The 57,671-nt window shown below is 33.2% G+C and carries 63 protein-coding genes (2 of these 63 cut by a window edge); 39 read left to right on the forward strand and 24 right to left on the reverse strand.

All coding sequences use genetic code 11. From position 1 onward, the window contains the following. The 4 genes from FS935_RS09990 to spsC all read left to right on the forward strand — a co-directional run. A protein-coding gene (locus FS935_RS09990; RefSeq protein WP_146948082.1) for an NAD(P)/FAD-dependent oxidoreductase crosses the window boundary here: on the forward strand, positions 1–410 show its 3' portion. It extends 805 nt beyond the left edge of the window; the window shows 410 of its 1,215 coding nt (coding positions 806–1,215); the start codon falls outside the window, past its left edge; the stop codon is at positions 408–410. A 264-nt stretch (positions 411–674) separates the two neighbouring features. Then, positions 675–797 (forward strand): YuiA family protein, encoded by a 123-nt coding sequence (locus tag FS935_RS23420; protein ID WP_158638586.1) that lies wholly within the window; start codon positions 675–677, stop codon positions 795–797. Between the two features lie 75 nt (positions 798–872). After that, positions 873–1,193: a YuiB family protein gene (locus tag FS935_RS09995; RefSeq protein ID WP_146948084.1), complete on the forward strand. Its 321-nt coding sequence runs from the start codon at positions 873–875 to the stop codon at positions 1,191–1,193. A 230-nt stretch (positions 1,194–1,423) separates the two neighbouring features. After that, positions 1,424–2,149: a stationary phase survival protein SpsC gene (spsC, locus tag FS935_RS10000; protein ID WP_146948086.1), complete on the forward strand. Its 726-nt coding sequence runs from the start codon at positions 1,424–1,426 to the stop codon at positions 2,147–2,149. Positions 2,150–2,185: 36 nt separating this feature from the next. Here the strand turns inward: spsC and FS935_RS10005 are convergent, their stop codons facing one another. Next, positions 2,186–2,992 (reverse strand): cobalamin-binding protein, encoded by an 807-nt coding sequence (locus tag FS935_RS10005; protein WP_146948088.1) that lies wholly within the window; start codon positions 2,990–2,992, stop codon positions 2,186–2,188. A 13-nt stretch (positions 2,993–3,005) separates the two neighbouring features. After that, positions 3,006–3,485: a divergent PAP2 family protein gene (locus tag FS935_RS10010; protein WP_146948090.1), complete on the reverse strand. Its 480-nt coding sequence runs from the start codon at positions 3,483–3,485 to the stop codon at positions 3,006–3,008. A gap of 317 nt (positions 3,486–3,802) precedes the next feature. On the opposite strand from FS935_RS10010, the gene FS935_RS10015 reads away from it, so the two are divergent. The 3 genes from FS935_RS10015 to FS935_RS10025 all read left to right on the forward strand — a co-directional run bounded on the left by FS935_RS10015 (position 3,803) and on the right by FS935_RS10025 (position 8,867). Beyond that, positions 3,803–5,305, forward strand: a complete 1,503-nt coding sequence (locus FS935_RS10015; protein WP_146948092.1) for a leucyl aminopeptidase — start codon at positions 3,803–3,805, stop codon at positions 5,303–5,305. A 1,000-nt stretch (positions 5,306–6,305) separates the two neighbouring features. Continuing rightward, positions 6,306–7,640 carry a Na+/H+ antiporter family protein gene (locus FS935_RS10020; protein ID WP_146948094.1) on the forward strand — a complete coding sequence of 445 codons (1,335 nt, stop codon included), beginning with the start codon at positions 6,306–6,308 and terminating at the stop codon, positions 7,638–7,640. A 777-nt stretch (positions 7,641–8,417) separates the two neighbouring features. Next, positions 8,418–8,867 (forward strand): DUF6241 domain-containing protein, encoded by a 450-nt coding sequence (locus FS935_RS10025; protein ID WP_146948096.1) that lies wholly within the window; start codon positions 8,418–8,420, stop codon positions 8,865–8,867. A 45-nt stretch (positions 8,868–8,912) separates the two neighbouring features. Here the strand turns inward: FS935_RS10025 and FS935_RS10030 are convergent, their stop codons facing one another. Continuing rightward, positions 8,913–9,497: a biotin transporter BioY gene (locus FS935_RS10030; RefSeq protein ID WP_240050876.1), complete on the reverse strand. Its 585-nt coding sequence runs from the start codon at positions 9,495–9,497 to the stop codon at positions 8,913–8,915. Between the two features lie 112 nt (positions 9,498–9,609). Between FS935_RS10030 and FS935_RS10035 the strand changes: the two genes are divergently transcribed. Then, positions 9,610–10,209, forward strand: coding sequence for a sulfite oxidase-like oxidoreductase (locus FS935_RS10035; RefSeq protein WP_146948098.1), 600 nt, complete (start codon positions 9,610–9,612; stop codon positions 10,207–10,209). Positions 10,210–10,505: 296 nt separating this feature from the next. On the opposite strand, the gene FS935_RS10040 is transcribed toward FS935_RS10035, so the two are convergent. From FS935_RS10040 to FS935_RS10050, 3 genes are all read right to left on the reverse strand, one after another. Further along, positions 10,506–10,679, reverse strand: a complete 174-nt coding sequence (locus FS935_RS10040; RefSeq protein ID WP_146948100.1) for a YjfB family protein — start codon at positions 10,677–10,679, stop codon at positions 10,506–10,508. 170 nt (positions 10,680–10,849) lie between these two features. Beyond that, the gene (locus tag FS935_RS10045) at positions 10,850–11,041 is read right to left on the reverse strand and encodes a hypothetical protein (RefSeq protein ID WP_146948102.1); all 192 of its coding nucleotides are present in this window, start codon (positions 11,039–11,041) and stop codon (positions 10,850–10,852) included. 112 nt (positions 11,042–11,153) lie between these two features. Then, positions 11,154–11,576, reverse strand: coding sequence for an organic hydroperoxide resistance protein (locus tag FS935_RS10050; protein WP_146948104.1), 423 nt, complete (start codon positions 11,574–11,576; stop codon positions 11,154–11,156). Positions 11,577–11,742: 166 nt separating this feature from the next. Between FS935_RS10050 and FS935_RS10055 the strand changes: the two genes are divergently transcribed. After that, the gene (locus tag FS935_RS10055) at positions 11,743–12,171 is read left to right on the forward strand and encodes a MarR family winged helix-turn-helix transcriptional regulator (protein ID WP_146948106.1); all 429 of its coding nucleotides are present in this window, start codon (positions 11,743–11,745) and stop codon (positions 12,169–12,171) included. 115 nt (positions 12,172–12,286) lie between these two features. On the opposite strand, the gene ald is transcribed toward FS935_RS10055, so the two are convergent. Continuing rightward, positions 12,287–13,420, reverse strand: coding sequence for an alanine dehydrogenase (ald, locus tag FS935_RS10060; protein WP_146948108.1), 1,134 nt, complete (start codon positions 13,418–13,420; stop codon positions 12,287–12,289). Positions 13,421–13,545: 125 nt separating this feature from the next. Further along, the gene (adeR, locus tag FS935_RS10065; protein WP_146948110.1) at positions 13,546–14,778 is read right to left on the reverse strand and encodes a sporulation transcriptional activator AdeR; all 1,233 of its coding nucleotides are present in this window, start codon (positions 14,776–14,778) and stop codon (positions 13,546–13,548) included. Between the two features lie 465 nt (positions 14,779–15,243). Between adeR and FS935_RS10070 the strand changes: the two genes are divergently transcribed. The 10 genes from FS935_RS10070 to FS935_RS10115 all read left to right on the forward strand — a co-directional run bounded on the left by FS935_RS10070 (position 15,244) and on the right by FS935_RS10115 (position 23,854). Beyond that, complete coding sequence (locus tag FS935_RS10070) at positions 15,244–15,996, forward strand: (S)-benzoin forming benzil reductase (RefSeq protein ID WP_146948111.1); 753 nt, start codon at positions 15,244–15,246, stop codon at positions 15,994–15,996. Between the two features lie 253 nt (positions 15,997–16,249). Next, positions 16,250–17,575 (forward strand): sensor histidine kinase, encoded by a 1,326-nt coding sequence (locus tag FS935_RS10075; protein WP_146948113.1) that lies wholly within the window; start codon positions 16,250–16,252, stop codon positions 17,573–17,575. A 216-nt stretch (positions 17,576–17,791) separates the two neighbouring features. After that, complete coding sequence (locus tag FS935_RS10080) at positions 17,792–18,325, forward strand: HD domain-containing protein (protein ID WP_146948115.1); 534 nt, start codon at positions 17,792–17,794, stop codon at positions 18,323–18,325. A 74-nt stretch (positions 18,326–18,399) separates the two neighbouring features. Next, the gene (locus FS935_RS10085) at positions 18,400–18,630 is read left to right on the forward strand and encodes a YuzF family protein (RefSeq protein ID WP_146948117.1); all 231 of its coding nucleotides are present in this window, start codon (positions 18,400–18,402) and stop codon (positions 18,628–18,630) included. 140 nt (positions 18,631–18,770) lie between these two features. Next, complete coding sequence (locus FS935_RS10090) at positions 18,771–19,193, forward strand: MerR family transcriptional regulator (protein ID WP_158638587.1); 423 nt, start codon at positions 18,771–18,773, stop codon at positions 19,191–19,193. 62 nt (positions 19,194–19,255) lie between these two features. Continuing rightward, positions 19,256–19,942, forward strand: a complete 687-nt coding sequence (locus tag FS935_RS10095) for a zinc metallopeptidase (RefSeq protein ID WP_146948121.1) — start codon at positions 19,256–19,258, stop codon at positions 19,940–19,942. Between the two features lie 125 nt (positions 19,943–20,067). Beyond that, complete coding sequence (locus FS935_RS10100) at positions 20,068–21,411, forward strand: hemolysin family protein (RefSeq protein WP_146948123.1); 1,344 nt, start codon at positions 20,068–20,070, stop codon at positions 21,409–21,411. A gap of 713 nt (positions 21,412–22,124) precedes the next feature. Beyond that, entirely contained in the window at positions 22,125–23,240 is a 1,116-nt protein-coding gene (locus FS935_RS10105) for an AI-2E family transporter (protein ID WP_146948125.1), read from the forward strand. 67 nt (positions 23,241–23,307) lie between these two features. Then, positions 23,308–23,529, forward strand: coding sequence for a spore germination protein (locus FS935_RS10110; RefSeq protein WP_146948127.1), 222 nt, complete (start codon positions 23,308–23,310; stop codon positions 23,527–23,529). Positions 23,530–23,605: 76 nt separating this feature from the next. Next, positions 23,606–23,854 carry a YueH family protein gene (locus FS935_RS10115; RefSeq protein WP_146948129.1) on the forward strand — a complete coding sequence of 83 codons (249 nt, stop codon included), beginning with the start codon at positions 23,606–23,608 and terminating at the stop codon, positions 23,852–23,854. 116 nt (positions 23,855–23,970) lie between these two features. Here the strand turns inward: FS935_RS10115 and hpaB are convergent, their stop codons facing one another. Continuing rightward, entirely contained in the window at positions 23,971–25,419 is a 1,449-nt protein-coding gene (hpaB, locus tag FS935_RS10120; RefSeq protein ID WP_146948130.1) for a 4-hydroxyphenylacetate 3-monooxygenase, oxygenase component, read from the reverse strand. Between the two features lie 562 nt (positions 25,420–25,981). Between hpaB and FS935_RS10125 the strand changes: the two genes are divergently transcribed. The 8 genes from FS935_RS10125 to FS935_RS10160 all read left to right on the forward strand — a co-directional run bounded on the left by FS935_RS10125 (position 25,982) and on the right by FS935_RS10160 (position 33,257). Then, positions 25,982–27,202: an EAL and HDOD domain-containing protein gene (locus FS935_RS10125; protein WP_146948132.1), complete on the forward strand. Its 1,221-nt coding sequence runs from the start codon at positions 25,982–25,984 to the stop codon at positions 27,200–27,202. A 120-nt stretch (positions 27,203–27,322) separates the two neighbouring features. Further along, positions 27,323–27,547 carry a hypothetical protein gene (locus FS935_RS10130; protein WP_146948134.1) on the forward strand — a complete coding sequence of 75 codons (225 nt, stop codon included), beginning with the start codon at positions 27,323–27,325 and terminating at the stop codon, positions 27,545–27,547. Between the two features lie 331 nt (positions 27,548–27,878). Next, positions 27,879–28,019 (forward strand): DegQ family regulator, encoded by a 141-nt coding sequence (locus FS935_RS10135; RefSeq protein WP_146948135.1) that lies wholly within the window; start codon positions 27,879–27,881, stop codon positions 28,017–28,019. Positions 28,020–28,241: 222 nt separating this feature from the next. Continuing rightward, entirely contained in the window at positions 28,242–29,165 is a 924-nt protein-coding gene (locus FS935_RS10140) for a polyprenyl synthetase family protein (RefSeq protein WP_146948137.1), read from the forward strand. A gap of 19 nt (positions 29,166–29,184) precedes the next feature. Continuing rightward, entirely contained in the window at positions 29,185–29,343 is a 159-nt protein-coding gene (gene comX / locus FS935_RS10145; protein ID WP_146948139.1) for a competence pheromone ComX, read from the forward strand. A 22-nt stretch (positions 29,344–29,365) separates the two neighbouring features. After that, a complete protein-coding gene (locus FS935_RS10150; RefSeq protein WP_146948141.1) occupies positions 29,366–31,666 on the forward strand; it encodes a histidine kinase in 2,301 nt (766 codons plus the stop codon). A 262-nt stretch (positions 31,667–31,928) separates the two neighbouring features. Beyond that, complete coding sequence (locus FS935_RS10155) at positions 31,929–32,570, forward strand: response regulator transcription factor (RefSeq protein ID WP_146948143.1); 642 nt, start codon at positions 31,929–31,931, stop codon at positions 32,568–32,570. A 324-nt stretch (positions 32,571–32,894) separates the two neighbouring features. Then, positions 32,895–33,257 (forward strand): hotdog fold thioesterase, encoded by a 363-nt coding sequence (locus tag FS935_RS10160; RefSeq protein ID WP_240050882.1) that lies wholly within the window; start codon positions 32,895–32,897, stop codon positions 33,255–33,257. Positions 33,258–33,338: 81 nt separating this feature from the next. On the opposite strand, the gene mnhG is transcribed toward FS935_RS10160, so the two are convergent. Genes mnhG through FS935_RS10195 form a run of 7 tightly spaced genes read right to left on the reverse strand, consistent with a single transcriptional unit; the run spans position 33,339 to position 39,102 of the window. After that, positions 33,339–33,698, reverse strand: coding sequence for a monovalent cation/H(+) antiporter subunit G (gene mnhG, locus FS935_RS10165; RefSeq protein ID WP_146948147.1), 360 nt, complete (start codon positions 33,696–33,698; stop codon positions 33,339–33,341). Next, positions 33,682–33,966, reverse strand: a complete 285-nt coding sequence (locus FS935_RS10170) for a Na(+)/H(+) antiporter subunit F1 (protein WP_146948149.1) — start codon at positions 33,964–33,966, stop codon at positions 33,682–33,684. The genes mnhG and FS935_RS10170 overlap by 17 nt, the downstream gene beginning before the upstream one ends. After that, entirely contained in the window at positions 33,966–34,442 is a 477-nt protein-coding gene (locus FS935_RS10175; RefSeq protein WP_146948151.1) for a Na+/H+ antiporter subunit E, read from the reverse strand. The genes FS935_RS10170 and FS935_RS10175 overlap by 1 nt, the downstream gene beginning before the upstream one ends. Before the next feature lie 5 nt (positions 34,443–34,447). Then, positions 34,448–35,929: a Na+/H+ antiporter subunit D gene (locus FS935_RS10180; protein WP_146948153.1), complete on the reverse strand. Its 1,482-nt coding sequence runs from the start codon at positions 35,927–35,929 to the stop codon at positions 34,448–34,450. Then, positions 35,922–36,263 carry a Na(+)/H(+) antiporter subunit C gene (locus tag FS935_RS10185; RefSeq protein WP_146948155.1) on the reverse strand — a complete coding sequence of 114 codons (342 nt, stop codon included), beginning with the start codon at positions 36,261–36,263 and terminating at the stop codon, positions 35,922–35,924. The genes FS935_RS10180 and FS935_RS10185 overlap by 8 nt, the downstream gene beginning before the upstream one ends. After that, positions 36,263–36,700 carry a Na(+)/H(+) antiporter subunit B gene (locus tag FS935_RS10190; protein ID WP_146948157.1) on the reverse strand — a complete coding sequence of 146 codons (438 nt, stop codon included), beginning with the start codon at positions 36,698–36,700 and terminating at the stop codon, positions 36,263–36,265. Before FS935_RS10190 ends, FS935_RS10185 begins: the two co-directional genes overlap by 1 nt. Continuing rightward, positions 36,697–39,102, reverse strand: coding sequence for a Na+/H+ antiporter subunit A (locus tag FS935_RS10195; RefSeq protein ID WP_146948159.1), 2,406 nt, complete (start codon positions 39,100–39,102; stop codon positions 36,697–36,699). Before FS935_RS10195 ends, FS935_RS10190 begins: the two co-directional genes overlap by 4 nt. Positions 39,103–39,349: 247 nt before the next feature. Here FS935_RS10195 and FS935_RS10200 point away from each other — a divergent pair, with 247 nt between their 5' ends. Then, complete coding sequence (locus tag FS935_RS10200; RefSeq protein ID WP_146948161.1) at positions 39,350–39,565, forward strand: hypothetical protein; 216 nt, start codon at positions 39,350–39,352, stop codon at positions 39,563–39,565. Positions 39,566–39,649: 84 nt separating this feature from the next. Here FS935_RS10200 and FS935_RS10205 read toward each other — a convergent pair whose 3' ends face one another. Beyond that, positions 39,650–40,234: a hypothetical protein gene (locus tag FS935_RS10205; protein ID WP_146948163.1), complete on the reverse strand. Its 585-nt coding sequence runs from the start codon at positions 40,232–40,234 to the stop codon at positions 39,650–39,652. A 195-nt stretch (positions 40,235–40,429) separates the two neighbouring features. Here FS935_RS10205 and FS935_RS10210 point away from each other — a divergent pair, with 195 nt between their 5' ends. Continuing rightward, the gene (locus tag FS935_RS10210) at positions 40,430–40,987 is read left to right on the forward strand and encodes a DUF5366 family protein (protein ID WP_146948173.1); all 558 of its coding nucleotides are present in this window, start codon (positions 40,430–40,432) and stop codon (positions 40,985–40,987) included. A 422-nt stretch (positions 40,988–41,409) separates the two neighbouring features. Here the strand turns inward: FS935_RS10210 and FS935_RS10215 are convergent, their stop codons facing one another. Both FS935_RS10215 and FS935_RS10220 read right to left on the reverse strand, forming a co-directional pair. Continuing rightward, positions 41,410–41,820, reverse strand: coding sequence for a thiol-disulfide oxidoreductase DCC family protein (locus tag FS935_RS10215; RefSeq protein WP_439116637.1), 411 nt, complete (start codon positions 41,818–41,820; stop codon positions 41,410–41,412). Between the two features lie 26 nt (positions 41,821–41,846). Continuing rightward, complete coding sequence (locus FS935_RS10220; protein ID WP_146948177.1) at positions 41,847–43,697, reverse strand: transglycosylase domain-containing protein; 1,851 nt, start codon at positions 43,695–43,697, stop codon at positions 41,847–41,849. Between the two features lie 390 nt (positions 43,698–44,087). On the opposite strand from FS935_RS10220, the gene kapD reads away from it, so the two are divergent. Next, on the forward strand, positions 44,088–44,666 hold the full coding sequence (gene kapD / locus FS935_RS10225) for a 3'-5' exonuclease KapD (RefSeq protein WP_146948447.1): 579 nt from the start codon (positions 44,088–44,090) through the stop codon (positions 44,664–44,666). 155 nt (positions 44,667–44,821) lie between these two features. Here the strand turns inward: kapD and kapB are convergent, their stop codons facing one another. Then, positions 44,822–45,214, reverse strand: a complete 393-nt coding sequence (gene kapB / locus FS935_RS10230; RefSeq protein ID WP_146948179.1) for a kinase-associated lipoprotein KapB — start codon at positions 45,212–45,214, stop codon at positions 44,822–44,824. A gap of 262 nt (positions 45,215–45,476) precedes the next feature. On the opposite strand from kapB, the gene FS935_RS10235 reads away from it, so the two are divergent. Beyond that, positions 45,477–45,680 (forward strand): hypothetical protein, encoded by a 204-nt coding sequence (locus FS935_RS10235; RefSeq protein WP_193559359.1) that lies wholly within the window; start codon positions 45,477–45,479, stop codon positions 45,678–45,680. A gap of 138 nt (positions 45,681–45,818) precedes the next feature. Continuing rightward, positions 45,819–46,385, forward strand: a complete 567-nt coding sequence (locus FS935_RS10240) for a superoxide dismutase family protein (RefSeq protein ID WP_146948181.1) — start codon at positions 45,819–45,821, stop codon at positions 46,383–46,385. Positions 46,386–46,411: 26 nt separating this feature from the next. Here FS935_RS10240 and FS935_RS10245 read toward each other — a convergent pair whose 3' ends face one another. Next, entirely contained in the window at positions 46,412–47,749 is a 1,338-nt protein-coding gene (locus tag FS935_RS10245; RefSeq protein WP_146948183.1) for an ATP-binding protein, read from the reverse strand. Between the two features lie 559 nt (positions 47,750–48,308). Then, positions 48,309–49,484 (reverse strand): MalY/PatB family protein, encoded by a 1,176-nt coding sequence (locus FS935_RS10250; RefSeq protein ID WP_146948185.1) that lies wholly within the window; start codon positions 49,482–49,484, stop codon positions 48,309–48,311. A gap of 108 nt (positions 49,485–49,592) precedes the next feature. On the opposite strand from FS935_RS10250, the gene FS935_RS10255 reads away from it, so the two are divergent. Beyond that, positions 49,593–49,853, forward strand: coding sequence for a DUF1871 family protein (locus FS935_RS10255; RefSeq protein ID WP_146948451.1), 261 nt, complete (start codon positions 49,593–49,595; stop codon positions 49,851–49,853). Positions 49,854–49,917: 64 nt separating this feature from the next. On the opposite strand, the gene FS935_RS10260 is transcribed toward FS935_RS10255, so the two are convergent. Beyond that, positions 49,918–50,754, reverse strand: a complete 837-nt coding sequence (locus FS935_RS10260) for an alpha/beta fold hydrolase (RefSeq protein ID WP_146948187.1) — start codon at positions 50,752–50,754, stop codon at positions 49,918–49,920. Positions 50,755–51,111: 357 nt separating this feature from the next. Here FS935_RS10260 and FS935_RS10265 point away from each other — a divergent pair, with 357 nt between their 5' ends. From FS935_RS10265 to yugI, 5 genes are all read left to right on the forward strand, one after another. Further along, entirely contained in the window at positions 51,112–51,612 is a 501-nt protein-coding gene (locus FS935_RS10265; RefSeq protein ID WP_146948189.1) for an Lrp/AsnC family transcriptional regulator, read from the forward strand. Further along, positions 51,609–52,778 carry an aminotransferase gene (locus FS935_RS10270; RefSeq protein WP_146948191.1) on the forward strand — a complete coding sequence of 390 codons (1,170 nt, stop codon included), beginning with the start codon at positions 51,609–51,611 and terminating at the stop codon, positions 52,776–52,778. Before FS935_RS10265 ends, FS935_RS10270 begins: the two co-directional genes overlap by 4 nt. Positions 52,779–53,225: 447 nt before the next feature. Next, complete coding sequence (locus tag FS935_RS10275; RefSeq protein ID WP_146948193.1) at positions 53,226–53,786, forward strand: RNA polymerase sigma factor; 561 nt, start codon at positions 53,226–53,228, stop codon at positions 53,784–53,786. Beyond that, entirely contained in the window at positions 53,779–55,401 is a 1,623-nt protein-coding gene (locus FS935_RS10280; RefSeq protein ID WP_146948195.1) for a hypothetical protein, read from the forward strand. Before FS935_RS10275 ends, FS935_RS10280 begins: the two co-directional genes overlap by 8 nt. A 135-nt stretch (positions 55,402–55,536) precedes the next feature. After that, the gene (yugI, locus tag FS935_RS10285) at positions 55,537–55,938 is read left to right on the forward strand and encodes a S1 domain-containing post-transcriptional regulator GSP13 (RefSeq protein ID WP_146948197.1); all 402 of its coding nucleotides are present in this window, start codon (positions 55,537–55,539) and stop codon (positions 55,936–55,938) included. A gap of 479 nt (positions 55,939–56,417) precedes the next feature. Here yugI and FS935_RS10290 read toward each other — a convergent pair whose 3' ends face one another. Beyond that, on the reverse strand, positions 56,418–56,648 hold the full coding sequence (locus FS935_RS10290) for a DUF378 domain-containing protein (protein ID WP_146948199.1): 231 nt from the start codon (positions 56,646–56,648) through the stop codon (positions 56,418–56,420). A 142-nt stretch (positions 56,649–56,790) separates the two neighbouring features. Between FS935_RS10290 and FS935_RS10295 the strand changes: the two genes are divergently transcribed. Continuing rightward, positions 56,791–57,671, forward strand: partial view of an iron-containing alcohol dehydrogenase gene (locus tag FS935_RS10295; RefSeq protein ID WP_146948201.1) — the 5' portion only. The gene runs 283 nt beyond the window's last position; 881 of the gene's 1,164 nt are visible here — the first part of the coding sequence; the start codon lies at positions 56,791–56,793; the stop codon falls past the right edge of the window.

Raw genomic sequence — 57,671 nt, forward strand, 5'->3', positions numbered from 1 at the left:
TTGAAGAAGCGGGCTTTGAAAACATGCGTGGTCGTGTAAAAGTTGATGGTTTCTTACGTGCTCCAGGTCATGATGATGTATTTATCATTGGTGATTGTGCATTAATCATTAACGAAGAAATTAACCGTCCATATCCTCCGACAGCTCAAATTGCTATGCAACAAGGTGAGGTATGTGCGAAAAACTTATCTGTAGCAATTCGTGAGCGCGGTGAAATGGCTACATTTACTCCGGATATTAAAGGATCTGTTGCATCATTAGGAGAACATGATGCAGTTGGTGTTGTATTTGGTAAAAAGTTAGTTGGTACAAAAGCTTCATTTATGAAAAAGATGATCGATAACCGTGCATTATTCATGGTTGGCGGACCATCATTAGTAGTGAAAAAAGGGAAATTTAATATTTTGTAAAATTATAGAAAACACTAAAGGACAAGGGCTCATGCTCTTGTCCTTTTCTACAATAAGTAAATACCCACTATAATATCGCTCTTAGGGCTTCTATTCTACTTTAGAAATTATATTTTCTAAATAGTAAGAAAATTAAAGAGAAATAAAGCATGATCAGTATGTATTCGCTTACATAAACAATTTTGTCAGAATATCTCCCTTTATAATTGTCAGAATAATTGGTATATTATCTAAAACAATTCATTTTCCAAAGGGGAGACGTTTATGAATACAACAGAGGTAATAACAAAGGAATGTCCCTATTGTTCTGGTAAAGGGTATTTTCAGCTAATGCTCGGTGGATCTGAAACATGTGGAAGTTGTGAAGGTTCAGGTAAGAAGTCATAAAACGTTCACTGACTTTCAATTGACTGTCCTTCAATCGTCCTTTACACTAATAATGGTGTAATGGAGGTGATAGCGATGTTAAGCTTACCTGTTTTATTAATATCTATGCTTTTATTTTTAGTTTTATTTTTTGGAATCGGTTTTTTATTAAATATGCTTTTACGTATGTCATGGATAATGGCAATTATATATCCTTTAGTTTGTATTTTTATTATAGATGATGTGAGATTTATACAATATTTCCAAAATCCTGGTGAGTCTTTTGCTGAATTAGGTAATAAAATAACCTCACTTGCTCTTGCTGACTTATTAATCTTATCTTTTGGCTTAATAGGTGCGATTCTTGCTGGAGTTACAATTAAAATGCTGCGTAAAAGAGGCTATCAAATGTTTTAAACATATACTTAATACAAGCTTCGCATCAAAATTTGATGTGAGGCTATTTGCGTTATATATGAATATCATTGGCGCCAGACCCCTTTATTAACAAGGATTTGAAAAGGTGCAAAATGTTGTAAAATTACTCCTGCTAAACTCTCAATATATATTTTTTTTTCATTATTTATGAATACTTTCTTGCAAATTAGGGAACGAATAAATTTGTGAGAGGAGTGGAAAGTAAATATATGATAAGTATAAAGAGAGTAAGTAAAAGAATTATTATGACCTTATTATTTTTAGGTGCATTAACGACAACATTTGAAGCTATATCAGGTGTTAAAGCAAAGGACATTGCAAACTGGTATGGATATGATCAGGTAAACTCAGGATATAATAATAGTGTTAATAAGTCAGAAGAGAAAGATACATTTAAGTTTTTGGGACTTTCTTTCAAATCGTTAAGAAGTGAACCTACTGTTACTAAAGAAATTTCTTCAAGTGTAGAAGCGGTGAATAGTGATGTTTCATTGGAGGATGCTTTTGACTGGTCGAAGTTTCCAACAAAAAAAGTTGTCGCAACTGGATATACAGCAGGTGTAGAATCAACAGGTAAAAACCCTGATCATCCTAGTTATGGAATTACATATTCAGGAGTAAAGGTAAAGCGTGATTTATACTCTACTGTTGCTGCAGATCTAGATGTGTTCCCATTAGGGACAATCTTATTTATTCCAGGTTATGGATATGGTGTTGTAGCAGATAAAGGTGGGGCAATAAAAGGGAATAAATTAGATCTCTTTTATGAAACAGTATCTGAGGTTTACAATGATTGGGGCAAGAAGCATTTAGATGTATATGTTGTCGAGATGGGTGACGGCACAATAACAGAACAAGAATTAGAAAAGCTAAACAATGATGAGTCCATGCAGGTATTTAGACAAAAATATATAAAAGATAAAACAAAAAGCTAATGGATTCTTCCATTAGCTTTTTCAAATTCATACTATTTAAAGCAAGAGCTCATTTTCCTTTGGCTGTGGATATAAAGTAGGATGTAATATAAAAGCAAGCTTTTGAAGTCCATATAGTAGTCTTGGAGAGGGACGACAAAATAATGACTCTTCTAATAGATGAAGATGCCCATTTTGAACAGCTTTTAGATCTTGAGCATTCGCTCTTTTTAACACATGTGAAGTTTTCATCCTAGACTGTTTAACACCTACCCATGATAAACAGATATGATCAGGATCACGGTTAAAAACATCCTCCCAATTTGTTTGAACACTTGCTAATTCTACATCATCAAAAATATTTTTTGCACCAGCTAATTCACTAAGCTCTGAAAGCCAATTTATTTTACCTGGAGTGAAAATAGGATTTGGCCACCATTCGAAGTAAACTGATGGATGTTGGTCTATAGTCTCAGAAATGGCACGGTATGTATTCAGAGTATTGTTATATTTTTTTAAAACTTCTCTTGTTTCGGCTTCTTTACCAGTTGCTTTTCCTAATACTTCAAGATCACTTGCAATATCGCTGAATGATTGAGGATTAAACACGATATGAGGTATGTTACGAGCTTCTAACTCTTTCACATTTTTCTCCATACCTGGTACGCTTAGAGAAGCTAACACTAAATCTGGCTTATAGGATTCAAGAAGATCCATATCAATGGATAGATCAGGACCTAGCCTAGGAAGGTGGTTTAATTCTAATGGCCAATCAGAAAAGTCATCTAGTGCAACAAGATCGTTCTTTAACCCTAAATAAACTGCAAGCTCTGTATTACTTGGACAAATAGAAATTAGTTTCACATAATCCCTCCTCTTAAAGTGTAAATAAAAAATGTAATAATAGAGCTAAGCATATCCCAGTTAATCCGCCAAAAAATACTTCAATTGGCTGATGACCTAAGAGCTCTTTCAACTTCTTTTGTTTATCTTTCATTTCTTTATTTGGCCAAACTTTCGCTTCTTCAACAAAAGTATTGAAATCAAGCACCAATTGATTTAGTACTGTTGCTTGCTCGCCAGCATGCCTTCTTACTCCTGTAGCATCAAACATTGTAATAATGGCAAAAACGGCTGATATCGCAAAAATTGAAGAATCTAAACCATGATCTAGTGCAACCCCAGTAGCAAGAGCTGTAACCGCTGCTGAATGGGAGCTAGGCATTCCTCCTGTACTTGTTACAAGAGACCAATCCCACTTTCTTGTTGCAATAAATAAAATAGGTACCTTAACAAACTGTGCAAAGAAAATAGCTGCTAATGCTGCAATTAAAGGGAAATTTAGAAATAGTTCCAAAATGAGTGCTCCTTTCAAATGTAAAACATTATTAAAGTGCTTACAATGTTAATTAAACTTTCTATTTGTTACAATCAAATAGAAAAAAAAGCTAGGGAACAAAGATAATTTTGTATGTAGTTTTAAATTAGTTAAAACAATAAAAAATGATTTTTCTCATTATAGCATATCTTCTAATCCCACCCTTAAACAATGAGAATTTAGTATTATGCATGTTTTTATTGATTATAACTACATATACTTACTACGTTCTCTAAAGTTTGATTACAATGTTAAAATAAATACCCAGTTTTTCAAATCCCATGGAGGTGTTTTTGTTGTTTCAAGTACATAATCAACTTAAGTTAGAAGATCATGAAACACTTGTGATCGGTTTATTTCAACAAAATAATAAATTATCTGGTTACATAGCAGATTTAGATAATCAATTAGGTGGTAAACTTTCAGAGTTAATAAAAGATGGAGACTTATCTGCTAAAAGAAAAACCATTACTAAAATACATACCCTTGGTAAGCTTCCTGTAAAACGTATTTACATAGTTGGTTTGGGTAAAGAGAAATTATTAGACTTTACATCAGTAAAAGAAGTCTTTGGTAAATTGTTCAAAACCGTTCAAGAAATGAAAGCTCATCACCTGACAGTCGCACTAGAAACATTTGTTGCAGAAAATCTTGATCAAAATGAAGCAGCCCATGCATTGGCAGAAGCTTTTGCTTTATCTACTTACCAGATACAAGATTATAAGCAGAAATCAAATGAGCCTGAACATAAAATTGAGACAATCCATATTGCAGTTGATACAGAAGACAATGATGAAATCAAATCAAGTCTTGAGGTGGGGTATGCGTTTGGACAAGGAACAAATAGTGCAAGAACATTAACAAATATGCCACCAAATCTTTTAACGGCAACAGATCTAGCAGCTTATTCAATTGAATTGGCAAAGAAATATCATTTTGAATATGAAATTCTTGAAAAAGAGGAAATGGAACGCCTTGGAATGGGTGCATTATTAGCTGTAAATAAAGGTTCAGAAGAGCCACCAAAAATGATCGTTTTGAAATATCAAGGCAAGGATGAGTGGACAGACGTTATAGGATTGGTAGGCAAAGGTATTACCTATGATACAGGAGGTTATTCAATTAAACCAAAAGATGGAATTGTTGGAATGAAAACAGATATGGGTGGAGCTGCATCTGTTCTTGGAGCAATGGAAATTATCGGTGAAATCAAGCCGGAACAAAATGTTGTTGCTGTTATTCCATCTACTGATAATATGATCAGTGGTGGTGCATTTAAGCCTGACGACGTTATTGTGTCATTAAGTGGAAAAACGATTGAAGTGCTTAATACAGATGCTGAAGGACGACTTGCACTTGCAGATGGAGTGACATATGCAAAACATCATGGTGCAAATTATTTAGTAGATGTTGCAACATTAACTGGAGGAGTAATAATTGCCTTAGGAACTGATACAACAGGTGCAATGACTAATAATGAGCCATTATTCGAACAAATTCTTCAAGCATCCCATGAATGTGAAGAACCAGTGTGGCGCTTACCAATTTTCGAAAAAGATAAAAAACGCGTTCGTAATAGTAAAATGGCAGATCTAAACAACTCACCAGGTCGTGAAGGTCATGCGATAATGGCTGGTGCCTTTATCGGAGAATTTGCTGAAGAAACTCCATGGGTACATCTTGATATAGCAGGAACAGCTACAACTTCAAAAGAAACTGACCTAGGCCCATCAGGCGCAACAGGTGTTATGGCTAGAACATTGGCTACATTTGTAGAACGTTTTGAGATTAATGAATAAATTATTTTGTAGAAGGATTGTCTTATTTGTTTAGTAGCTTCTAATTACGAGGAGAAGATCTAAAGTCACATTCTATAGAATTTCAATTAAAATAGCACGCCAAAAAAGCTTGAGGAGTTCTTTTTACCTCAAGCTTTTTTAAATTTTTATTGTGGTATATAGAATTAGCAACAATTTTGTAGAGAAAAGATTAATTGAAATGTTTGGTAGTACCGTGTTCGTTCCATTTCGCTCCAGACACTTGCTTTCCGCAGGGAGGAAGCTGAGTCTCCTCGGCTTCGCCTGTGGGGTCTCAGCCTTTCCTCTACACCTGCAGGAGTCAAGTGTCTTCCGCTCCATTCCACTAAAGTTATGGAAATTGTTTAATAGAACACAATCTTTATAAAAAACAAAAAAGAACCATTAAATAAAATAAGTTATAGCGTACCTTTATTGATGAGGTGAAACAGTTTCTATATGCAATACAAGGTCCGATTATATAAGAAGAAAAAAATGGACTTTATATAGTGTATTTCTTCAATTTACTTAAATCAACATAGTTTACGAAAAGGTACTTAATTTTAAAAACTAAGTATGAAGAGCGAGCCAGTATTTATAGACTAATTTAAAGCACATACTCGGAATATATGCACTTTGTTGATTGGAGTGAAATGCAATAGACTTTACAGGCGCGCAGCTTATGAGGAGGAATATTCTTTCCTAGGAAAAAACGAACTTCATTTTTTTCGGGGAAAGCGTATGCCTATAACGAAAATCAACAACCAAGTTTAACTCAGACTATTTATAAAGGTTATCTAAGTATCTCATTTTTGTTATTTAGCACTATAACAGAATTTTCAAAGTCTGATAAATCTTGATTTTTACATGAAGAAGTAATATATCAGTTTATCACAATAATAAAATCCTATTGACATAATAAAAAAAGCTATGTTAAATTATACTCTGTTATTTTATTTCTCTACCATATTAGCAAACTAAAGGATTTTTGGAGGTTATCATCATGAATGCTGTCATTATTGCAGTTTTAGTCATGCTTATTTTAAGCTTACTAAGAATAAATGTTGTCTTTGCACTTGTAATAGGTGCGCTTATTGGAGGACTCACTGGAGGTTTAGATGTTGCAACAACAATCCAAACCTTTACAAATGGTCTTGGTGGTAACGCTACAGTTGCGTTAAGTTATGCATTACTAGGTGCATTTGCTGTTGCATTATCAAAAACAGGGTTACCAGATGCAATTGTAGAAGGTGCGATTAAATTAGTCGGTCGTGAAGGAGAAGCAAGACGAAAAACGCTTTCTAAAGTTTTAATCATCTTACTAATCCTAATCATTTCAATTTTTTCACAAAATGTGATACCAGTTCATATTGCTTTTATTCCAGTTCTTATTCCACCATTGCTAAAAGTTCTAAACGAGCTACAAGTGGATCGACGCTTAATTGCAACAGTCATCACATTTGGATTAATTACACCATACATGTTTTTACCTGTAGGATTTGGCGCAATCTTTCATGAAATAATGCAAACAAACATGGAACAAAGTGGTCTTGTTGTTTCATTAGCAGATATTCCAGCAGCAATGTCTATCCCTGCGATTGGAATGGTTTTAGGTTTATTAACAGCCATCTTTATTTCTTATCGTAAGAAAAGAATATATGAAACTCGTGAAGTAGCAGGACAGGAAGCGAGTAATACTTACACAGCTAAAAGTCTTGTTATCGCTATTGTAGCGATTATCGTGTCACTTTCCGTTCAACTATATCTTTCACAGCAGCTAGGTGTTGAAGGAATGATTTTTGGTGCATTGGCTGGTGTCGTTGTTATTTATTTAGGAGGATCACTAAAGCGGAATGAAGCAGATGTTATTATGACAAATGGTATGAAAATGATGGCGTTTATCGGCTTTGTGATGATTACAGCATCTGGTTTTGCTAGTGTCTTGAAAGAAACAGGACATGTTGAATTGTTAGTCCAAGATGCTGCTAGCTTAATAGGAGGTAATCAAGCAATAGGAGCTTTATTAATGTTGCTTGTTGGATTATTAGTTACAATGGGGATTGGATCTTCTTTCTCTACAATACCTATTATCACAACAATTTTTGTTCCATTAAGTTTAGAGTTAGGGTTAAGTCCTATGGCAACAATTGCGATTGTTGGAACGGCTGCGGCGTTAGGTGACGCTGGTTCACCTGCATCTGATAGTACTTTAGGTCCTACATCTGGTCTAGCAGCGGATGGTAATCACAATCACATTTGGGATACATGTGTACCAACCTTTATTCATTATAATATTCCTCTTATTTTATTTGGATGGATTGCAGCAATTATTTTATAAGTAGCTTAACAGAAAGAGGCTAGCATAAGTAGTTAAGCTATTGTTAAACCCGAATTATTAGGTGATATTTCAATTAATCATTCCCCTAATAGTTCGGGTTTTTATTTGCCGTCTTCAATATTTTTGATTTTTCATAATATTTTTAAGAACTTAGTGGAATGGAGCGGAAGACACTCGACTCCTACGGGAATAGAGGAAAGGCTGAGACCCCACAGGCGCTTGCGCTGAGGAGGCTCAGCTTCCTCCCCGTGGAAAGCGAGTGTCTGCAGCGCAATGAAACGAACTTGTTTCTTTCAGCTTAACTGAATTTAGATTATTCATCTTTTTGGATGATTTCTTTAATTATGTCCCAGTCTCTTTTCGTACTATTTCATTCTCTCCAGTAACTCCTCATCATCCTACTCTAGTATTTGATCTACTAATTCAGGATTGTTCTCTATTAATTCTTTCTCTATCTTTTCTCTATCTTTTATATCTAAAAAGTACTTTTTTAATAATAAAGCTTTCATCTCTATTCACCCTCTTTATTTACTATACTACCTTTATTGACAAAACTAGAATCAATTATACATTGAATTTTAAAAAATAGTAAAAATATGAAGAAGATTTTTCGACAAAGCTTTCTCTTGTAATCGATGTTTTAAGCATTGTATCATTAACTTATCCTATATTTGGGAGGTGTTTTAACTGATTTGGATCAAAGAACACAAGTTAATCGTTTCTAGTATCGTTATTATATCAATCTTTTTAGGAGTGTTAGGAGTTATATTAGTAGATATGATTGATAATCAACCTGTTTCTTCATCACAAACAGTTGAGAAGAATGATGTTGATAACGAAGAAAATAAGGATTCTTCTAATGAAACGATTGTAACTGAAAATCCCTTTGGAAAAGGTACATCTACTTTGTCAGAGGAAGATATTCTTAATTATATGCATGGAATGTCTCATCAAAAAGTTGTAGCAGAGGAAAAGTGGCTTCACTATGAAATGACAAGTGAGCGTATTCAGTACTTGATTAACGAAATCGAAAGCGGAGACTATGAAAATGAAGAGAAATATCTTTCTATCCTAAATAAATGGAAAGAGGGTAATTTTTCTGAAGCTGATAAAGATCATAACGTTATTTGGAGCTTACAAGGTGGAACAGTAGGGAAAGCGACAGGAGTTATGAGTGCTGAACAGGAAGAAAGCTATCTGGAAACGTATGAAGGTAAGATTCAATAAATAAGTAAAAAGACAGCAGTGATTGCTGTCTTTTTGTTCATTAATTTATGCTGCTATTCTTTTACTTGTTGCTTTTGTAACCGCAAAATAAATACGTGGTGCAATAGCAGCACCAAGAATAGTGAAAGCAACGTCTTTTACAATAAACCATAACATTACAGCCCATGCCGCCCCATATGACATAGGGGCATTCATCCATACATTTAGAGCAAGCCACATATAAGTAGTACCCACTACGTAAATTGTAGTGATTCCAACAAAAGAAGCAGTAAAGAAAGCAGATGCTTTCTTCTCTTTGCTTAATTCCATCACTTTACCAACTAAAAAGGCAGTAACAATATAAGATAATATAAATCCACCAGTACTTCCAAAAATAACTCCAATACCACCACTAAATTGTGCGAACACAGGAGCTCCAGCGATCCCTACTAAAGCATAGATCGTCATTGACAATGCACCAAGTCGACTACCTAGTAGTAAACCTGCTAAAATACAGAAAAATGGCTGCATTGATAATGGTACACCTGCGACTTGAAGGAAAGGTGCCCAAGAAGTAATATTTGCGCCAACGGCCATTAACGCGGCAAACATTCCAACTAATGAAATATCATATGTACTCAATTTTTTCAACTTAACTCCCCCTAAGATATAATTGATATCTAATGTTAGAATAATCTAGGAAAAAAACTATGTCAACTTAATTTTATAAAAGGTTAACAATTGATCGGGAGGTTAGCAGCATATGTACTTTGGGAAGAAAAGAAACAATAATCAAGAGCCAGGAAGAGTACCACCAAACCAAAACGTCACATCGACATTTCCTGTTCTGCATGCTGGAAATGTGCCTTATTATAAAGACCTCTCAAAATGGAACTTACAGGTATATGGACTTGTTGAAGCCCCGAAACTCTTTACATTAGAGGAAATTATGTCTCTGCCTCAAAGTAATACATTAAATGATATTCATTGTGTAACGGGATGGTCAAAGCTTGATACAAACTGGCAAGGTGTTAAAACAAAGGATATAGCGAAAGAAGTGCAAATCAAGGACAATGCCAAGTTTGTGATATTATATGCAGAAGAGGGATGGACAACAAACCTTTCTATTGATGATTTTCTAAAGGAAACAAGTCTTTTAGCACATTCATTTGCAAATGAGAAGCTAACACCTGAGCATGGCTTTCCACTTCGGGGAGTTTTTCCTCACTTATATTTTTGGAAAAGTGCAAAATGGTTAAGAGGTATTCAGTTTACGGAGCAAAATCATCCTGGATTTTGGGAAAGAAATGGTTATCATATGGAAGGTGATCCATTTAAGGAACAACGTTTTAGTTATGACTGATTATTAAGGATAAGGGCAAGACATGGATGTGTTAGTAAAAGTAATCAGCATTTGTTGTTTTGTCTAGTCTTGCCCAATAAGGTTAATGGTGGACAAATTTGGATAATATTATAACAAAATAATGAAAGAACATTTAGTGTTATTTCGACAACTATAAAAAAGATTGTAGAATTTTGTTTATTTCTTAACGACCAACTAAGAAAAAAACTGACCCATTATAAATGAGTCAGTTCTTTGCAAAAAGATGAGAAAGCATACAATTCTGCACTTAGTTTTAGTGTCTTGCGCTCTTCTTATTACGCTTTAAGATCTAAAGACTTTCCAAGACTAGGATGTGGTGCTTCTAACATCTTCAGCATTTGTTCACTTGTTTGTTGTGATGCATCCATTGTTTGTTTTGCTAGAGCAATACTGACACTTTGGCCTAAAGAAGCTTGTTTCAGACCAATAGATAAAGCTGCGATATCCATAGAGTTCACCTCCACTATAAATATCGGCTACATCTTGGATAATGTAACAGAAATAGTGCATTTTAGTTTGTTTTAATAGTCATCGTTATGTAAACATTGACCTACTAATAGATAACATGATAAAAAAAGAGCAATCCAAAAATGGAAAGCTCCTAAAGAGAAAGGGTGTATTAAACTTCTTCTAAAACATTTACTGTTTGTCCACATTGATCTAGTGCTGACTCAACAGATTGTAAAGAGCTTTGAATTCTTTCACGATTAGAATCCTTTTCAACGGTTTGAAGTGCTTGCTGTAATGAATTCTTAGCATTTTCTAAAGCTGAATAAGAATCTTGAACATAACCTCGTGCATTTTTTTTCATGTAAAACACCCTCCTTATTTTTTCAACAGAATTAGTTTGTGAAAAAACAACAAAATTATGTCTTCTAAAGAAAAAAGAGGATGATAATAGATATCACGCCTCTTTAGGGTTATTAATATACTTCAGTTTTTAAATTTACATCAATATTGCCGTTTGTTGCTTTTGAGTATGGACATACGCCATGTGCGATTTTTACTAATTCCTCAGCTTCTGCTAATTCAACACCTTGAATCTCGACTAATAAAGTGGCTTCAAGCTTAAATCCACCATCAGTATCTTTCCCAATTGAAACCTCTGCTGTTACTTTTGATTCGATTTTCTTTCTTGCTTGTCGTGCGACTAAGCCTAGAGCACTATCAAAACAAGCTGCATAACCTGCTGCAAATAGTTGTTCGGGATTTGTAGCGCCTGCATCACCTTTGCCTCCTAAAGCTTTTGGCATAGATAACGCTAAATCTAAAACACCATCACTACTTTGTACTTTACCTATACGACCACCCTCTGCAGACGCTTTTGCTGTGTATAATAATTCCATACTTATCCCACCTCTTCTAATAATAAATTGTTTAAAATTATATTGTGTACAATGTAAATATAAAGCGTTCTATAATAATTGTCAACAATTAGATTGTGAACAACTAAAAATAAATATGGTATGATAATGCTAGCTTTATTGTTGAGTAGAAAGGAAATAGAGGGATATGAAAAATGACATTTTGTCTTTAGAAAATCAATTATGTTTTAAACTATATACAGCTGAAAAAGAGATCATGAAAATCTATCGTACTTTATTAGAGGATCTTGGGGTAACGTATCCACAATATTTAGCATTGCTGGTTTTGTGGGAGGAACAGGATATTTCAGTGAAAAAATTAGGTGAAAAGTTATTTCTAGACTCGGGAACTTTAACACCAATGCTAAAAAGGATGGAAGTAAACGGCTTGATTACCCGTAAAAGATCTATAGAAGATGAACGCGTAGTGTTAATAGCTCTTACGGAAAAAGGCGAGGGTTTACAGCAGGAAGCTACTTGTATTCCAAAGCAACTTGTAGAAAAGTTAATGTTAAATGAAAGTGACTTGATTCAACTAAATAATATCTTATCAACACTTGTTGGAAAGCTTCATTAAATCGTAAAGAATATATAGCTTTATATGTGAAATTAGACAAAAGGCACCACAGTTAGAATTGAGATGAAATTGATAAAAAAGCAATCCGAAAAGAATCCGGATTGCTTTAAATAAATTAATTTAATGAATATTCTTTTTCAATTACGTCTCTAACTTCTCTATATGAATAACCTAGGTCTCTAGCAACTGCTTCATATGTGATTTCTCCTGCTATTACGTTTACACCTGCTTGTAGTGCTGGATTATCACTAATTGCTCTGTATGCGCCTTTATTTGCAATTTGAAGGGCATAAGGAACAGTAACATTTGTTAAAGCAATTGTAGATGTGCGAGGAACAGCTCCTGGCATGTTAGCAACAGCGTAGTGTAATACACCATGCTTTTCATATGTTGGGTTATCATGTGTTGTAATATGATCAACTGTTTCAACGATTCCACCTTGGTCAATTGCAACATCGACAATAACAGATCCGGGGTTCATTGCTTGCACCATTTCCTCTGATACAAGTGTCGGAGCTTTTGCACCAGGAATTAGTACCGCACAAATTAGTAAATCTGCTTCAGCCACTGCATTAGCGATATTCATTGGGTTAGACATAAGTGTTTTAATTTGTGTGCCAAAGATATCGTCTAATTGACGTAAGCGGTCTGCACTTAAATCAATAATGGTCACATCAGCACCTAATCCGATTGCCATTTTAGCTGCATTTGTTCCAACAACACCACCGCCAATAATCGTTACTTTACCACGATTAACGCCTGGAACACCTGCAAGTAAAATTCCTTTTCCACCTTTAGGTTTTTCAAGGAATTGTGCACCGATTTGTGCTGCCATTCGACCTGCAACTTCACTCATTGGAGTAAGAAGTGGAAGTGTGCGGTTAGCCGTTACCGTTTCATAGGCAATCGCAGTAACACCGCTATCTTTTAATGCTTTTGCTAGATCAGGCTCTGCTGCTAAATGGAGATATGTGAATAATACTAGGCCTTTTCTAAAATACTGATACTCAGTAGGTAGAGGTTCTTTAACTTTCATGACCATTTCAGCATCTGCCCACACTTTTGCAGCCTCTTCAATAATTTCTGCGCCAGCAAATACGTAATCTTCATTTTCAAACCCACTGCCTAAGCCAGCATTATGTTCTACTAATACGCGATGACCAGAAGCTACTAATTGAGTTACCCCACCTGGAGTTAACGCAACACGATTTTCATTATTTTTAATTTCTGTAGGAACACCAATAATCATAAAAAACCTTCCCCCTAAAAATCCAAGATTTAAAAATCATCTATTTATTATCGCAAGTATAAATAAAATGAATTGAAAAATCTTTGTTTAAAATAGAGAAAGGTTTTTTGGTTGTTTGTGAAAAATCACAAAGACAAGCGATCAAGCTTAAGATCAAGGTAAATTGTTAGCTTTTGATTCATATTTTTCAAGTTAATTTCAGCAATTTCAGATATTCTTTTGAGTCGATAATTTAGTGTGTTTACATGAATATTTAACGCCTTTGAAGCATCATGTACATGGCTATCTAGATTTAAGAAAACCTCAAGAGTTTCCACAAGGTTTGAACTATGTTGTTTATCATATTCTTTTAGTTTTTGTAAGGAATAATTAACATAATCAGATTGTTTTCTTAGATCATAAAGGATATCAAGATACTGATAAATACCTAGCTCTGAGAAACTAGTTAACTCCTTTGTTTCCAATGGAAACTTCTTTTTTAATGTTAAAACAGCTTCAGCTTCTTTATAGCTTTTTTCGATAAAAGTCGGATTGGTACAAATACCACCAATACTTGCCATCACATTTTTGAATGAGTAACGTTCATGTAGCTGGCGAAGCATGTGTGTAGTAAATTGTTTGATATCAGTAAGTGGTGAAGCTCCCTTCGAAGATAGCAAAATGACTACCTCGTCAAAGTCAATTGTATGAAAAATAATATTTACCTGCTGTGTTGTTTGTAACATATACGTTAGTTTTTTTTCAGCTGTAGCATTTAATTCATGAGGGAATTTAAATACAACTATGGTAAAAGGGACAGGCAAGCTTAAATTTAATTCTTGAAATCCAGTTATGATTTCAGCTTCAGAAGATATATGACCAGTAAGCAGCTTCCAGAAGAATTCTTGATTTCTTTCTTCTTTCTTTGTTTTTCTTACTTGTAAATTTAACATTTTGTTTTTTACAGCTTGTGCTGCTTTCTTAAGAAGAAGTAGTTCGTTTTCTTCAAGATGCTTTTCAATTTCCAGTGCCCAAATAAAACCTAATACCTCATTATTTTTCCAAATGGAGATGGCAATCCGATTGCCTAGTCCTACTTCATCAATCTGACCAACTCTCACTGGTTCGTCCGTTTTTAATAGTTGTGGAATTGTTCCATCCTTCCATAAACTATTAATTACTTTTTCAGGCACTCGTCTACCAATAATAGTTGAGATTCTTGCTTGATCTGTGCAATCATCGTGGGTACTATAAGCTAATAGCCGATGATTAACGTCTTCAATGGTAATCGGGCATTGAAGAACCTCACTAATCTTATCTGCTACATCTTCTAATCTTTCAAAATGATATTTAAATGGATCATAAGAAAATTCATTCATCTTATCCCTACTTATTACGCAATTTTTCTATGTTTATTCTGATTTTAGATTAGTATGAAGAAAGCTGTTTGTCAAAGGAACAAATAGTAATTATGTATTACTTGTTTTTGACGACATATTTATGATAAAAATGGAGAGGGATATAAGGTAATTAATGGAAGGTTTGTAGTGGAGATCATTTTTGTTTTTAGTGCTTTAATAATAGTGAAAGTGAATAACATGGTAAAGAATAAGGCTATGTTAAAGCTTAATGTTGATTTTTAGAACTTTGTTGATTGGAGGTGAATATATGAGACTCCTGCTTAGAGAAGCGTGTCATAGGGAGACCCCACAGGCGCGCAGCTTACGAGGAGGCTCCCGGACCTAGGAAAAAACGAACTACCTTTTTTCCCGGGAAAGCGAATGCCTGTAACGGAAATCAACAACAAAGTTTAACAAAGCCAAGAATAAAAAGGAGTGCGGTAAATGAATTACTACATTATAACAGGTGCATCAAAAGGATTAGGAGAAGCAATAGTTAAGGAATTAATAGGAAAAGATAATACGATCTACTATCTATCGAGATCACAAAATGTGAAATTAGAGGAATTAGCTGCATCTCAACAAATGGAGCTTATCTTTGAAGAATGTGATTTATCGAACATTGAACAAGCACAAACTGTATTCACTAAAATTTTAAGGAGTATTGACATGCAACATGCTAATAATATTACCTTAATAAATAATGCTGGTATGGTGAATCCAATCAAAAATGTTGGTACGATTAAAAAAGAAGAAATGATATTAAATGTACACCTTAATTTACTTACACCGATGCTTCTTTCAGAAATCTTTATTAAGCATATGAAAAACATACCTGTTCAAGCAGTAATAGCTAACATAACTTCAGGTGCAGCAAACCGACCTATAAGTGGATGGAGTGCATACTGTAGTACAAAAGCAGGATTAAATATGTTCACAAATACAATAGGTGTTGAGCAGGTGGAAGGGCAAGGAAATGTAGTGGCTATAGGGTTCTCACCAGGTATTATGGATACAGACATGCAAGAAACTATCCGTAGTGCAAATCAGGAGGATTTTTCCTCAATAGATCAATTTAAAGAGTTTCATGAAAAAGGAATGTTAAGATCTCCAAGCATTGTTGCCCAGATATTTGTGAAATTATTGTCTAGACCCCTAGATAATGGCAGGATTTATGATGTGAAGGAATTCGTATAATGGTTGAAAGAGAAGAATGTGGCATTTTACTTATTTTGAGTGTCTAGTCCTAGGAACTTTTCTTTGTTGATGTTATTTTACATAAATAATGGTGATAATTGTTAAATTTTTATAGAGAATTCATAAAAAAAGATTCGCAAATTTTGTCAAGTGATGCAATAATAACTTTATAAAGAAAAAAATGTATGCTTATAGTTCTTTACTCTTATAAACTAGTACTATAGTTAAAGTAAGAACTGTTAAAAGGAAAGTGTTGAGGTGGCTGAATATTAAACAATTAAAACAAAAAAAGTTTGTAGTCATCATCTCCGTAACCATATTAATAATTACGGTTCTTTCTTCTCTGAATTTATACATCACTTATTCAAACACAAAAAAAACAATTGAATTAACTATTGCTAGTCAAGCGACGTCCACAGCACATGCTGTATTAAATAATTTTAACACTAGTATATATGAAGAATATCTACAAAACCAAGATTCAATAATTAACCGTCTAAATTTAGAAAAAGAACTACAAAAAGCCAAAAGTCAAACAGACGCTTTATATGTTTATATTCTAAAAAAAGATAATCAAAATCAACCATTCTTAGTAGCGGATGGATTTCCTGGGCTTGATTTAACGACATTAGATGATTGCTGCAAAATTTATAAGATACCTAATAAAGAGTTTACTGAGAAAACTCCATTCACATCAAGAGTAAATGATAGAGATAATGAAACATACATAATGTCTGGTGTTCCGATTAATGGTTCAAAAGGACAAGTCATTGGATCACTTGTCGTAGAGATAGGAGCCGCAAAAGTAAGGGGAATAACTGATGAGGTTCTACACAATAGTTGGACGTTTTTCCTATTTAGTAGCTGTTTTGTTTTATTTGCTTTTAGTATATTTATTGCTTTTCAATTTTGGTATAGAAAAGAAGTAACATCACAGGTTGGAGAGGCTGAAGAAACATACCAAGGTGAATTTCAGTCAATGCTGCAAACAATGCGTTCCATTCGACACGATTTTATCAATCATATTCAAGTTATTCAGGGCTTGCTGAAGATTGGTAGAGAAGATCGTGCATTTGAATATGTTAATTCTTTATCAAAAGAAGTAGAAACAATGGAATTACCGATAAAAATAAAGCATCCAGCTCTCTATATTTTATTACAAACAAAATGGGCAAGAGCTCAAAATGATAAAGTAGACATGCATTTGCTAATTGATGACCATCAATTCTCGAAAATTAAATCAATAGACTTAATAAAGATATTTTCAAATTTAATAGATAATGCATTTGATGCAACCTTCTCACTGCCAGAATTAGATAGATTTATAAGTGTTGAGGCAACAGTAACACCAACTGCTTATATTTTTAAAGTGGAAAATATTGGACCGACAATTTCAGAAGATCAAATAACGAAAATATTCCAGGTTGGATTTTCAACAAAAACAGAGAGAAACGGTATTCCAAGAGGAGACGGACTCAGCATAGTAAAGCAGGTTGTCAATAAGTATTCCGGACAAATTTCTGTTCAATCACAAAAAAACACAACATGTTTTATAGTGCAAATTCCTGTTAAATCATAAAGAGGATAACTTAAGGGCCAGATCCTTTATAAGTTATCCTCTTTTTGATTTTTTTAATATTCTTATGGAAAAATCAATAAATATGTTCCGAATTTTAATTTTCTTCATATATATGAAAAAAGGTCTTTTTCAGATGTTAGATTAAATGCCATCTCAGTTGAATAGATGAAATAATTATGTTAGATTGTTCTGAATATCATTAAAAGGAGGATGATCATGCGACGAGTTAAATTGGTGGATGTTTTCACACATCCAATCTCACAAAAATATTTAAATCGTTCTGGTGTGGCCCATGCGATAAAAGTAGCCCAATATGCCGTACAGCTCGCCGTGAAGCATGAGGTTAATCCTGATATTGCGGCAAAGGCGGCACTTCTCCATGATATCGGTCATTATGAATGGTATACAGATGGAGAATGGGACTTTGAGGAATACAAAAAAAATGATATTCATGCTATCAAAGGTGCAGAACGTGCACACCGATTATTAATTCGACTTGGAGAAGATCGACAAAATGCCAAGGAAATAGCTTTAGCGGTTTTACTTCATACAGATTCATACTTGCCAGATAAAACAATAAAGAAAACATCACTACAGCAAATCATAAGCTCTGCAGATGAAATGGATGAAGAGCCATTTGGTAAACACCATTATCGTAGAATTCCACTTGAAGAAGCTTTACACCATGTCATGCAGTTAGATAAAGAGATTGATCTTCATTTGATGAGTGAATATAGAAAATCTGTATAAATAATTAAAATGATCGTGACATGAACCTAGCTCCCTTCATATAGTGTAAAGAATTAGAGAAGGGAGATTATAAAATGAACTATTCCAATCAAATGCATGCTGGTCCTGAAATGGTAACATATGTTGAACCTTATGTTTTTCAAACATTACAAACACTAATAGGTAAATTTGCAGTCATTCAAACAGTCAGAGATAGTTTAAGAGGAAAAGTGATGGATGTTAAACCAGACCATATCGTTGTACAGGTGGGAGATTCTACGTTTTTTGTTCGCTCACAACAAATAGTATCGGTTATGCCTGATTAAAAAGGCAGATAAACAGGCGTAATAAGCCTGTTTTTTTAATACATAAAAGTAAAATTCTAAAAAGTGTAACGTTTGACTGTACAGTTTAAGCAGTTTAAAATAATTGTATCAATAATACGAGGTGATACGATGGGGTTTTGTTGTTTAAAATAGGAGAACTAGCTAAAAAGGCAAATGTATCAAAGCGAACAATTGACTATTATACTCAATTAGGTTTGTTACATATAGAGACTACCTCTGCTTCAAATTATCGTTTATACACTGAAAAGGCTATTGATGATATACGTTTTATTGAAGACTGTAAAAAATTGAATATGAGTTTACAAGAAATTAAGGAACGTCTTGAATTAAAACGTTTTAATAAGAAGTCAATTGAAAACGATGAAGCTTGTTTAAAGCATGCAGAGTTGTTAGCTACACATATGAAACAGTTAGAATATGAAATTAAAGAATTAAAACCGATATTTGAACAACTTAGTCAAGATTCACAATTAGAAATTACGAATCGAATAAATCCCCAAAGTAAAGCATTAATGCAGTCTATACTATTATTGATACAATAATAGCAGACAAGAAATATAGTAATTTATAAACTTATGATTTAATACTTAGAGGAGGAATGGAAGTGTTTTTCCATCCAATGGATTTTTTAATTTTCGCAGCATTAGGACTGTCAATTTGGGCCCAATTTAAGGTGAAGGGGAATTTTAAAAAATGGTCAGAGGTAGCAACATCCTCGCAAAAAACTGGTGCTGAGGTTGCGCGTCATATACTTGATCAAAATGGCTTATATCAAGTTAAAGTGGAAGCTGTAAGAGGAACATTAACAGATCATTATGACCCAGTTTCACGAGTTGTTCGATTATCAGAGCCTGTTTACTTTGGGCACTCTATTGCTTCAGTTTCTGTTGCAGCACATGAAGTAGGTCATGCAATACAGCATCAACAATCATATGGCGCTTTAGTATTAAGACATAAATTCTTCCCACTTGTTAATTTGACATCTGGTATTGCACCTTTCCTTTTAATAGGAGGACTATTGCTTAATCAGCTTAATTTAATTGGACTCGGAATTATTCTTTTTTCTTTTGCGGTAGCTTTTCAGTTAATCACTTTGCCTGTTGAGTTTAATGCAAGCTCACGTGCAAAAAAATTAATGGTAGCAGAAGGAATAATCCGTAACAATGAAGAACATGGAGTAAATAAAGTATTGGGTGCAGCTGCACTAACTTATGTTGCAGGGGCTTTAATGGCTCTATTTGAGTTGATTAAGTTTGTTATGATTTTTATACAGGGTAATACAGAGGAATAATATAGTATTTTTATAACCATGTTTATGTAGGGAATACCATTTTATTAGGAGGTGACAGGGATAGGCCAGTAAACAGTGTTTCAATGAAAGATTAGTAGAAAGACACTGGTGGACCGTCCCTTATTTTGGATATAGTTAACCTGATTATTGTTGCGATTTTAATTGCACTTACCGCATTTTTCGTTGCATCGGAATTTGCGATTGTTAAATTGAGAAGCTCACGGATTGATCAGCTTATAGCAGAAGGTAACACTACTGCTCTGGCAGCTAAAAAAGTTACTTCAAACCTTGATGGTTATTTATCTGCATGTCAGCTTGGAATAACAATCACTGCTTTAGCTTTAGGTTGGTTAGGAGAACAAACCTTAGAAGGCCTTTTGCATCCGATATTTGAGACATTAAATATTAGTGAATCATTAACAAATGTGTTAACAATTGCGATAGCATTTATTTTGATTACGTATTTACATGTAGTGATAGGAGAACTTGCTCCTAAAACTGTAGCCATACAGAAGGCTGAATTTATCACCCTTTTATTTGCAAGACCTTTGATCTTTTTCTATCGAGTGATGTATCCATTTATTTGGATTTTAAATGGATCTGCAAACTTACTCGTTCGATTATTCGGTATTACTCCGGTATCAGAGCATGAGTTGGCACATACGGAAGAAGATCTTAGACTTATGCTTTCAGAAAGCTATAAAAGTGGTGAAATCAATCAATCTGAGTTCAAATATGTGAACAGAATCTTTGAATTTGATGATCGAATTGCAAAGGAAATCATGGTGCCGCGAACAGAAATCGTAACAACTTCGGTAGAGAAATCTTTCCAGGAAAACTTAGATATCATGAGAAGTGAAAAATTCACTCGATATCCGGTGGTAAATGGAGATAAAGACCATATTCTTGGTATGGTTAATATTAAAGAAATTTTTACTGATTTATATTATTTAACGGCAGAACAACGAAAAAACACGTCAATTCAAAAATATATTCGACCAATTATTCAGGTAATTGAATCGATTCCTATTCATGATCTTTTAATTAAGATGCAAAAGGAAAGAGTTCATATGGCGATATTAATGGATGAGTACGGTGGTACTGCTGGTTTAGTAACAGTAGAAGACATAATTGAAGAAATTGTTGGTGATATTCGCGATGAATTTGACCAAGACGAAGTACCTGATATCCAAAAACGTGGAGACATGCATTATGTAGTTGATGGAAAGGTTCTCATTTATGAGATTAACAATATGTTAAACTTGGATATTGATGATGAAGACATTGACACACTCGGTGGATGGATCCTTACTCAGAATATTGAGAGTAAACAAGGTGATAAGTTATCCTATAATGGTTTTGAGTTTCATATTTTAGATATGGAAGGTCATCTCATTCGCTCTGTTGAGGTATGTAAAATTGCAGAGCAAGAACACGAGCCTTTACAATTAGTAGAGGTAGAGGAATAAATAAAATCATAGGAAAAGAAGTCAGTCTAATAATGTCTGGCTTCTTTTTTATGGAGCTCTTTTTACGCTTACGCTTTAAAGCAGCCTCTTTCTACGTTAGAATAGATTTTAAATGGGGGGAGTTTTGTCGTAAATTGTCTAATCGCTGATAAATTTTTATAATCGACGATAAATTCGAAAAATCGCTGATAATTTGGCAGAATCGACGATAAATGTGAATTTCTCTCAATGAGCAGTAGAATATCCACCCTGAGATAGCGTATATTTCAATCGTTCAGTTTGTTTATTTTGTAGTTTTGCATTCTATTATTGGACATTTTGTCTTTTTGAAGGCTCATTTCTCTAAGATTGCTCCTAATTGTCTTAAAAACAAGTTTTATTTATAAAAGACTTGTTAAAAGATGGCACGAATATTTTTATAGTGATTTTTCATTAAGTTACTTTTACAGAGCTAGTAACTGAGTTGAGCCTCATACGTGTTAATATTGAGCTATGGTTTCAAACCTAATGGAATTATTTATCCAAAAGTACGATAGATAATGGTAAAAACAGTATAAATATTGTACATTTGTATTAGATTGTAAATAAACGAAACCTTTGAATCGTTTCATGCGTATTATTGTAATCATACATAGTGCTAAAGTAGAAGGTTTTTATAATAAAATCACAATCAGAGATAGAGATCTATAGAATTAAATTCAGGAGGAACATGTGTGTTTAAATCAAAAACTCATTTTTGGACTTTACAGATATTACTCGTATTATTAATTGTTTATGTTGGTACAATGGTCTCTTTTTTATTTGAACCAATTATTGTGTTTGCAACAACTCTTTTCTTTCCAATTCTAATTGCTGGGATTTTATTTTTTATTTTTAATCCTTTAGTTAGGATTTTGGAAAAAAGTAAAGTGCCTAGAACACTTGCAATATTAATTCCGTATATTGTGTTCATCGGTGTTGTATCAGCACTTGTTGCGTTTATAGGACCAATCGTTTCACAGCAAATTTCTGATTTAATAAGAAATTTCCCAAGATATGTAGATGAATTCACCGAGTTTGTTATTAGCATGTCTAACAAAGAATGGTTTACATGGGTAATGGAACAGGAATATGTTTCCTTAACTCAGATAGAAGAAACGTTAACAGGCTATGCAACTAGCTTACCTGAAAACATTACAACGAGCTTCACAAGAGTTCTTGGTGTTGTTACGAATATTACTTTGACGGCTATTACTGTACCTTTTATTCTTTTTTATATGTTAAAAGACGGTCAAAAGCTTCCTTCAACAGCTGTAAAAGTATTACCAACAGCTTATAGAAGAGAAGGATTAAAGATTCTCCAAGATTTATATGAAACATTAGCAGCATATATACAAGGTCAATTAATTGTTTCTCTTGCCGTAGGTTTAGGCTGTTTTATTGGTTATTCTATAATCGGACTCGAATATGCATTAGTTCTCGGAATTGTCGTTGCTGTCGCTAATATCATTCCATATCTAGGTCCTTTTATTGGTGCTGCACCAGCTGTTGTGATTGCTTTACTTGATTCGCCGACAAAGGCATTACTAGCAGCGTTAGTTGTAACAATTGTTCAACAAATTGATGGGAATTTTCTTTCACCACTTATTATTGGGAAACGACTCAATACACACCCATTAACAATCATTTTACTATTGATTGGAGCAGGAAGTTTTGGTGGCATTATTGGGATGATCCTGGCTGTCCCTACTTATGCAGTATTAAAGGCTGTCACATTACATATTATTCGACTAATTAAATTACGAAAAAAATATAAAGAAGAATTGAAAACTGAAAAAGTAGAAGTCTAGGCAGAACTTCTCCTTCCTTAATTCCATATAATGATTTTAGCTTGATAGGAAAAAGGAGGAGAAAATGATGCCTGCATTTGTAGGACCAATTCAATTGAATACAATAGGTAGAAGCGCAATGTTTACTGTAGGTGATTCATTTGCTTTATCACCAAAAAGTCAAAGTCAGTCATCTATTGGCTCTGGTGGAGCAAATTCGGGTGATTTTATTGATAACCAGAATGTCTTTAACATAACAAATTTCTATGATGCCGATTTAATTGATCAAAGTGACTTTCTAAATATGTAAAACAAGAAAAAGGACTTTCTACACGAAGTGTCCTTTTTCTTCGGATTTTTTAACATAGGAAATGAGGGTAAATAAAGTGAAGATCAGAAAAGCAAATGTACATAGTGATAATGAATTAATAACAAATGTTTATATTTATGAAAATAAACAACAGGAGTATAGCATGATTGCCATCCCCCAATTAGAATGGTCTACTCTTATACCTTATGAAGAAGATAGAAGGGTATTAAAAGATCGATTGTGCAATTCTTTATTGAAGAAAATCGAGAAATCACCAGCAGTAGAATTAATGAATAAAATAGTCCAATGGGTTGGAGAGATGTAACAGGATACAGCTTAAACCAAAGCATCTCTTTATGCCTCTGACAGAGCATAAAGAGATAGTATTTTAGCAGCCTGCCTCCAAAAAACCAGTTACGATCTGTTACCCTCTACCGTTAATTATTCAGACTCGATATTTAAAAAATTATACACATGATTGATATATTCATCACGAGGATATCCATTGTATAATTTTGTAGCTAATCGAACAGGATCACCGAAAAAGTACCGCTCATATTGAGTTTGCCTTGTTCCAAAGCTGCTCATCGTTAAATCCCATACTAATCTTAAAATTTTAGTTTTCGTTACAGCTTCACAAGCTGTTCCTTGATAATAAAGCTCAAGATCATTGAACAAGCATGACTCAAAATCCTCTTGGGATGGAATCGAAACTAAGCCTCCAGCACCAATTAATTGTAAAATTTCAATCATGCGAGGATATAGCTTTGGGAATATATTGACTGCTACAAATAAGGAATCAGCATGTGGTACCATAGTACCCCATTCATCTTCAGCAGCTAAAAGCTCAGCACGATCTAATAAGGCCTTCATGGATTCTAAACCTATAATCATTTCACTAATTTTTTCGTGAATATGTTGAAATTCTGATAAATTTAATAGTTTTACCATCGATTGTGCAATTCCTAGAATAAATTCAGCTTTTGTTATTTGACGAATAACAACTTGATGTAATGTGTGAGCTGTAAAACTACTACGAGAAAATAGCTTCATAGCAATATCTTGGCGATGATAAAAATAAACATTCTCCCATGGAACGAATACATTGTCGAAAATAAGCATTGTATCCATCTCGTGGAAGCGAGATGAAAGCGGGTAATTAAAACTAGATTCTCCTTCCCAAAAGGATTCGCGGCATAAAAACTTTACACCATCAGCATTGCTTGGGATACTAACACAAAATGATTGCTCATCATCATTAAGCTTGCCTCCCGAAGGAAACAGAATGATTTCGTCAGTCATACCACCCTGTGTTGCTAAAAGTCTAGCTCCCTTAATAAACACACCGTCATTATTTTTCTTGATTATTCTTGCAGCTATAGGTTGATTGGATGATTCTTCATAGGTAACGGAACGATTTATTTGAGGATTGATAAAGCTATGTGTGAAGGAGAGATCATGTTCACGAGCTCTTTCATAAAGGTTTATTAAATTTTGAGTAAACTGTTCATCTTGATCAGATAAGATGCTTGCTGAAGCTGTTAAAGTCATAATAACTGTATTTAAATAATCGGGAGTTCTCCCCATCATTCCAGATGTTTCAAAAGCCCAGGTTTTTATCATATGCCTTCTTGCTTCTAAGTCTTCTTTTGTTTTTGGTTGTAAAAAAGAAAGTCCTACGCGGTTATCTGTTTTAGGAGATTTATAGGTCATTTTATCAATTAAATCAGGCTTAACTTGTAGATCGTATAAGGAGGCCTTTGTGTGTAATGCTCCTTTATAAACAGGGTGTTCACAAATATCCTCTGTGATTTTTTGTCCTTTGATCCAAATATTTGGTTTCAATTTTCTCATTCTGGCTAAGTACTGTTCACCATTAATTGCAGGCAATTTAAACAACTCCTTACCAACTGAATACATACATAATATATGGCTTTTCATGGAAAAGTGTGTGCAGAGCATAGATTCCTTGAAAATATTGTATGAAATTGATGAACGAAAGAAAGAGGAATTTTGATAAGCAGTACGGAATAATTTTAAGTAATTAGATATGTTCAGTTCTTATTATGAGCAATCTTGTTAGAGTGAATTTTTGAAAAATATATTGGAAGCGTTTTCTTTTTGTTTAATTTTATTCACCAAGGCAAGAATAATTAATGCGTTTTTATTCGAAAGGTGTGATAAATGATGTACGAAGAGAACTTTTTTAAAGGTATGTTATGGGCATCATTATTAAGTATTCCATTATGGCTTTCTTTTTTTGGCTGGCTTAAACTTACAATAAGATTGTTTAATCATTTTTAAGAGCGGATAATCTAAAAGACACCTTCCTATATTAGGGTTTTTTACCTATAAAAGTGAATATATTTCTAATTTTAGTAAATTATTGTGAAATATATAGTAGAATAGGTGAAGGATGAAAATATGATTCATATTTTTGGGGGTCAAATAGATGGAAGTGTTTGTTGCCAGACAACCGATATTAAATAGTAATGAAGACGTTATAGCTTATGAACTTTTATATAGAGGAAGCAATGAAAATGTTTTTCCAAACATTGATGGTGATAGAGCTACTACAGAGGTAATTATTAATAGTTTTTTAAATATTGGGATGCAGGATTTATCTGAGGGGAAGAAGTGCTTTATTAATTTTACAGGAGCATTATTAAAGTCCAAGCTTCCTACCTTCTTTAATCCTAGCTCAATTGTTGTTGAAATTCTGGAAAACGTTGAGATAAATGAAGAGTTAGTTTTAGTATGCAAAGAATTAAAGCAATTGGGTTATACCATTGCTTTAGATGATTTTAAAGTTCAGGAATCTGCTAAACTGTTACCTTCACTTTTGAAATATATTGATATAATAAAAGTTGATTTTATGCAATCATCAAGAAATGAGATTTTGTCAATTGTAAATAAATATCGTTCATTAAATATACAATTATTAGCTGAAAAAGTAGAAACTAGAGATGATTTCATTTTTGCAAAAAAAATCGGCTACACCTTGTTTCAAGGGTACTTCTTTAGCAAGCCGATCATTATTTCAAGCCATGATGTACCGATGCACTTAAAAACGTATTATCATATTTTAGCTGAAATATCAAAAACAGATCCTAATATTGATATAATATCTTCTGATATAGAGCATGATATTTCTTTATCGTATAAGTTGTTAAAACTTATTAATTCACCAGCGTTTCGCCCGATAAATAAGATCAAGTCGATTAAACAAGCTATAGTATTGTTAGGATTAAACGAGTTAAAAAAATGGATTTATGTTCTTTCTTTAAAAAATATAAAAAATGTAAAAGACTCAAAAATGGATGAAGTTATCAAAATGTCCTTAGTCCGCGCAAAATTATGTGAGCTACTAGCTGTAAAGACTGGTAACAGGATGTCAGCACCGTATATGCTAACAGGCCTTTTTTCTTTAATAGATACATTGCTACATAGAGATCTAAATGAAGTATTAAGTGAATTGCCATTATCAGAAGAAATCCAAGATGCACTTCTTGGCAAAGATAATAATCTTAACAAAGTGTTGTCGTGGGCACTACAAATTGAACAAGCTAATTGGGAGTTAGAAGGTATAGAATTATCTAAAGAAGAGATTAATAGATATTATGTTACCGCGATAGATTGGGCTACACATTTAATGGAATTTGATGAGAATTGATAACTGTCAATTTGAATGTAAAATAAAAAAGGAATACAGTAAATTTTATAGAATTATTAAAGATAATTAAACTTCCTTGTTCAAACTTCGAGTTGTTAAACTAAAGGAGGTCTTCACTCTATGGGAGGGCAACCAACTTTTTTTGTATTAGATGATAAAATGGTTGCAGTATTTTCGGTGTTGCAGAATAATTGCGAAGTGAAAATGGAATGCTTATTTTCTAAAACAGGAATAGAGGATTACACCTTAGAGTATTATGGACCTTTAGAACAGAAATCAGAGTTAATCAAATTAGCAGTATCAAAAGCACAAAGTATATTTAATGAAAATGTTTTTTCAGTCTAGGTGGTTGAAGAGAGACTAAAACGAATAGGTTTAGTCTCTCTTCTTTTTATTTAGATTACTTATTTATCGTTAACTCCCCTCAAAAAGACAGGTAGAAAAACGTATCCTTTAAAAGTCATAGTGTTTTCCAAATTCTCACATAAAGGCAATTCTTTGTACATCGAAAATATATATTTTGGACTATTGCGTTTCTGTTGCGGTATCACGCATTGAGTATTACGATTTATTTTCGGTGAAAATTGTCCTGATATAGCGTAGTATTTAACTATAATCAATTAACATGAAAGTTGGCCCTGCATTCGCGCTTACCAACATTTAAGGAGGGTGAAAAGTGGATCAGCAAAAAATTGAAGAAATGACAAAGCTGCTACTACAAATCGAGCAAGAATTAAAAGAAACGAAGCAATCACTTCTATCTATAAATGAAAGTATTGATAAATATGATAAATATGCATTTCTAAATGTATCTTAAAGAACTTAGCTCCTGCTAAGTTTTTTTTAATAAGGTTAATAGCTTATGACCTTTTTACGTAGTTTTGGTGTCTAGTGCAATCGCTAGACCAAGGGCTTGTGTTTTTCTTAAAATTAACATTGACATATATTGGTGAATTGGGTGAAAATATAATAGATTAGTTGTAAGAATATACTTTTGCTACTAAACTAATTAGTAATATAGTAATATATAGCAAAAGGGGTGGGTGGTATAGAAAATATTGAGTCCAATCGTATTAAAGAAACGATGTTGAATTTAATTACTACTCAGCTACAAAATGATGGACTTAAAAGTTTTATATTTTCTTTCCTTACAAATAAAGAAGAAATGAATTTTGCTAACCTTACTATTTTACATCACCAAATATTTGATAGGAAAGATCCAGAACTTCTGAATTTAGCAGCAGCTGTTGAACTTTTGGTATTATCATTTGATATTTTTGATGATCTAGAAGATTTAGACAATACAGAAGAGCCTTGGATGAAGATTGATCATTCAATAGCCTTGAACGCTGCAACAGTACTGTATACGCTAAGTCAGCAAACAGTATTATCACTTTCTTCACCATTTAAGCATCAAATCCTTGCATCGCTTCTAAAATACTCCATACAGGCTATGGAAGGACAACATGACGATTTGGAAGATAACATTGCTTCTGAAGAAGATTGTTTACAAATGATGAAGTTAAAATCAGGATCACTTATTGCTCTAGCATCAGTATGTGGAATGCAATTGGCAGGAGAAAATGACAAATTAGTTGAAGAGTATGCATACCAAATTGGCATAGCTGCACAAACAGATAATGACTTTAGAGATTTATTTAATCCATTGAAGAATGATATGAAAAATCAAAAAAAATCTTTAGCAGTTCTTTATTTACAAAGAAATTATAATGAACATGCAAACGATTTGCTCAAATTTTATCAAAGTGGATTAGACATTAAAGAGCAGTTTGGAAGCATAGAAAACTATAAGCAAAAGCTTTTAGATTCAGGAGTCATGCAATATCTAAATGTAGTAAAGCAAATTGCTATAAACAGAGCTTCAAGAATGATAGACAATTTAAATATAAATAGTGAACATAAAGAGTTTGTTAAATCAATTTTAATCAATAAAAAAACATAATAATAGGGAGAGATCATTCATGCAGGAAATCGTAAACTTTTTAATTGAAAATCCAGAAGTATTAGAGAAAGTAGTTAATGGACAAGCTAGCTTACTTGGTGTTGATATTGAGGATGTATTAGGGTTAGTTGAAGGTATTGTTGGCTCTGGGACTTTGAAGAATCTTTTCTGGGCGTAATTATTCTTGAAAGGTGTTAGTAATGCGAAGTAACTTCAATAAAACTTACCAATTATTTGTAGTATTAAGTATTATACTCTCTATATACATGACATTTTTAAATATTAATTACCCTTATGTCGGTGCAAGTGTAGAAATAAGCGAAGAAGATAAAATAATAATAACTTATATAGAGCCGAAATCTTGGGCTGAAAAAGTGGGAATAAAAATTGGTGATGTTCTTATTGAGGTTAATGGCTCAGATCCACTAAAACATAAACCTTTATTGAATAAACATGTATTAGAACAGGTTGAATCTTTCACTCTTGAAAGAGGTGGACTAGAGAAAGAATATACTTTTTCTAGTTCACCTAATTTTAATGCACAAAGTTTATTAATTATTATTATACCTTTTACCGTTTTATTTTTATGTTTGTTTTGTAGTTTTTATATTTATAAATCTAATAAAAGTATTAATTTAAAATCTGCAAATTTATTAAATGTTTTTTTACTAATTATCTCAATGGCATATATTAGTGCTACTGGTTCTTCAAAAGGTGATGAAATTAGCAGATACGTTAATTTATGTTTGTTCCTTTTGGTGCCTGTTAGTTATATGCATTTTTTGTACCAATATTTTATTGAATTAGGTAAAAAATTATTTAACTTCCATTTTGTTAAATTTGGTTATGTATTAGTAGGACTTAATGTTATTGCAGAAATAGCTCAATATTATTTTCTATTTAGTTTTCAATATAATAGAACTATAAATTTAATTTCCTTCTTTATCCTACTCGTGCTAACTTTTTTACTGAAAATATTCGGATTGAAAAAGATAAAGTACTCTGAACAATCGTATATAGTAAAGATTTTGATTGTCACAAATATTCTTTCCTTTTCACCTTTTTTATTATTTTATGTAATACCATTTCTGATATTTAAGAAGTATGTTTTTCCACCTACATTTTTAGCGGTCTTTCTGTTGTTGATTCCCTTTTCATTGGTATATCAATTTTTAGCCACTAAAATTTATGATATTGAGTTCTTACTTGGAAGAATTAGATATTATTCTTTATTGGCTATTATTCCAAGTTTAATAATAGTTGGAATAATGCTAAATTTAAAAGAAAGTAATCCGAATTTTTACCAAATAAAACTAGCTATTATAATTTATATAGTGCTCATAGCAGTATTCTACATCAAAGAAATCTTCGACTATCGCTTCAGACTTAAGCGGTTTTCTGAGAAGTATAATTACCAGGATAGTATATTTAAATATACACAAAGTATCCGCAAGGCAAGTACTTTAGAACAGGTTGTTTCTGAGCTTAAACAGGTAATTACTGATGTACTTATTGTTAGTAAGGCTTACTTTATAGAAGTGGATAAGGAAAAAAATATCTCAGCTGTTGATCCTAATGCAAAGAATTCAGATTATGGTCCATATGTGAAAGAAATTAAGAAGGTATCGGTTGAAATCGGGAAAATTATCGAAGTTGATAAGGGATTTATTATAAATATTGGAGAAACAGATGATAAAAGCTATGTTCTGCTTTGTTTATCAATATTAAATACTCCTATTTTAACTAGAGATGAAATTTCCTGGCTTAAAACATTGTCTTTTTATACAAATGTGTCCTTGGAAAATTTCCTTAAAATTGATGAACTTATGCAGCATTTGCAAAAGGTTGAAACTGAAGGTCAAAACCCTGGATGGTTAACGAAGCTTTTATTTTCTATTGAAGAGAAGCAGCGTTCTAATTTAGCTAAAGATCTTCATGATTCAGTTTTGCAGGATTTAGTTTCGTTAAAGAGACAGTGTGAAATGGCTTTATCAGAGGTAGAAGTGGATTCTGATAAATTGAAAAATCAGTTGCAGGAAATGAATAGCAATATGACTAAAATCATCAAAACAACAAGAGAAACTTGTCAGGAATTACGACCACAGTTGCTTTATGATTTAGGCTTAGTGAAAGCTCTTAATAAGCTAGTGATGCAGTATCAAGAAACAGTTGATTTTGACATTCGATTAAATACAGGTAATTTCACAATGAATTTGGATATTGATACGCAGCTGAATATTTATCGTATTATCCAGGAGCTTTTAACAAATGCTCAAAAGCATTCAAAGGCATCTAGTGTGTTAATTATTTTAGTATGTATCAAAGATAAAATTGTCCTGCATTATGAAGATAATGGGATTGGCTTTAAATATAATAATATGAATGACCAATCTGAAAGTATGGGATTGTCAGGTATTAGTGAAAGAGTGAAGGCTCTAAAGGGAACAATTACGATTGAAACCTCAGAAGGAAGAGGCTTAAAGATAGATGTTGAAATATAGACTTGGCATATGCCAGGTCTCTTTTTTAAGATATTCAAATAATGGTTTAACATTGAAAGAAAGTAAAACAAGTAGTAAACAATATATAAGGCTGTTTTCGCAAACTTTGTTGCTTATAAATACCCGAAGAAATCAGCATTGTATCAAGTCTAGTTGCATCTTTTCTTCGCCAAAATATACTGATTCTCCTGCATATTTTGGTTAAATAGCAACATTCTTTCAGAAAAGAGCCGTATATAAAGAATGAACAAAGGGTGGAAAAATGATACATATTTTAGTAGTAGATGATCATCCAGCAGTAAGAGAAGGCACAAAGGCAATTTTAGAAGCAGAACCTAGTGTTCAAGTAGAATGCTTGAATCCGCCTTATACAGTTGAAGAAATGAAAAAATTTGATTTTGCTCCCTTTGATGTTATCTTAATGGATTTGAATTTAGGTGAGATTAACGGAATGGAGTTATCTTCAACAATCTTAAGTCTTCATCCGACTAGTAAAGTGATTCTCTATACAGGTTATGATGTTGAAGATTATTTTGAGGAAGCACTACAATTAGGTATTTTGGGAGCAGTAAGTAAGACAGAGTCAAAGGAAAAGCTATTAGATTATATTAGACATGTTATTAATGGAGAAATTGTTATTCCTTTTCAGTATTTTAAAGGTTTACTTGATGAAAGAAAACCAAATCCTATAGAAGCTGAAGGATATGATCAAGTATTTAATGAACGTGAAAAAGCCATTTTACATGAAGTTGAGAAAGGATTGACTAATCAGGAAATTGCAGATCATCTTCATCTTAGTAAGAGAAGTATTGAATATAGCTTAACGTCTATTTTTACGAAATTAGATGTTAGTAGCCGAACTGAAGCTGTTCTTATTGCAAAAGCAAAAGGAATTATTGAGTAATAGCTACTTTAGTTAATGATTTTTGTTAATTTACAAAATATAAACATTTTCTCAACACTGCCATGATGTTCATCATATATGATTGTTTTTATATCCTTTTTTCTGGAAGTAATTCTAGGGGAAACTAGGGGGTTATAATGGACATTATGGCAGTGTTACCTACCTTACTTTTATTATTGATCTATTTTATATTTGTTGTATACGTATTAAGAAGATGAACATAAATGAAGAATATTAAGAGATTAAGACTTCTTAATGAACATAGTTTTACAGGTGAATTCGAAGGGAGGAACTATTTTGGATTATAATGCTAAGAATACTTTGATGGAAGCTTTAGGTATAAACATAATTTCGGTTACTTCTGAAGGTGTTGTGGCTACAATGCCAGTAGATCACCGAACACATCAGCCGTTCGGATTATTGCATGGAGGAGCTTCTGTGGCACTTGCAGAAACAGTAGCAAGCATAGGTGCATATGCTTTAATTGATCAAGAAAATGAGATTTGTGTAGGCCTGGAGATCAATGCCAATCATATTCGTGGCAAAAAGTCTGGAGTCGTAACAGCTCATGCAATACCAGCACATATGGGAAAAACAACAATGGTTTGGGAAATTAAAATAGTAGATGAGAATGATGAGTTGATTTGCTTATCACGATGTACAATGGCAGTACTGAAAAAGAGATAAACCAAGTTAAAATAATGAGAAAAAGTCGTGAATTCCAGATCTGGAATTCACGACTTTTTCTATACTAGTAAAATAGTTAAGTTAATTATTACTTTTTACTTTTTGACGAGATTTCTTCAAATCATCCTGCAAGCTACCCTTCCATAATGGGACACCTGTGTTATATGCCGCACGACTAATTAAGTGTCCAGCAACAGGAGCCGTTAGAAAGACGAATACAATACCTAGTAGGACTCTAGAATTTACTATTTCATCAACTAGTAGGAAATAAATAAATAACCCTACAAGAACACTAATAACACCTAATGTAGCACTTTTTGATGCAGCGTGGTTACGTGTATATACATCAGGCAATCGAATCACACCGATAGCAGCAATTAAACTTAGTAATGCACCCTGGAGAATAAGATAACCAACAATAATTTCACTGATTTCGGTCATTTTCGATAATTTCTCCCTTCTCTAGGTATTTAGAGAAAGCAACTGTTCCAATAAAGGCTAAAATTCCTAACAATAGGATAACCTCAACAAAAGCACTTGTATTTAGAACAATCGAGATAATAGCCGTCATAGCAATGAAGTTAATACCAATTGCATCTAATGCAATGACTCTATCAGGTGTAGTTGGTCCCTTTACCAACCTATAAACAAATAATAAAGTTGATATTGCAACAATCGCAAGAGATAAAGTCATAATAAACATAAACATTAACGGCTCACCTCCTTGATTGCTTTTTCAAATGTATTTTTAATATCAAGCTTTGCTTGTTCAACATCACCAATATCCATGGCATGGATAAAAAGAGTTTTGTTATCTTCTGATACCTCAATAACAAGAGTACCAGGAGTTAACGTGATTAAATTTGCTAAGATTGCAATTTCCCAGTCTTTTTTTAGCTCTGTTTCTAATGAGAAAATCCCTGGCTTCATCGTTAATTTTGGAGATAAAATGACCTTTAAGACGGCAATATTAGACTTGATTAATTCACTAAGAAAGATGAAAATTAGCTTGAATAGCGCAATAACATTGTAGAAATAAAGGCGATGCTCAAAAAATCTTCTTAGTGCGAAAATAATTAATCCTCCAAAGAAAAAGCCTTTGAAAAATGCTAAAGAGGAATAATCATTTGAGAGAAACATCCATATAAACGCTAGAAAAAAGTTTAATAATATTTGAAATGCCATATGCACTACTCCTTCAATACTGCTTGAATATAAATTGTTGGATCAAGCAGAGTATCTGTAGCTTGTGAAATATAAGGTGAGATTGATTCGATACCGAAACCATATGCAATCGATAATACTAGTAGGATTGCTATTGGAGCAATCATGCCTTTAACCGATTTACCCTTATAGACTTCATCGTTTGATGATTCACCCCAGAATCCATTTATAAAGATTTTCATAACTGAATATAAAACTAGTAGGCTCGATAATAAAACAACAAATGAAATGGTATATTCTTCTGCCTCAAAGCCACCTTGTATGATTTTAAGTTTCCCGATAAATCCACTAAGAGGTGGAATTCCAGCGAGCGATAATGTTGCAATAAAGAACATCCAACCTAGTAAAGGGTGACTAGAAATTAATCCACTAAATTTGCGTAAATTACTTGTTCCTGTGATCGCAATAATTGCACCGACTAAGAAAAATAACGCTCCTTTAACAATCATATCATGAACTAAATAATAGATAGAGCCTTCAACAGCATTTGGTGTATTTGCAGCAATTCCGAATAATATTACACCTACAGCTGTGATGATATTATAAATAATAATTTTCTTAATATCCCAATAGGCGATGGCACCTATAACGCCAAAGATAATTGTTAATGCTGCTAACCAAGCTAAAATTTGATGTGTATAAGATGGTTCATGATAAAAAATCAACGTATACACTCTTGTTATTGAGTAAATTCCTACCTTTGTTAATAATGCTCCAAATAATGCAGTGATAACGGCTGGAGGAGCTTGATATGATCCAGGTAACCAGAAGTATAATGGGAAAATAGCACCCTTTAAACCAAATATCACTAAAAATAAGATCGCGATAACAGTGAGTAAACCTGTTTGACCCATATCGGCAATTTTTACACTTAAATCAGCCATATTAAGCGTTCCTGTTACTGCGTATAAATAAGCAACGGCAATAACAAATAATGCAGATGAGATAATATTAACTAGAATATATTTTATCGACTCTCGAAGTTGAATTTTTGAGCTTCCTAAAACAATCAACATGTAAGAAGACATAAGCATAACTTCAAAGAAAACAAACAAGTTAAATATATCACCTGTTAAAAACGCTCCAGTCACACCTAAAAGTAAAAACTGCACAACAGGATAGAAATAAAATTTTTCCCTGTCTGGTGTTATGGAAGAAAAGGCAAAAAGTAATGCGGTAAATCCAATAATACTTGTTGTTAATACAAGTAAACTTGCGTACATATCAGCTACAAGTACGATCCCGTAAGGAGCCTCCCAATTCCCTATAGCTAATGATTGAATACCATTAACATGAACTGTGTGAACAATAATTCCCGAAACCACAATTGCCAGAAGAGAAGCAAACGCACTTATTAGCTTTTGTGCTTTTATATTTTTATTAAAAAAGATTAAGATAATCCCTGCTAAGAAAGGGATGACGATTGGCAAGATAATTAAATTATTCATATTGATCATTTCCCCTTAGTTGATCCATATCATCTGTTCCAAGTTCCTGATATGAGCGATAAGCAAGAACGAGGAAAAATGATGTCACTCCAAAGCTTATAACGATTGCCGTTAAGATAAGAGCCTGTGGAAGTGGATCAACATATACTTTGGCATGTTCTCCTAGTAATGGAGCAGCACCTGTCTTTAGACCGCCCATTGTTAAGATGAGCAAATGAGCTCCATGACTTAATAAACCAGTTCCAATAATAATCCTGAGTAAGCTTTTAGATAACATTAAGTAAACTGCAGCACTAAACAATATACCAACAACAATAGACATTAATACTTCCATTATTCCGTCTCTCCAATCGTTTGAATAATGGTCATTGTGACACCGATCACGACAAGGTAAACTCCTAAATCAAATAAAACCGCGGTAGCCAATGCCGTTTTCCCGAGTAATGGGATATCTACATAACTAAAGGTTTGTGTAAGGAAAGGTACATTATAGAAAAATGAACCTAATCCAGTAAGAACTGCAATAAGTAAACCTGTTGCAGTCATTTTGATGTAATCAACATTTAAAGTCTTTTCTACCGTTTTCACATCAAAAGCTAGAAGTAACAGCACAAAAGCTGCAGCAGTCATCAAGCCACCTATAAATCCACCACCAGGTGTGTAATGACCAGAAAAGAAGAGGTGTAACGAGTAAATAATAATAATAAACGCTACCACCTTTGTGACTGGTTGAAAAATAACGTCATTTGTTTTTACATGCGTTTTTTTCACCCTTCTTCCCCCTTTCTAACCTTTAAGCGGATCATGCTATATATTCCTAACCCAGCAATACCTAATACGGCGATTTCAAACAATGTATCAAAACCTCTAAAGTCAACAAGGATGACGTTAACCATATTTTTACCGCCAGCAAGTTTATAGCTGTTTTCGATAAAATAAGTAGAAATTGTTTCTGACACACGTTGACTGTTTGCTGACAAAGCAATTAAGGTCACAATTGTTCCAACACCTAAAGAAATAATTAAATTTGTCAGTTTAAAATTAAGCTTTTTCTCTTTTTTCTTAAATTCTGGTAGGTGATAGAAGCAAAGTAAAAAGAGAGCAACAGAAACTGTCTCAACAAGTAATTGTGTTAAAGCTAAGTCAGGTGCACGAAACACAACGAAGAAGAGAGATAATGAATATCCTACCGAGCCCAGCGCGATAATAGCTGTTAATCTAGATTTTGCAAAAAGAACAGTTATCGTACCAATTACCATAACAACTGCAAGAACTGCTTCATAAATACCAATTGGTGCTGTTCCTTCTAAAGAAAAAGAAAATCCATCAGTCAAAATGAGTGTTGTTCCTAAAATCAGGATAAAGAACGTAAAGATAATCGCTAAATAGTCCCGAATAAAACCTGTCATATAAAATCTTGTAATTTTAAAAGTTGATTTGTCTAACGTGTATAATGCCGCATCATAGCCTTTATTTAATGCAAGCTTTTCTGGAACTAGCTTATAAACTCCACGCCATTTTCTTAGGAAGAAATAGCCTAGAACACCTAATGCAAAGACTCCGATTGTCATAAATAACTCAATCGTAAAACCATGCCATGCATATATATGAACATGAAAATGCTTTTCATCACCTAGTAACGCTGGAATTATTGAGGCCATTGCCGGTTCAATAATTGTATAAGCAAGGATGTTAGGGAAGAAAAAGAAAATAATCACAAGTGATGCCAAAATAATCGGTGAAATTAGCATTCCAATTGGGGCCTCATGTGGCTTTTTCTCTAGCTTTTCAGGCTGATATTTACCGGTAAATGTTTTGAAAACAAGTACCATACTATAAATAAATGTAAATATACTACCTATCCAAGCGATGATCGGGAATAGTAGCCCGAGAGTTTCTACATTAAAAACATCCATCTCAATAATTCGTATCATGCTAGTAAAAAACATTTCTTTACTTAGGAAGCCGTTAAATGGAGGTAAACCTGCCATTGCAAAGGCACCTATAATGGAAATGGTAAATGTAATTGGCATAAAGCTCATTAATCCACCTAGCTTACGTATATCTCGTGTACCAGTTTCATGATCGACGATACCCACTACCATAAATAAACTTCCTTTAAAGGTAGCATGATTGATTAAGTGAAATACTGCAGCAAGAGTAGCGACAGTGTATACGCTATTGTCAATTGAATCGATTGCTAGTGCTGCCGAGCCTACACCAAGCATTGACATAATCATTCCTAATTGACTGACTGTTGAAAAAGCAAGAATACTTTTTAGATCTGTCTGCTTAACTGCATTGAATGAACCCCAGAACATTGTGAATATACCAAAAGCAGATACGATCCAAAACCACTCTGGAGTACCAGCAAATACTGGACTAAAGCGTGCAACAATATAGATTCCTGCTTTAACCATAGTAGCGGAATGTAGATAAGCACTAACAGGTGTTGGAGCTTCCATTGCATCAGGAAGCCATATGTAAAATGGAAATTGTGCAGACTTCGTAAATGCACCAAATAAGATTAGAACTAATGCTGGAATGAATAACTCATGCTGTGATATCTCAGGAACCTTTTCAATAATTTCTCTAATGCTAAAGGTATTAGTCATCATATAAAGCATGATAAATCCACCGAGCATTAATAGTCCACCAAAAATCGTGATGAGCATTGATTTTTGTGCTCCGTACCTGGATTTTTCACGTTTGTACCAATAACCAATTAACAGGAAAGAAGAAAGTGATGTGAATTCCCAAAACGTATAAAGAACAATTAAGTTATCTGATAAAACAACGCCTAACATGGCACCCATGAACATTAATAAGTATACATAAAACGTGTTAAGCTGCTCTTTTTCCTTCGATAGATAATAGATCGAGTACAGGATAACAAGGGCACCGATTCCAGTGATGAGTAAGGCAAATAGCAAGCCCAAACCATCTATGTATGCAGTAAAGTTAATATCTAGGGATGGAATCCAACTAGCAGTTTGCTTAATTGTTTCCCCCCTCATGTTGGAGCTTATGAACTGGGTAAAGTATGCAAAAAGTAAAACAGGTAAAATTAGAACGAACCACCCTGTATGAACTTTCCGAAAGTATTTATACAGAAATGGAACAAGTATGGCAAATAAAAATGGTGATAAAATTGCCACATGAAGTAATGACATCTTTGAACCTCCTTACAGTTTTGACGAATTAATATTACAAAAGAATTGTTTTTAATCTGGGGTATAAATAATAAGAAATGATACTTTCTCTTTTACTTATTTAGTATGTTCCAGATTTTGTACTACTATGAAATAATATCAAAAAATGATCATTTCAAGTTCATATGAACATAAAAATGATAACAAATTTCTGCTTACTTGTATATTATTAAACATCTCAGAGCATGATAATTCTTGAGGTGATATTGTGCATATAATGAAGGTTTTTATCGCATGTTGTGTTTTTTCGTCCCTTTTTACGAGTGCATGGTTTGTAAATGAGAAGTTAAGAAGAGAATATGTTGAACAAATTGTTTTTGAAGAATCGATTATTGAGTTAACAGATACAGAAACACCTATTGAGGAAATAAATGTTTTTGAGAAGTTTAGACCTCGAGAGTATGTTCGTGTAGTTCTTAAATAACCAAAAAAGCGGTTGCTGAAACATAGAAGTTCAGCAAATTATGAAGAGAAGCTAAATTAAAAAAACCGGGAAAACCCGGCTGATTTACCCTGATATAGAGCTGTTATTAGTATGATAAAGGTGTGATTTAGCTTTAGATTTATTGTGGAATGTCATAATAAGAATTGGGAAAATGAATAGCATCGAAAGCATAACCATCGCTAGAATAAGGGAAGGTATTTGAATATCTTTGTGTAATCCTTCTGATTGCTTATTAAAAAATTGCTCAGCTTTTTCATTTTGAACGATATTAGACAGAATTAAAAATTCATTTTTCTCATTGTCATAATAATATAAATCATATTTATCGAAATAAAATAGTGAATCTCTTTTTTGTTCATATTTAACGAAAGCCATTGTGAAATTTGAATCATATTCTTCCGTTTTTTCTTCATTTTCCTCTGTTTCTGGATCGTCTGCGGAAATCAATTTAAATATTTTGCCATCCATCGTTAATGTCTTTTCAAATGAAACTGAATTTTTATTGTAATAATTTACTTCATTTTGCAATTTTTCCTCTAATTTCGCTTTGAATTCTTTTGAAGCGCTTTCATTTTCTGCATGAATGATATTCACAGAAATTAAAAGGGTGAAACAGATTGTGATTAAAAACGCACATAGGCTTTTCATACATTTTCCTCCTTAATATAAGGTAGCTTCATAAAAAGTAATTTTATGATAACTTAGTAAAATTATACCAAATTATTCATCTCTTAATACAAAAGAAGCTAAAGCTTCGAAAATTTGTCATATATTTCTTGTCAAATACCACACTCTACTTCATAATGATGGAGAAATTCAATTGTATAGTTAGGGTCGATGAACATGAAAAATACATACTTTACTAGTTATTTTCCACTAATAACAATTTTGCTTTTTAGTACATCGTTATCAATAGCAACCGTAATGATTGCAATTGATTATTTACAACTGCTTGGTATATACGAAGGAATGCTTGAGTTTTTTTCAAACAATGGAATAAAGCTCGCACTATTTATTATTTTTGCATTAATTTACTTTATGATCTTTTCTGCATTAAAATTAATTGCAAATACAGTTACTGAGCTCTCGTTATTGTTTTTTTCTAAGGACGTAGCAGGAGAAAACCTTACAAAGATAAGGGGAGGCTCGATTATTTATGTTATTGGGGGAACTTTGTCTTTACTATCTATACAATACCCAATAATTATTATGGGTCTATTCCTCATTTCGACACTTTGGTATTTTGTTTATGTCGTTTATAAAATAAGTGCTTCACTCACTTCACCTTCTTTGATAGGTTTAGTGTTATTTCATGTATTATTTTGGTTTATCTTTATTCTAGGCACACTTTACATTAGCTTTAGATTGTACAATAGTGTAATGGCGAGTTTACCAGTGTAAACATGTATCAAATTTTATACAGTGTTGGTAATTCGTTATTTTTAATAGAAAAGATAAAATCAAAAAAGAGGCTAGGACATAATAAAAGAAGTCCCACAAAAAGAGGAATAAATCTAAATTCAGTTAAGCTGAAAAACAAGTTCGTTCCATTGCGCTGCAGACATAAGATTCGCCGGGGAGGAAGCTAAGCCTCCTCGTAAGCTGCGCGCCTGTGGGGTCTCAGCCTTTCCTCTGCACCCGCAGGAGTCAAATGTCTTCCGCTCCATTACACTAGTTCTTAAAAATAGTATGCAAAATCAAACAACATTGAAGACTGCAAGTAAAAACCCGAACTATTAGGCGAATGTTTAATTGACATATCACCTAATAATTCGGGTTTATTATTAGCATAAATACTTATGTCTCAGCCTCTTATTGATTTATCATAAAAATCGTTTTTTTATTTCTGGGGAAGGGAGCATACAGTGATTACTTTTACCAAACCATTTATAACGATTTTTTGCTATCATCTGATAGAAAGCATCACGGATTGGTTTGGGAACTAACATAAGTGGATAACAAAATAACCATATCCCACCGAGTTTTTTGCATACTTTTAACGCAGCTGTAGATTTTGTGTACACTTGATTATTGTCTATCATGACAATGCTGTCGAAATGACTTGTTGGAAGTTGCACTTTTGTAAGAAGGCTTTGCCCAGTTGCAGACTGCAGTGACGTGAATTTAAATAGTTCCTTCTTATCAGCACGAATGATAAACTGAACTGTTTGGTTACAAAGATTGCAAACACCATCAAATAAAAGTATGGGTCCTTCTATATCTTTAATCATTATAAGCCCTCCAGTAAGATTTCTCTTTTCTATTTCATGATATCTTTCCAAATAAGCATTTGCGGACTATTTGAATAGATAGAACTAACATTGCCCTGTCCATCCTTCCCTACCCAAACAGCAGCTGTGTATCTGTCAGTTAATCCAGCAAACCAAAGATCTTTATAATCATTTGAAGTACCTGTTTTTCCACCAACATAACTGGAAGAAACATTCGCCTTTTGTCCTGTTCCACTTTTGACAACAGAAGTAAGCAAATACTTCATTTGGTTATTAGTGGATTCTTTCCAAACTCGAACAGGTTCTTCTTTCCATTGATAAAGAGTTTTACCATTTAAATCTGTTATCTTCGTAATTGCATGGTTTTTATAATACAATCCGTTGTTTCCAAAGGTTGTATATGCATTTGTAAGCTCAAGTGGTGAAACACCGTAATCAAACCCTCCAATTGCAGCAGGAAGTTTATAATCGTCTTTCGTTACTTTACTAAATTGGAAAGGAGCTAAATATGAAAATCCTTTTTCTATACCAATTGAATCAAGCATTCGGACAGCCGCAGTATTATATGAGTATTTTAATGCTGTTTCTAATGTAACCATCCCATAGTTTCGTTCACTATAGTTCTTCGGACAATATCCATTTTTACAAAATTCACTGGCGTCTATTTTAGATTTTGTTGTTGCTCCTGTAAGATCAATATACGGCACATAATCTAGCAGAGGCTTAATTGCAGAACCAGGATGTCGATATGCTTGATATGCTCTGTTAAAATCAAATTTTTCATAATTCTTTCCACCAGATAACGCAACGATCGTATGTGCTTGATGATCAATGACAGCGGCAGCTCCTTGAACTTCATCAAAGGGAAGATGCTTAGTTATCGAGTCAGTGAGCTTATGCTGGAGATTTGTGTCTAAAGCAGTATGAATAATAATACCATTACTTACTATTTGGTTAACTTTTTCATCGATTTGTTTATTAATTGTATCTTTGTTTTCTCCCTTTTTAGTTTCTTGTAAATAGCCCTCTTTTTCTGTTATTAATTGCTTTAATTCATGATGAACATATGTTACATAATCTGGTTGTGTGTCAGTGCGTTTCTTTATCGATAGCTTGATAGGAAAATCAATGGCATTCTCCAACTCATCCTTAGAAATGACTCCATTATTATGAAGCATGTTAAGCAATCTTATTTGTCGTTCTTTAGTTGCATCAAAGTTTTTAATTGGATCATACATCGTCGGGTTATTTGGAATAGCACTTATGAATGCAAGTTGCGCTGTATTTAGTTCTTGGATTTGTTTACTAAAGTAATAGGTAGAAGCTGTTCCAATACCATATGTTCCATTACTAAAATAAATTGCATTCAAATAGCCTTCAAGAATTTGTTCTTTCGTGAAGTTCTTTTCTATTTGGTAAGAATATAGAAGCTCACTTAGTTTACGGTTATAGGTTTGTTCGTGTGTTAAATACACATTTCTTGCAAGCTGCTGAGTAATTGTACTAGCTCCTTGCTCGACAGATTGTGTTTTTGCATTAACAATTACAGCTCTTAACATTCCTTCAGCATCAAAACCAATATGTTCAAAAAAACGTTGATCTTCAGATAAGATATATATGGTTTTTACCAGATCAGGAATATCTTCATATTTTGTAAAAATTCGATTTTGTTGTAATGATGTGATTTCTGAGATCAGTCTGCCATCGCGATCAAATATATAACTATTTTGTGCCAACTTCACTGAGTCTATTGGTATCTTCTCATCTAATACAGTACCTAATCCTTTTATAGCTTCTGATTCTTTGCCTGCAGCTAATCCGCATAAAAGGAACACAGGTACCATAAAAAGAACACAAAACCATCCAAATAAATTTCTCATGTTCTTCACATTCTTTCTAAAATAAATAATTTCTACTTCTATTGTACTATTTAATCTAAAAATGAAGCAGAAATTTTTTTCATCCATACATGTTATATTTTGGATATAGAGACAGTATAACAATTCATCATCAGGTTAGTTTGAATAAACAAGTTAAAATCTTTGAAATTAAGCCTAATTTAAGATTGTGAAGAATATATTTTTAAGAGATAAATGTCGTGTAAAGATAAAAATAGTCAAGGGGTATTTCATTATTTTTTGAATATTTAAGTTCTTTCTCTGGCTACGATGATATAATAATAGAAACAAAATTTTCATCATATTTAGAAGGGAGGGACAGATAAGTTGGCAGATCTAGATCATTTATTGTTTATTGACTTTGAATTCACAATGCCAGAAGGAAAGGCTAATCCAAAAGGGTTTTACCCAGAAATTATTGAAGTAGGAATTGTTTCTGTTGTGAACCAAATAATTCAAGACCAATACTCCTCATTTGTTAGACCGAACAACTTCCCAAAACTAACTGAACGTTGTAAAACATTTCTACAAATCTCACAGGAAAAAATTGATAATGGAATAACCTTTAATGAGCTGATAAAGGTATTAGAGAACTATAATTATACCCAACCTGTCACAGTAATCACTTGGGGCAACATGGATATGAAGGTACTTCGTCAAAATTGTCAAATGAACAATTTAGAATTTCCTTTCAATGGAAAATATAGAGATTTATCAATGGAATATAAGAAATTCTTTGGAGATCGTAATCAAACTGGCTTATGGAAAGCTGTCGAGGATTATGGTAAAAAAGCGACCGGAAAGCATCATTGTGCTTTGGATGATGCAATGACTACTTACAACTTATTTAAATTGGTAGAAGAAGATAAGAGGTACCTGCAAAAGCCTAGCCCACCAACCATAGGTGATAGAATTGACTTATCAAAGGTATTAAAAAACTATGCAACATAAATTGTTTACCTAGACAATACTATACTTGATACATTGCATTACTTAGAATGTGAAAAACATTAAATTTAATAAGAACAGTTTTACTTAAAAGCCTTACTCAATAACAATATGTATCGACATCAGTGTCGAATCTATTGTTATTGAGTAAGGTGTAATTATGTTGCCCGAGCTGGAAAATAATCTTTTTCTAAATTTTCTATTTTCTTTAAGGATTCTGTTGCCCATGGAGTAGCTTTTTCTGTAAGCTCAAGCTTACAAGTTGTAATGGCTTCCTTTAATGAATCAAGATAATCAGGTACATCCTGTTCAAAAGGCTTTACCATTTGTTTAGGTATATTTGTTTGTTCATTTAATGCTAATGCTCTTCGTTCGTGAAAAAATTGTACATCAACTTGTTTAGGGTTATGTAAATCACCTTGTTGTGGATGCTTTAAAACAGCTTTAACCTTAACTAAATAATGAGCAGGACGAATATCTGTAACCTCGCCAATATACTTCCCAGTTTTATAGATTCCTGTGACAATATCACCAATTTGTATTTCTTCCATTAAATTCAGCACCTCTTTACATTTTCTTTTTTAATGGCACTATATAGTTCCTTTTGTACTTATTATACTGGTTGAAGCGAAGGAGGAACGTACTTGTCGTTATACCTCGCCACCCTTGCATAAACACTCTTATATACTACCATGAAGGGCTGTAAAACGTAATGTATGAACGTTTTATGGAATTTTAGTTTTAGACCTTTAATAGACTAGTGATTCTTATAAAAACTTGTTATAGTATGTACAAAGAAAGGTCGTGAGTTATTTGGAACTATACATTCCACTTATAGGTTTATTTTTATATTTTCCAGAAGATAAGTCCGAATATTTGCCAGCCGCAATAACGATGGGTGTCTTTACAATTCTGGCTATTTTTGCATTTCGATATATTGTAAAATTATCAAAAAAAGAACAAGGTCAAGTTGATGATCTTATTAAACAAGCTAATGAAAAGAAAGACAGCGAGTGATGAATAGGAATTTTTAGATAAAGTATATTTTAGATCACTTCCGGCTGAGTAATAGATAAATTCTTATGATATCCTGAATAAAAACAAGTAAATATACAAAAAATACCCTTTAGCCAACATATTAAAATGGAGGGTATTATGAAACGTAACTTATTATTGTTATTTCTTATTTCTTTCATCTTAGCAGGCTGTATGGAGAAAGAAATCACAAAAATGGAAGTTGAAATGTTTAATGCTGCCGGTGATTCGCTAGGAACTATTAAAGTAGATGAAGTATCTGAAGGTGTTGAGTTAACTGTTTTACTAGAAGGTCTTCCTCCGGGAGAGCATGGCTTGCATATTCATGAAAAAGGAACATGCAAAGCACCAGATTTTAAAAGTGCTGGTAATCATTTTAATCCTGATGAATCCATGCATGGGTTATTACACCCAGAAGGAGCACATGCTGGAGATCTTCCAAATATAATTGCCGAAGATGGTAAAGTGGATGCTCAATTGCAAGCACCTCAATTGACTTTAAAAAGTGGGAAAAAGAACTCTCTTTTAAGAGTAGAAGGAACAAGCATTGTGATAACTGAAGGTAAAGATGATGGCATGACACAGCCATCAGGTGATTCAGGAGCTCGTATAGCTTGTGGGGAAATTACTGAAGAAGAGGCAAAAAGAGAAGATAAAAAAGAAGTAACTCCACCTGAAGAAGAATAGAAAAGTAAAAAAACAGGTTAACTGATTTAACTAAAAAGTTGACCTGTTTCTTTTTTATCAAAATACTGGTCAGGCGCTACTGATAGATTATCCTTAAACAAAGGCAAGGTAACGATTGCACAAGTACCTTTGTTTAGTTCACTATGATATCGAATAGAACCACCATGATTTTTTACTATAGAGTATGTAACAGTTAATCCAAGACCGGTTCCAGTATCTTTTAATGTATAATACGGCTCGCCAAGTCTTGCAATTTGATCCTTCGACATACCAATTCCATTATCAGTTATTTTCACAATAATGTTTTCTTCTTTTAAAATCGTTTTTACTGATACTAGACCACCCGATTCAGGTACTGCTTCTATTGAATTTTTCATTATATTTATAAAAACCTGTTTTAATTTGGTTTCATCACCAAATACATATAAATGATCATCAATAATATAATCAAATGTTACAGCTTTAAAGTTTGCATATGAAGTTAAAAGTATTGTTAAATCTTTTAAGGTATTTGTTAAGTGTATTTTTTCTTTCGATATGTAATCATTACCAGCCAAACTTAAATAATCGGTTATGATAGATTGTGCTCGATCGAGCTCTGAAATGACAAGATCCATATACTCTTTTCTCTGAATGATGTTTGTATCTGATGAATTACCAATTAGTTGAATAAAGCCTCTTACAACAGTTAAAGGATTTCGAACTTCATGGGCAACACTTGCTGCCAGCTCACTGACTATTGAGAGTTTTTCTGCCTTTATTAACTCATTTCTCAATAAGGCATTCTCTCGCATATATTCAATTAAATAGATGGCAATCATTAAAATGAAAGTTAATATAATAATAGATATACTAAGGGTAACTAAGTTTTCTATTGGAGTATGGAAAATATTTAAAGCGCTTACAATACCGAAAAATAATAAAGAAAGAACTAAGATATAAAGCCCATATAATAATGATGATAATAACTTTTGTTTGAATCGCTTTTTCTGCCAATTTTGCTTCATTGAGCTCGAGTAAATAGAAAAAGCTAAAATGAAAAGCAAGAAATAAAACCATTGGATATTAAAGGAATGCAACAAATAAGCAAAAGTGGTTAAAAGTGTTAAAAGGCCAGCTAAATTCCCTGCATAAACAAAGCTAATGAAAAGCGGAATTGCTTGAAGATTAAAGAAAATGCCATCAACTATTTCGATCGGCCAAATGATACATAGTAGGGAAGAAGTGACAGTACTAAAAATAATAATCACTTTATTTGGCTTAAGTACATGTGAAGGATCTTTACTTAACCAAAATAGATGGTAACTAAAGATAGGGAATAATATAAATGCCACTTGTAAAATAATATCTTTTATTAAATCCATTCAGAAGTCACCTTTTATAAGTTTTCTCTAATTATATCACCAATTTATGGCAAAATCCTCAACTTTTTAATAAAATTTTACAGTAATCGAGCCAGTAAAATAATTGTTGATTTATAGAACTTTTTTAAATGGCATCAATGAATGGTTAGAACAGTGTCAAAAGGAGAGAGCAAAGAGGCTGGGACATAATTAAAGAAGTCATACAAAAAGACGAATAAATCTAAATTCAGTTAAGCTGAAAGAAACAAGTTCGTTCCATTGCGCTGCAGACACTCCATTCTCCGGGGAGGAAGCTGAGCCTTCTCGGCATGCCTGCGGGGTCTCAGCCATTCCTCAATTCCCGTAGGTGCCCGAGTGTCTTCCGCTCCATTCCACTAGTTCTTAAAAATAGAATGCAAAATCAAAAAATCTAATTGAAGGCAGCAAATAAAAACCCGAAATATTAGGCGAATAATTAATTGAAATATCTCCTAATATTTCGGGTTTATCATTAGCTTAAATACTTATGTCCCAGCCTCTATTAGTCTATTTAAAGGGATAAATAAATACAAACAAATAATTAAACTTCTTTTAATGCAGTCACTAGCCTTCCTAATCCATCCTTTATTGTTGTCTTTGAACACGCAATATTCATTCTTAGAAAACCTGCTCCATTTTCACCGAATTTAGATCCAGGTTCCAATGCTAGTTTACCTTTCTTTAGTAAAAGGTCTTTAAGTTCATCATCTGTTTTATTCAGTGCTCTTGCGTCTAACCATATAAGGTATGTTGATTCAGGTCTCATTACTTTAATATTTGATAAATACGTTTTTATATATTCTTCGACTATAATGACATTTCCTTCTAAATACTCTATAAGTTCATTCAGCCATTTTTCTCCGTACGTATAAGCTGCTTCCATCGCTTCTTGCCCTAGTGTATTGATCATCATAAGACCAAATCTTTGTTTCACTTCATTATATTTTCTTTTTAGTGAATCGTTAGTGATGAGTGCTACTGAAGCTTGTAGACCAGCTAAATTAAATGTTTTACTTGGGGCAATAAAGGTTATTGTTTGATTGGCCAATTTCTCATTAATTGATGCAATGGGAGTATATTTACTGTTAAATAATAATAAATCAGAGTGAATATCATCAGATAAAATGAGTACATTGTGTTTTACACAAAGATTCCCTATTTTCGTTAATTCTTCTTCACTCCATACTCGACCACTAGGGTTATGTGGATTACATAAAATAAATAACTTAGTTTGGGGATCAGATAACTTTTCCTCTAAATCGGTAAAATTGATATCATAACGAAAATCATTACTTAAATGAAGATGATTATAAAGAACTTCTCGATTATGTTTTTTAGCAATTTCAAAAAAAGGATAATAAACAGGTGATTGAACGACAACTTTGTCTTGTTCAGAAGTGAATGCTTCAATTGCCAAGCTTATGGCAGTAACGATGCCTGGGCTATATGTAATGATTTTTGGGTTGATATCCCAACTATGACGATTTTTAACCCACTCTTGAATAGCTTTTTCCATACTTGTGCCAGACATTGTATATCCAAAGATTCCATGATCAATACGTGAATGGAGGACATCAATAATTTCATCAGGAGCTTGAAAGTCCATATCGGCGACCCACATTGGCAGGACTTCATCTTCTCCAAAGATGTTTTTTGAAAAATCCCATTTTACAGAGTTTGTGTTTTTACGATTTATTACTTTATCAAAACGATTCACACGAACCACTCCTTTGATTAAAAATTTGCTTGAATCGTCAATTACTTACTTCCATCATAAGTGTGTTACAATTGCAGTGCAAAAAATAAGATCATAAAGGTGAAAAAAATGGATGCACAGCACACTAATATTAAATTAATGGAACTATTATTACAGTGGGATCCATTAGGCTATGGTGAAGGAAGTTATGAAACAGAAGTAGTTGATGTATTGCAAGCAGTTTATGCTAATGAAGAGGTTGGGCAGCTTGCTAGAAAAATACAAGCTATATATGAGTTTTCATTTGAAGAAATTATTCCTTTACAGCACTGTGAAGATCTTGCTGTAAAGCTCTTATCAATAAAAAATAATGATAGTTGTGAAATATAATAAACGACTAAAGAAGATAAAGGCAAAATGTACTGTATACTATTTTTACATTTTGCCTTAAGAATCATTGAGCTTGAAAGATGAAATTTCCAATCTTTTCTGATACATGCTCTGGTTTTTCCTCTGGAACAAGATGTCCAGTATGTTTAAAAGACACAAATGATGAATTAGGTAAATCCTTTCTCAATCTTTCTCCAATTGTTATAGGTACGACTTTATCTTCGTTTCCCCAGATCAGCAAGCTTGGTTGTTCAATTAATTTTAGTTCTTCAGCTGGTAGATCTCCTTCATGATCACGAATCATTCTATTCAATGCCATAAAAATTCGATTATCTAAAAATGGCTCCATATAACCATCCATCATTTCTTGATCAATCAGGCTTTGATCATGAACCACATTATTCAAATTTTTCAGAATGCCTTGACTAGCAAGCCAATGCTTAATACATAAATAAAAATAAGGAACATAGGAACCAAATTTAAGGGTTGGGCTAACTCCCTTCGTGTAACCTGCACTACATAAAAGAACAACCTTCTCAAATAAATCTGGTCGTTGTTTTGCAGCATTCAACGAAACTTGTCCGCCCATAGAATGTCCAACAAGAAAAGCTTTTGAAATCTGTAAAGCTTGAATTAGCTCAATGACAACTCTGGCCATATTTGTATAAGAATGAACAAATTTTGTGGATTTTTCAGTTTTACCAAATGGCGGCAGATCAATAGCTATAATGGTGAAATCCTTTTCTAATAAAGGAATAATTTTACGAAAGCTGAAGCTAGAGGATAGAAATCCATGAATTAATACAATCACAGGATTTAGACGGTCCCGCTCATACACTTCATAATGAACGTTCACACCAAGAATGTTCATTTTACTGCAATAAAAATGGGCCTTTTCCATAAACATTCACTCCATTATATATATAAAAATTTGTCATTATGTTAAAATGTTGATTTAGTCAAATTAATCTTATTTATTTCGCGGGTTTCTTAACTAAAGTGATGTATTTATATTTGAAATTGAGACTAAAATGAAGTAGAGAAAATCAAGGTGGACTCTGTCGTTTGTTCGATAACAAATTTTAGATTTAATTTAACTTAAAATGAACAATAACGTTAAAAGTTTCTTTTATTTTGACCGAATAAAGTTTAATTACACATGTAAAAATCTACCCGTATTTCTTTAATTGAAACATATGAAAAACGAGTTATTAGGTGTTATAATTATCTGAAGATTTAAAAAGTAGGAGTGTTGGCAATGAAGTTTACCGAAAAAGAAGTTGAGATCTTAGAAATTCTGGAGGACGACTGTCGATTGTCTGCAGATCAAATAGCAAAAATGATTGACTTATCTGAGTCTGAGACAAAAGAAATAATCCGAAATCTTGAAGATCAAAGAATAATTGTTGATTATACAGCACAAGTCAATTGGCGCAAAGTAGATGGCCATGAAGGTGTTAAGGCCATGATTGATGTGAAAGTCCAACCAAAACGTGGAGTAGGCTTTGATGATATCGCTAGTCGTATCTATCGTTTTAAAGAAGTAAAATCTGTTTATTTAATGTCAGGTGCATATGATCTTTCTGTTATTATTGAAGGTAAATCAATGTCAGATATAGCACACTTTGTTTCTGAAAGGCTTTCAACGCTAGATTCTGTATTATCAACGACAACTCATTTTATCTTAAAGAAATATAAACATGATGGCACTATATTTGAACAAGATGATGAGGATAAGAGGATTGTGGTGTCACCATGATTGAGCCCTCTCATTACATCTCTAAAACTGTCAAGGATTTAAAGCCATCAGGAATTAGAAAGTTTTTTGATTTAGCAGCAAGCATGGAAGGTGTCATTTCATTAGGTGTAGGAGAGCCAGACTTTGTAACACCATGGTCTGTTAGAGAAGCATCTATTCTTTCTCTTGAACAAGGCTTTACGTCTTATACGGCTAATGCTGGATTATTGGAGCTTAGAGAAGAGATTGCTTATTATCTACAAGGAAAAGCTAAAGTCTCCTACAATCCAAAGGAACAGGTATTAGTAACAGTTGGTGCAAGTCAGGCACTTGATGTTGCATTAAGAGCAATTGTAAATCCTGGTGATGAAGTAATTGTAATTGAACCTAGCTTTGTATCTTATTCTTCTTTAATCTCTTTAGCAGGTGGAGTCCCGGTTTCAGTACAAACAAGTGGTGAAATGGAGTTTAAACTGCAGCCAGCTGAACTAGAAAAAGCTATTACTGAAAAAACGAAAGCTATAATTTTATGCTCACCAAGTAATCCAACTGGAACAGTACTTGAACATGAAGAACTTGTGAAAATTGCTGAAATCATTGAGAAGCATGATCTGCTTGTTATATCAGATGAGATTTATGCTGAGTTAACATATGATCATGAGTATACTAGCTTTGTTTCAATTGAAGGTATGGCTGAAAGAACAATTCTTGTTTCCGGGTTTTCAAAGGGCTTTGCTATGACAGGGTGGAGATTAGGTTATATTGCTGCTCATAAGGATTTTCTAAGTGAAATGCTAAAAATTCATCAATATTCAATGATGTGTGCACCTACTATGGCACAATATGCTGCTATTGAAGCAATGAAAAATGGTCGAGAAGATGTCCTTTATATGAAAAAGAAATACAAACAACGAAGAAATTTAGTTGTAAGTGCTCTTAATGAAATGGACTTAACATGTCATGTACCTGGAGGAGCATTTTATGTATTTCCTTCAATAAAGAAAACAAATCTGACGTCAGAAGAATTTGCTGAGCAGCTTCTTCTAGAAGAAAAGGTAGCTGTAGTACCAGGCAATGTTTTTGGTGATAGTGGTGAAGGCTATATTAGATGTTCTTATGCATCTTCTTTAGAACAGTTACAGGAAGCATTAAGAAGAATGCAAAGATTTGTTGAAAATAAAATTTAAAAAAGCTGACCAATAAAGGTCAGCCAAATATAGAGAAACAAAAAGGGGGGGATACTAAAAAGCCTTATGCTTTTATTATTCCCCTTTTTTGCTTTTATAAACATAGCTTCTGACATAATAGCTTCTTTTATTGATTTTTCTCCTAATGAATACCTACTTCACAGAAATATTGAACATAATCAACAAATTGTGTGATGGACAATCCTCTAACCATACTAATATGAAACAAACTTCAGTTAACATTCGTTATATATTTTGAAAGAGTTGTTTTCGTAAACTTTGTTGCTTTAGTCATATGAAGAAAACAGCACTGTATAAAGTCTAGTGGCATCTTTTCTTCTTAGAATCGTACCTTTCATATGATAAAGATATTGTTACTAATAGGAATTAGGTTTAATTAGCAACAATCCAACAGAATAGAGCCTTTGAAAGAGGAGGGTAGCAAAAATGAATGAAGAAAACTTAATAAAAAAAGCGAAGCAGGGGAATATTATCGCATTTCAACAATTAGTAGAATTACATTATCCCACTGTTGAAAGGTTTGCCTATCAATTAGGAAATAAACATGAAGAAATTGAGGATATCACACAAGAAGTATTTATTCGTGTTTATCGATTTCTCGATCAGTTTACAAAGGCAAAGTTTTCAACATGGTTATATAAAATTACACTTAATGTCACAAGAGACTTTGCTAGAAAAAGACAATCAAACATTCGTAAAGTGTTTAAAATACAACAGGATTTTCGCAATGATGATTACCCAGAAATAGAGTCAAAGATCATTAAGAATGAAGAAGATCGGATATTGCACTTATCAATACAAAGATTGGATGAAAAATACCGGATACCAATTGTTTTGTTTTATTTTCATGATAAAAAGTATGAAGAAATCTCTGAGATCATGTCAATTAACATTTCGACTGTTAAAACGAGAATCCTGCGTGGAAAAACACAATTAAAAAAAATGATGGAAGAGGTTATAAAGAAGGAAGGTGACATACATGGATGATAAAATATTTGAAGAACGAATGAATAGTTTGAAGAGTTCATATGAAAAATTACAGCCTGTTTCTTCTGTTGATCATATTATTAATAATGTAAAGCAAACAGAGCTTCCAAAGCGGAAAAAAATATTTCCCCTAACATATGTGGCATCTTTTATAGGTGTTTTATTAATAGCTGGAATTTTGGGTACACAGCTAATATCTCAATCCAATAAAAGCAGTGGTGAAAAGTCACCATCAATTGAAAATCAAACCGTTTCAGCAACAGATATAGAAGATTCAATAAATGAAGTCAGAGGTTTGTATGAAAGAAACCTTGATGTACTAAAAGAAAAGCTACAATTTGATGATGTTGAACAATATAGTTTTGTACAAGAAGCTAAGAATTCAGTAGAGAGCTTTGAAGAAAGAAGGGAATATTCCTCACGTGCAGAACTTCAAAATTATACAGAAAACGTGAAAAATATCATCTCTTTAAGAGTATCAATGCCTAATGAAGAAATGGAAATTTTAAAAGAAAGAGCAAAAAATGATAAAAAAATAGATGAAACACAACTAATCAGTTATTTAATTAAAATAGAGCTACTCAAGGAACGATTTAACGAAAAATGGTTTAATTTAAGGCAGCTACCAACTGAAGGGAACTTAGTAGAATATGTGGATAAGCTAAATAAACAAGAAGTTGAAAATGGATCTGATGACTATCTAAATCTAATTAAAACTCTTAGAGAAAATGGATATCGTTTTATTTTTATTACAGAAGGTGAAGGTCAAATTGATTTAACAATAGACCATCAAAAAATCCTAGATACATTCAAAGATATGCTTAGTAATCAACTAATAGCTTACCTACAATATAAAAAGGAAGTCATTGAACAAGGAACTGTCTTAGGTTTAACTCAAGAACAATTAGCATCCCGTATTATAAAATTAGAGGAGACTATCATTGCACATCCTAATTTCGAGAAAAATGATGACCTAAAAATGGAATACGAAAAACACCTTTTACATTTTATACAATATAGTGATGAGGAGAGTATGAATGATTTTGTAAGTGATTATCCAAAATCCTTATCTGCAAAACAAGTGGACGAATTTTTAAATGGAAATGAACATGATGAGTTTGTTTCTGGTCAAGAGAGAGAAAGCATTAGTGCTAAAATATCACCAGAGCTAAAAGCGATTTCAGGAAATAATGTGCAATTACTTCCACTAACAGATTCTTTGGAGGCAGTTTATGAGGAGTATAAAAATACACGTAATGATGAAATTCTTGAAGGTCCATTTTTAGGTACTGAAAGCGCAATAGAAGTCTCAATTGCACGTCTGTATATGTATGCTGTTGAAAATAAAGATTATGAAACAGCTTTTTATCTAACTTACGATGGGGAAGCTTCAGAAAGACCAGATTTAGAACGATTTATAAGTGAAATGGCACAATCGACAACCAATTATCAAGATCTATCAAATAAAGTAATCAAAGTCAGTACAACATATAAGGAAAATGGTAGATTAATCGAGCACACATTTACTACAAAAGATGGAGAATCCATTATATTCAATATGAAACGAAACAATGAATATGAAAAGGTTAGAGTTGAATATACTTCATTTCCATAAAGCGACGTCTTTGATCGTTGCTTTTTTGGTTATACTATATTTGAAAAGATATTTTTGAAAAAAATGAAAAACTGTGATATAATTTTATATTGCGTATAAATAGACATTTAATATAAGAAAATTAGGAGTGTTATTATGACAACAAAGTACGAAATAGGCAGTGTTCATACAGGAAAAGTAACAGGAATTCAACCATACGGAGCGTTTGTTGCACTTGATGAAGAAACTCAAGGATTAGTTCATATTTCTGAAATTACTCACGGTTTCGTAAAAGATGTTAACGAACATTTAAATGTGAATGATGAAGTTCAAGTAAAAGTTCTTTCTATTGATGATAAATCTGGAAAAATCAGTTTATCAATTCGTGCTACTCAAGAAGCACCAGTAGAAGAAAAGAAAGAAGCTGCGCCTAGAAAACCTAAAAAGCGTCAAGCTACAGTGAAAGCTGAAACAGAAACTCCACAAGGCTTCAATACATTAAAAGACAAGTTAGAAGAGTGGATTGAGCAATCTAAGCGTGAAGAAGTAAAGAAATAATTATAATGAAATGAAAAAGGTGATCGCATTTTGCGGTCACCTTTTTTCATTTATGCTTTTTGTGTTAAAGAACCTTCGTAGCAAGTTTAAGGAACTATTGCTTTTTACTTTGTCTAGCTCCAGGCGCCATCGGCTCGAGTCATAAGTCAAATAGGAATTAAAGGTAAAGAGCACCTTCTATTACTATTCGTCTTATGCTTGTCGCCGATAGGCAGGCGCCTTCCGCTTTTCATTGTCTAGCTACAGCGCCTAGCCCCTCGAGTCATAAGCCAAAAAGGAATTGAAGGTAAAGAGCACCTTCTATTCCTTTTCGTCTTATGCTTGTCGGGGCTAAACAGGCGCTTTCGCTTTTCGTTGTCTAGCTACAGGCGCCATCGGCTCGAGTCATAAGTCAAATAGGAATTGAAGGCAAAGAGCGCCTTCTATTCCTATTCGTCTTATGCTTGTCGCCGATAAACGGGCGCCTTCCGCTTTTCGTATTACCTAGCTTCTGGGCGTGGTTCTCTTGCTACTTCTTCAGATGGTTTGAATAGTAATCCAAGGTTGATTAAACCTGCTATTCCGACAAGACCATAGATGATTCGGGATAGTGCTGATTCTTGGCCACCGAAGATAGCTGCAACTAAATCGAATTGGAAAAATCCGATTAGTCCCCAATTAATCGCCCCTATTATTGTAAGTACAAGTGCTATACGTTGAATTGCGCTCAATTTTACAACCTCCTTAGTTGATAACTACATTTTTATGATGTGAAGTTAAGTCAAAACTATTCATAGAAAATTTCACTTAAAAGCACTTTTCTTTACAAGTATTATTGAAATCTACATAATCTATAGATGGAGGCGATATAAAATGGAAAACTTTACATACTATAACCCAACAAAATTAATATTCGGAAAAGACCAAGTAGGGCAATTACAAAATGAGGTTCCTAAGTTTGGTGAAAAAGTTCTGATCGTTTATGGTGGTGGCAGTATAAAAAGAAATGGTCTCTATGATCAAGTTATTAAGGTGTTAAAAGAAAAAAATCTTCAACTTTTTGAATTAGCTGGAGTAGAGCCAAATCCAAGGTTATCAACTGTTCATCGCGGAGTTCAATTATGTAAAGAAGAGGAAATTGATTTTATTTTAGCAGTTGGTGGAGGAAGTGTAATTGATTGCACAAAAGCTATTGCTGCTGGAGCTAAATATGATGGTGATGCTTGGGACATTGTGACAAAAAAACATATGCCAATAGATGCGCTGCCATTTGGTACAGTTTTAACACTTGCTGCTACAGGTTCTGAAATGAATTCTGGCTCTGTTATTACTAATTGGGAAACAAAAGAAAAGTATGGATGGGGTAGTCCACTAACATTCCCTAAATTTTCTATATTAGATCCTGTTAATACATTCACGGTTCCTCAAGATCAAACGGTTTATGGAATGGTTGATATGATGACACATGTTTTTGAACAGTATTTTCATCATACAAAAAACACACCATTACAGGATCGTTTTTGTGAATCCTTATTAAGAACAGTGATTGAAACAGCACCAAAATTAATAGAAGATCTCGAGAATTATGAGCTCCGTGAAACCATCTTGTATTCTGGAACAATCGCGTTAAATGGTCAGCTACAGATGGGTTACAGAGGTGATTGGGCAAGTCACAATATTGAGCATGCTGTTTCAGCTGTTTATGACATTCCACATGCTGGTGGTCTAGCTATTATTTTCCCAAATTGGATGAA

The sequence above is a fragment of the Metabacillus litoralis genome, assembly GCF_007994985.1.
Taxonomy (GTDB): Bacteria; Bacillota; Bacilli; order Bacillales; family Bacillaceae; genus Metabacillus; species Metabacillus litoralis.

Coding starts and splice junctions, on each gene's coding strand:
- FS935_RS10020 (WP_146948094.1), top strand. CDS start 6,306: ATGAATGCTGTCATTATTGCAGTTTTAGTCATGCTTATTTTAAGCTTA.
- FS935_RS23420 (WP_158638586.1), top strand. CDS start 675: ATGAATACAACAGAGGTAATAACAAAGGAATGTCCCTATTGTTCTGGT.
- FS935_RS10205 (WP_146948163.1), bottom strand. CDS start 40,234: ATGAAAAGCCTATGTGCGTTTTTAATCACAATCTGTTTCACCCTTTTA.
- comX (WP_146948139.1), top strand. CDS start 29,185: ATGCAGGAAATCGTAAACTTTTTAATTGAAAATCCAGAAGTATTAGAG.
- FS935_RS10085 (WP_146948117.1), top strand. CDS start 18,400: ATGAACTATTCCAATCAAATGCATGCTGGTCCTGAAATGGTAACATAT.
- FS935_RS10160 (WP_240050882.1), top strand. CDS start 32,895: ATGGAAGCTTTAGGTATAAACATAATTTCGGTTACTTCTGAAGGTGTT.
- mnhG (WP_146948147.1), bottom strand. CDS start 33,698: ATGACCGAAATCAGTGAAATTATTGTTGGTTATCTTATTCTCCAGGGT.
- FS935_RS10055 (WP_146948106.1), top strand. CDS start 11,743: ATGAAAAATGACATTTTGTCTTTAGAAAATCAATTATGTTTTAAACTA.
- FS935_RS10255 (WP_146948451.1), top strand. CDS start 49,593: ATGGATGCACAGCACACTAATATTAAATTAATGGAACTATTATTACAG.
- FS935_RS10175 (WP_146948151.1), bottom strand. CDS start 34,442: ATGGCATTTCAAATATTATTAAACTTTTTTCTAGCGTTTATATGGATG.
- kapD (WP_146948447.1), top strand. CDS start 44,088: ATGCCAGAAGGAAAGGCTAATCCAAAAGGGTTTTACCCAGAAATTATT.
- FS935_RS10050 (WP_146948104.1), bottom strand. CDS start 11,576: ATGGAATTATTATACACAGCAAAAGCGTCTGCAGAGGGTGGTCGTATA.
- yugI (WP_146948197.1), top strand. CDS start 55,537: ATGACAACAAAGTACGAAATAGGCAGTGTTCATACAGGAAAAGTAACA.
- FS935_RS10280 (WP_146948195.1), top strand. CDS start 53,779: ATGGATGATAAAATATTTGAAGAACGAATGAATAGTTTGAAGAGTTCA.
- FS935_RS10195 (WP_146948159.1), bottom strand. CDS start 39,102: ATGTCATTACTTCATGTGGCAATTTTATCACCATTTTTATTTGCCATA.
- FS935_RS10080 (WP_146948115.1), top strand. CDS start 17,792: ATGCGACGAGTTAAATTGGTGGATGTTTTCACACATCCAATCTCACAA.
- FS935_RS10210 (WP_146948173.1), top strand. CDS start 40,430: ATGAAAAATACATACTTTACTAGTTATTTTCCACTAATAACAATTTTG.
- FS935_RS10220 (WP_146948177.1), bottom strand. CDS start 43,697: ATGAGAAATTTATTTGGATGGTTTTGTGTTCTTTTTATGGTACCTGTG.
- FS935_RS10260 (WP_146948187.1), bottom strand. CDS start 50,754: ATGGAAAAGGCCCATTTTTATTGCAGTAAAATGAACATTCTTGGTGTG.
- FS935_RS10185 (WP_146948155.1), bottom strand. CDS start 36,263: ATGGAAGTATTAATGTCTATTGTTGTTGGTATATTGTTTAGTGCTGCA.
- FS935_RS10275 (WP_146948193.1), top strand. CDS start 53,226: ATGAATGAAGAAAACTTAATAAAAAAAGCGAAGCAGGGGAATATTATC.
- FS935_RS10180 (WP_146948153.1), bottom strand. CDS start 35,929: ATGAATAATTTAATTATCTTGCCAATCGTCATCCCTTTCTTAGCAGGG.
- FS935_RS10110 (WP_146948127.1), top strand. CDS start 23,308: ATGCCTGCATTTGTAGGACCAATTCAATTGAATACAATAGGTAGAAGC.
- FS935_RS10265 (WP_146948189.1), top strand. CDS start 51,112: ATGAAGTTTACCGAAAAAGAAGTTGAGATCTTAGAAATTCTGGAGGAC.
- FS935_RS09995 (WP_146948084.1), top strand. CDS start 873: ATGTTAAGCTTACCTGTTTTATTAATATCTATGCTTTTATTTTTAGTT.
- FS935_RS10045 (WP_146948102.1), bottom strand. CDS start 11,041: ATGAAAAAAAATGCACGAGGTTATGTTCAAGATTCTTATTCAGCTTTA.
- FS935_RS10245 (WP_146948183.1), bottom strand. CDS start 47,749: ATGGATTTAATAAAAGATATTATTTTACAAGTGGCATTTATATTATTC.
- FS935_RS10240 (WP_146948181.1), top strand. CDS start 45,819: ATGAAACGTAACTTATTATTGTTATTTCTTATTTCTTTCATCTTAGCA.
- FS935_RS10130 (WP_146948134.1), top strand. CDS start 27,323: ATGGGAGGGCAACCAACTTTTTTTGTATTAGATGATAAAATGGTTGCA.
- FS935_RS10070 (WP_146948111.1), top strand. CDS start 15,244: ATGAATTACTACATTATAACAGGTGCATCAAAAGGATTAGGAGAAGCA.
- FS935_RS10150 (WP_146948141.1), top strand. CDS start 29,366: ATGCGAAGTAACTTCAATAAAACTTACCAATTATTTGTAGTATTAAGT.
- adeR (WP_146948110.1), bottom strand. CDS start 14,778: ATGAATGAATTTTCTTATGATCCATTTAAATATCATTTTGAAAGATTA.
- kapB (WP_146948179.1), bottom strand. CDS start 45,214: ATGGAAGAAATACAAATTGGTGATATTGTCACAGGAATCTATAAAACT.
- FS935_RS10025 (WP_146948096.1), top strand. CDS start 8,418: ATGATTGATAATCAACCTGTTTCTTCATCACAAACAGTTGAGAAGAAT.
- FS935_RS10125 (WP_146948132.1), top strand. CDS start 25,982: ATGGAAGTGTTTGTTGCCAGACAACCGATATTAAATAGTAATGAAGAC.
- spsC (WP_146948086.1), top strand. CDS start 1,424: ATGATAAGTATAAAGAGAGTAAGTAAAAGAATTATTATGACCTTATTA.
- FS935_RS10270 (WP_146948191.1), top strand. CDS start 51,609: ATGATTGAGCCCTCTCATTACATCTCTAAAACTGTCAAGGATTTAAAG.
- FS935_RS10040 (WP_146948100.1), bottom strand. CDS start 10,679: ATGGATATCGCAGCTTTATCTATTGGTCTGAAACAAGCTTCTTTAGGC.
- ald (WP_146948108.1), bottom strand. CDS start 13,420: ATGATTATTGGTGTTCCTACAGAAATTAAAAATAATGAAAATCGTGTT.
- FS935_RS10170 (WP_146948149.1), bottom strand. CDS start 33,966: ATGTTTATGTTTATTATGACTTTATCTCTTGCGATTGTTGCAATATCA.
- FS935_RS10035 (WP_146948098.1), top strand. CDS start 9,610: ATGTACTTTGGGAAGAAAAGAAACAATAATCAAGAGCCAGGAAGAGTA.
- FS935_RS10155 (WP_146948143.1), top strand. CDS start 31,929: ATGATACATATTTTAGTAGTAGATGATCATCCAGCAGTAAGAGAAGGC.